We start from the raw sequence: 55878 nt of genomic DNA, 5'->3' as shown, positions 1-55878 counted from the left end.
GGATCTAGAGTAAGCGGGTTCCTGTAGTCGAGATGAAGGCTGGTGAAGCCTTTCTCGTTGATGCAGTTTCGCCTTTTTCGGTTACCGACCGCGGTCCCGATCCTTTTCCTGCGGCGGGCGCAGCTTGATCGATTTCGGTATCTCGCGATCGCGCTGTTGGTTTCTCTGACGGTCTGATCGATCTTTTTCCGAGCTATCATGCTCAGCATTTGAACGGGCTACGCGCGGCTGATCAACAGCACGGTTGCTCGAACTCTTGTTGACGACGCCCTGCTCCGCAACATGGTCGCGCCCGGTCGCCGACTTCGTGTCCAAGCTATCCGAAGTGCGCTTGTCCTTGCCAGCCTCCGCCCGATCCCGATTTTTCGCGACGCGGGAATCGAGTTGCAGCCCAACCACCTTGCCGATGATCTTTGTCGCTTGTTCGAAGATCAACCGATCAGACGGATTGGCGATCTTGGCAGCAACGCTCAAAGCCGTGTTCGCGAGCGTTTCCTTCGCCGCCCTTGCCTGCGCGGCACTAATGGGGGTGGATCGTAGCATGTGCTCTTCGCCTTTCTCTCGTATGGGATCGCGGCCTTGTTGAACCGCTGTTTCGAGCCGTTGGTATTCGCGACGAAGCCCCACGGACAGATCGTGACTAAGTTCGCGTGCGGTGCTGGGGGCCGATCGATCTTTTGCGATTTTCTCCAGCATCTCGATGACACGTCCGACGGACCGCTGACTCTGTACGAGCCGGCTCCGAGCATCCTGGCGCTTTGGTGCGCTCGGAGTGTCACGCACCCTCGCCATGACCTTATCAACGACGTTGCCCGGAGCCGTTGCGCCCATCCGCCGGAACATCTCCCATTCCCATCGTTTCACCGGCGGTGGACCGGCGCGCTCAATGCGCTTCTGACGATCGATCGGGATACCGCGCTCTCGCGCCTTTTCGGCAAAGCGGACACGCCATTCGGTAAAGTCGCGGATGTTGGGGTTGAGCGTCCTTCCGTTGGCATGGCGCAGCGCGACGATCACATGCAGGTGCGGGTGCTTTTCAAGATCGTGACGATTGTGGACAGCATAGGCATAACGATGCCCCGCGAATTGCTCCCGCAGGAAATCTCGGCCAGCGAGGATGAATTGGCTGCGATCCACATTGGCTGGTCCTGAGAGCAAAAGGTGCATGAAATCCCGCGGTTGGCGGGTTTGCATGAGAACCCCAACCGTCCTGCCTTCCGCGGTTAGTTCCTTGTGGTCCCTGGTCGTGACTTCGCGCCGCACCTCGCCGAGTTCATAACGGCCACTCCTGCCAGGGCGCTCCTCGATGCGTGCCTTTGTAGAAATTGTGACCTCCGCTCCTGCCCGTTGCATCGCATGCAGGGTTGCCGTCAGGCCTTTGGGTCCAGAGGAAAACTCCGCCGAATAGCGCGAGGTCGGAGTGATCCCGGCGTCACGCAGAGCCCTGTCCAGTCGATCGTCGATCGCACGCACATTCTCTATCTCCGCAGGAACCCGGTTCGCGCTGCTTCGATCCGACCTGTCTTTCTTCTCGTGAGCGATGACCAAAGCAAAATGCAGACGGGTTCCTCCCTTCACGCCTTCACTGACGCTGAACGCGTAGGTCCGATCTGTGTCCGCGGGCTCGCGGAAACCATCTTCCGCGAGAGAAGCAAGACCACGAGCGATATCGTCGCGGTTGGCATTCTCCAGTTCGTAGGTCAGGCGAAGAATATCCTGACTGCCTTTCCGGTTGCCGAACTCCCGCTCCCAGGAGCGCACAGCGTCTCGCAGATCGGTAACCTCGCGGCCATCCTGGTCGTGCGCTTTCTCTTCCTTGCTCTGATAGACGAGCACGTTGCGCGCTGAAGCCGCGCCCGCCCCATAAGACAGGATTTTGACGACAACCGCATTGTTGCCGGAAGCACGACTGAAAGCCGAGGCAGCGCCGGGATGTTTGCCGGCGCGCGGAACCGCCTTGGCCGACGATGGTCTCTTTGCGGCGCCGCTTCCACCGCCGCCTCGTCGCCGGAGTTCGTCTTTTATAAGCTCGAAGTAGCTCGGCAGCCGGCGGCCCTCAGACCTAGACGCGAAGCGACTTTTGGACATGTCGGTCATCATGGTTCCTGATCAAATCGGCGATAAAGGTAGAGGGCCGGACGTAGGCTGCGTCTCTGATAGCATCGAGCGCACCCATGACGTTCTCGAGCTGCTGCACTATCGCTTTTGCGCTTGCAGCACGAACGTCTCCATCGGAAAGGAACTCCTCGTTTCGAAAAGCAAGTTCTCGCAGGAACTGGTGGATGTTTGCCAACTGACGGTCATGTTCCTCGAGCATCGCAGGGATGTGCATCACCTCTCTGGTGACGATGAGCTTGGCGACGATGTTCACAGAGACATCGAGCCTGCGAGACACGGCCTCGAGATTGCTCAGAATGTGAACGGGGAGGCGGAACATCACGGCGGGCTCACGCATCTGATTACAGCCCCCTCGCCTTCAGCGCCTCTAAAATCAGCCGGTGTGTTGCAGAAGAGAGCTGTTCATGCCGCTCCAGCGACACGCGGAATATCTTGGTCAGCACGTCGTCGTCGAGATAGAGAGAGATACGCTTGCGCTTTGTTTCAGCGTCCGTGGCGATCGCTTGCGGTGGCAGTGGACCGGGATTTCGGGTCTTGGCTGGTTGCCGCCGCGCCTGAGGCTCGCGGCTCGCTGCTTCTGCTTCCAGAGCCTCATCTGGCATCAGCGTCTCAAGGTCGATATCCGTCGGCATGTAAGACGTGGCACTCTCTTCCACCTCCTTTGCCTGGTCCTCTCTGGACCGGGCAAGCGCAAGAATGTTGCCGGTCGGCGTCCGCTCCCTCGACATTGTTTATGCCGCTTCCGCCTGCAGAAGGCCGATGAACTCGTTATTGATCTTCTTCACGAGGTCGATTGCATCGAGCACGCTCTCGGATGCCCGTCTCTTGGCCGATGGGGTGAGCGAGGAATTGTTCTCGATACTTGCCAGTTTGGAATAGAGCGAGCCGAAACCGGCTCCGACATCACTGAAATGGTTGCTCTTCCGGATTACCGTCTCCACCATCGGGATCCGGCCGCTGGTCAGGATCGCATGGACCTCGGGAAGTGACCTGTTGTGTTTGAGCGCGATCATGTCGACGTAGTTCCAGATGGCCGCATAGGGGATCGGCCCTGCCGCACGCTTCTTCGATATTTCCTTCAGGATCGTCGCCACCTTGATTGCTGACGTGGCAGCGGTCGGCTCCGGGATGATCGGAATAAGGACCGCATCGCACTCGTGATAAACCTCGATAGCCCGTTGATGCACGTAGCCGCCGACGTCATAGATACGGATATCCGCTTCAGGTGCGTCCGCAAGCCGGTCGCGAAACCTGTCGCCAGGTGCGACGCGCAGATGCAGCAACGTGCCGTCTGTCGGGAGCAGCCCGCGCTTCATCGAGACATTGTACCAGCGCGTCGATGACTCCTGCTCGTCGCAATCTATCAGGAGCGTTCGATGTCCCTGCTGCGCGAACTCGGCTGCGAGATTGACGTTCAGGGTTGATTTACCGGCACCGCCCTTGAACGTCGAGATCGCGAGGGAAAGGGGTTTAACTGCCATAAGCTTCTTCACCATCTTGCATCGAGTATTATTGTTGGGAGGAAGGGTGTTCGGTGGTGGCGGCCAAAGATTGCGGACATCTCCGCCACGCTCTGGACGAACCTGCCCTGCCCTCGTCATGCCCGAGGTTTGGCTCGTAGCTCTTCCTGCCGCCGAGCGGCGATCAAATCCTCGTTCAGCCGTGTCATTTCGCGTTCACGAGTTGCATCCGTAACCGGATCCCTCCCCGGCCAAACGCGAAGGATTGGTAAAAACACCAGCGCGAAGAATGTGATCGTGGCCGCTTTGAACCAGGACGAATGAGCGTAGAGATCAGCTGCCCATTGCCACAGCGCTTGCGTCCATTCTGTGGGGAGAAACGCATATGAAAATACTAGCGCGATGCCGTATGCGACGAACGACGCAAAAAACAGGCCCACAGCCGACACTATGATAAAATTGGCGCTCAACATGACGAACCAGGCCGCTCGAAACGGGAAGATAACGACCTTAAATGACTGCCTGAACGCTGACATCCGCTCTTCTCCACGTGCGATTTTCAGTGCCTGGACAAGACATACTCCAATCCGCATGCCTTTTCCAGACTTGCACTGCAGTATAATTTCGTGCATGGTCGAAAAAGTCGAAACAAGACGGATGCGGACATGAAGAATGGCGCATGGCGGCTCGATCGCCTCCTCTCCTACACCCTCGTCAACATCCTCATCGCGCTGTCCCAGGCTGCTGCGGCCGATACCGATACCGCTGCGGACTTCGTCCACTACTACCAACGTGCCTACGCGCAGGGGCGCGATCTGATACCAGGGCCAATCCCGCCGCTCGACACATCCTCGATAGCAACGCGGCTCGACCTGCAGACCATCAGACCTCAAAGTGCCCTTACTGGCACTGGGTTCGTCGCGCTCGATGGGACGATTGTCAAACTAGCCGGCGCTCAGGGCTGCCTTTCGACAGAAGCAGTAGAGTTCACTGGGTTGCGGACGACATGCGCGATGGTCTCACTTGCGGGAATGACAGCAACCCTCAATGAGGCAGAGATCCGTGCGGGCGACGCATTTCCCTGTCACGTCTTCGGAAATGCGCCCGGAACACCCACGGTCCACTATGCCGAATGCTTCTTTGTCGAAGATGGCGGGGTCCGATCGCTTTCGGAAACGCTCATCAGCAGAGGACTGGCGTTTGCTGCCCGTGATGGTGCGGGGCGCCCTGTTTTTCCGGAATACGCAAAAGCCGAGGAGCAGGCTCGCCGGGACAAGGCGGGGATTTGGGCGAACGCCTATTTCGTCCATCCCTACGGCGCTCGCTATCGTGCCAATCTATCAACGAACTGATGCGGGTGAGATCACTCATGCTGATTTCCACGATCACAGTTTCCGGCTTCTATGCAGCGATGACCATCATGCCGATGCTTGCACAAGGCGACATGACGCCGACAGCCTCTGCACCGGTCGTCCGAGCTCAGGCCTCTGAACAAGACTTGCCCGCCACTGGCACGCGCGACGACGACCAATCCAAATTCCTTCCCTTTCCTTCAGAGGCGCAATTCGAAACCGGCGACACCTGGATTTCCAGCGGCCGGCGGTATCGCCTCTACGGCCTGCAATCGTGCCTCCGAGGGACAAATATCACGGTGTCTGCCGGCGTCGTGCGCGACTGCGGCGAGCTAAACCTCATCATGGTGCAAGCATTGATCCGAGACACCCGACCTGTCTGCGCCACCATCAAAGATCTCGACCAGAACGATGCGGTCGTGGCGTGCCAGACGACCACCGGCCAACACCGTTATGATCTGGCAACCTATATGATCGCTCAGGGATGGGGATTCGCCGCAGTCGACGGGGCGGGCCGTCCGATCGTCCCTGGATATAGGACGGCTGAGGAGGCGGCGCGATCCGCACGCGCCGGGCTTTGGGCGTATCCTGACATGCCGCATCCGGTTTCGTTGCTCACGCAGCAGGCGAGGACCCAACGATGAAAGTCGTGACCGTTTCGATGATGCTGTTCATGGCGATACCAGCGGCGTCGCTCGCACAAAGTCGACCAGCCGATGTGCCGCGCCAGATCTACGGCATGGTTCAGGTCGTTGATGCAACGACTTTCGAATTCGTCAAGAGCCGACAGGTCGTCCGTCTGGCCGGCTACGAGGCGCCCCGCCTGGAGCAGACCGCGACGAGCGCTGGGGTGGGATGGCCTGCCGGTCAGGTGTCACGTGCATGGATGATCCTTCGGACGCTTGGCCAAAACGTCAACTGCGGGCCGATCGGACGCGACGCCAAGCAGGTGTTGGTCGCCCACTGCTTCGTCGGAGAGACCAATCTGGCAGCGACAGCAATTGCCGAAGGCATCGGCTATGCGTTCAACTACCCGGGCGAGCCTCAGGTGCCTGCCTATTTCGACATCGAAAGAAAATCCAGGGGTCTGGGGTACGGAGTCTGGTCGTCGCCCGACCTGCTTCCGCCCTGGCTATACGATGCTTCGGTGGCGAAGGCAGACACGTCTGACAGCAGGCTGCCGGAATCCGAACCGGGACTGCCGTTGCCGCTGCCTGTCAATCAAACAACGCGCTGAGTTGAAGGACCTGCCTGGAGGCTGAATGAAACGTGTTCTCGAAACCCTTGCCGTAGCAATGGCCTTGCTTGCCTTTGTTCCTGTTGCAGCCAGCGCGCAAAGTGCTGGTTCGCCCAACCAGATCGGGCAGCGAGACCCCGACCACTGCGGTGTCGCCGGCGCAGGATGTGATCCGGCGGACGTGCAGCAATGGAAGGCTGTTGGCAACAGGCTTGCCGACCTGTCGTCGGCAGACCTTAGCCAGTACGCCTACGCCTGCGCGCGTCATCCGGAATGGAAAAAAGACTGCCAAACCGATCCCGCGATCATTCTGAAGCGCCTGGGAATTGAAGGATACTGAGACTGCCGATGAGCAAGTCGGACAATGTCGTCGCCATTGCCGCAATGGCCTTCCTCGTCGGGACGGCCAGCCCGTTCCTTAAAGGATCGGTGGCACCTGGACGCAAATTCAAGAATTAGATGGAGGCGAAGTAATGAGACGATTGTCAATCGTGGTCGCGGCGTTGGCGGCTGGGAGCTTCACCGTATGGAGCCCTGATGCGAAGGCCGACGACGCCTCTTGGGGTTGTCAGGTGCTCCTGTGTGCAGCATCGCAGAATCCTTCATGGCATGGCGTTCCCTATTGCGTTCCGCCCATGACCAGGCTGATCGCTGCCATGAAGAAACCCGGATTTGATTGGCCTATCTGCCACGAAGCCAATTCGGGCAAGCCAGGCCGCGAGGATTTCAAGGAATGCCCGGCCGGCATGACAGTCGGCTACAGCTCGCAGGGCAACAATGGATGGCGAGGTGAGCCGGACCAGTGCATCAAGACAGTCGATGTCTGCCGTTCACCGAACTTGCGTTCTGAGGCGATGCGGCTACCAGGTCAAACCATTCGTCGCAGCTTCGGAAACGACGACAACGGCTGCGTCCAGCAGATTGCCACTCCGCGCCCGCGACGCGCTGACCCCTATTTCTTCGACATACCCAACGACACGGGCGTCAAGGAGCGGTTCTGGTTCAACCTGAATCATTAGCCGCGTTTGCCATCTGCCCGGACGGCCAAGGTCAGGCGGCGGACTCTGCTGTCCTCTTTTTCTTTCCTCGCCGCGATCTCAATGCTGCTATGCGAGGAAGATCGTCTTCGGTGACCTTGAGCAGATCTTCGATGACGACTTTCCACTCGCGCTGCATCTTGTCGAGGGTCGAAAGTTTCACGTCACGCATGCAGCGTGTGACTTGCGACATGTAGGCTTCCGATACACCGAGCTGCTCGGCCAAATCCTTGTTGGTAACGCGACGCCTAGCTTTCAGACGGCCAATACCAACGGCCAGTCTTTCCTGAAACGACAGCGATGTGAGGATCGACTTGTCTAGTTCTACGTCGGCATCGACCTTCACACGTGGCATTGCACGAATATCCCGCGTTCGGTTGAAAGCGACATGCCGGGACAGGACGCGTCATCCCTTGGAAAAGCGTCGTCGCTGCGGCGCCTGTTTATCAACATGTTCGAAAATAAATCAATCATTGCGGATCCAACGGCGACAGATGATCAACGTAACCATGCCTATAACTCTTTGTTGCCCATCGTTGTCGTTGGGACGTTCACAAGCTCGTTACCTCTCTACACCGTCAGTCAACATTGCAGCAAGCGGGCCTGGATTGCAGGCGGCTTCGAACTGCGCCCTTTGATCGTCGTCGCGATGATGTCGGACGACACGGCTTGCACTTCTGAACAACAATTCCATTGCCGAACAATTATACTGCAGTTAAAGTCTATTCGTTATGCTTGATCGGAGGATTTGGATGGCATCGTTCACGACGTCCAGCTATCGATTTGACCTGACGCGTCTCTCCGTCGCGCTTCTGACCCTTGGACTGATTTTCATCACGGCCCGCCTGTCGATCGGCGACAGCCTGACGGTTGGTTACGTTATGGTGATCCCAGTGTACGTTTTTTTGTCGGCCGTTCTCGAGGACGCGCGGCTCGTAAAACACAGCCGCGTCCATGCGTGGGCAGAGACATTGGCAGCTTTAAGCGCCGCAGCGGCTTGCGGATATACAGGCTATCAACTCTGGATATCAGGGTACTAAGACGTCGGCATGCGGATCGTTGTTCGCAATAGCCCTGCCCACGGTCTCGCCACACTCGAAGAATGCGAGGCAGTTGCCCTGCGCGCCTGGTATGGCAACGCTGCTTCCAGTGAAGACGAGGCCATCGCCTTATCCGTCATCAAGCGCTCTCGGTTGATGGACGGTTGGATCGAATGCGACTGCCTGCCCGGTCGATACCAGCCCCTTCTTGCCCCGATTCAGCAGGAACACACCTACACACTACGGCGCCTGCTGCCGAAAGACGAGGATCCCGGCCGGCACGAAGAGCGCCCAAACCATGCACATGCCTGCCCGTTTCATGTCGACAAGGATGCCGCGCCCTCTCGCTTCGATCGCGGCTATCATCTTCGCCCGTTGCCCAAGTCGGAACGAAGCTACATCGATGCGCTCCCAGCCATTCCCGACCGACTTGCTGACGTCTCCGCCTCAGACCGGATCCGATCGGTCGAGCGAAACGATCGGCCCTCCCGGCTTGGATCAATCCTCTGGAGGGTGCTCGATAAAGCCGGCACCAATGTCATTCCGCCCTTGCAGGATGAGCGGGATTTCAGCCTCGGAGATCAGCTTGCAAGGCTACGCTCCGCAGCGCGTGAGTTTCGGGTGCTGCGCACCTGGACGCTTATCGCGTTGATGTCGACATGGGCGGCCGACTATCGTGATCCAGACAGCCGTTGGCAGCGGTTGCTCGCAACCTCGCGCCCAGACTGGCCCGAGACTGTACGTCGAACCGGGTTCATGGCGCTGTTTGCGACAAGCGTGTCGACACAGACAATCATGCCGGCATCCTCGGCGCGCAAGATCGATATCCTGGCGAAAGTCCGCCAGCCGCTTCGTGGCGATCCTGCCAGCCGCGGACCGTTCCTGACGCTGTTGAATGTGGATTTTGGAGACGATGACGATGGGCCGGCCCGAGCGGTCCAAGCCTATGCACAGCCCGTCTACAATGGCGACACCCTGTTTCCGGTGGAATCGGGGTTTGAGCGGGACGTAACCCATCTCCTGTTCTGGCTGCAACAGTCACTATTTGAGGCCGCACCAGAACTTCGTATCGAGATCACCAAACCACTCTTCGCCTCTGACACACCCATTGGTCCATGCCGGCCAGACTTCATCTTGAACGTCAGCTATGGAGCAACCCATTCTCTAAACCTTATCATTGAAGCCTTTGGAATGGAGAGTGACGAGTATCGTCAAGCGAAGGAGGTGATGTTGCCGCGAGCGAAGTATCTCGGACCGCTTTTTGGAATTTTTCCGAACGACCTGGCTGCGGCGAACGCGGCGGAGACTGCCCGGCGTCTGCAGTCGTGGGTCATCGATCAGGTGCGACACGCCGGAAATCTTTCCAGCCTATCTGCCGCTGGACATGCGTCGTAGCTATCCGTCATCGACGTCGGAACTGGAGCGATCTCCCGCGTTCTGTAATTGAGCATCCCGCAGTTCGGCACCCGCTGCTTGGAGCAAGGCCTCTTGAATGTTCGCTAGGGTCCCGGTTGAACAAGTTCCAAACATGCGCGAGACCAGTTCCTCGGCGAGAACTGCGATCGACGGCGTCAGTCTTTCCACAGCGGTGCTGCCCACCTCGCTTCTCACAGTGGTGAGCGCGTTAACGGCAAGTGTCCGCCTCTCCATCTCGCGCTCTTTCAATATCAACCAGAAACCTGCGTCAGCCTTTGCCGCAGAGACGATCAGTACTCCGAGGATCTGAAAAATCGACTTTCGAAAAGTGTTTGATTTCGCCCATGACATTGCTCTCCTAAAAAGACGGCGCGACTCTTCATGCCTCGCCGGTTTGAATCGCTGGTGATGGAGACGCGCCTATTCGGCCGGCTCATCGAGTTGCTCGACGTCCTCGCCCAACGGATCGCGCGCCACCCTCGCGAACTGATGCAGGTAATCCAGTGAACTCGTCTCCGTCAGGCGGTTCGATAAGGTCCCGATCAGCAGGTCGACATCGGAATTGAGGTCGGTTGGTTCGAGTTCGAGCTCGTCGGCCTGTTCGAAGATCGCATCGTTCAAGGTCCGCAAGTCGCTTCCGAACGCTTCCCTCACCTCCTGCCGCTTGAGAACGCCTAGCTCCGCAGGGCGGGGGGCGGCATGATCCGTGGACTGGTTGACACCTTGGCGTCGACGGCCGTTGCGAGCCGGAGATCCCGAATAAACATTATCCGCAAGTCTCTGCTCGTCGATTTTCAGGTCGACGTCAGAGCCACGGTCGGGACCATGCCGGTTCGGCGCGCGGTCCTGTCGACGCCTTCCCACGGGTTCCGATGCAGGTTCATTTCGTCGCTGCTTCTGCTCCGCGGCGGTAGGATCATCGTCGCCGCCCCCAACCTCGCGCGTTTCATCCAGGTCGAGCCGATCGCGAAGCTCATCAAGCGAGGAGATATAGACATGGCGAACACCGTCTTTGACGATGAAGCGTTCGTCGTTGGCTTGCCACGACCGTGCGCCGGCTGCGTGGTCGCGATGGCCGATTGTCCATTCGACCGGCTCCATGCATGGCCGCGACACTGGCCCGAATTTGCGCACTTTAGCGAACATCCGCTCGCCGCCAGAATCGAGTTTCATGATCCGCATCAGCGGCATGCCGGTGACCTGCAGGATTGCCTCCTCGGGCTTCATCATCATCAGCGTGTTGACGGGAAGCAGGTCGACCGAGACCGGCACTTTCGAAATCGATCTTTGGCGGCGTCCGTGGCGGTGGGAATAGGAAGATTGCTCGACCCATTCCGTCGTCTTGCCGGCTGCCATGGAGACCGCTGTCGCGTCCTCCTGGTTCTGGAAGTTCATGAACAGCTTGATCGTCGATGCGCCCATGAGGATCTTCTGGCCGGAACGCTGGTACAGGCGCTCGAGCTGGGCACCATCCTGGAGAATGAACACGAAGCGCACGCCGTTCTTGCGTATCAGCGGCGCGAGCGTCAGCACCGTATCGATCCGGCCGCCATTGCCGAACTCGTCGAGCATCATCAGGACCTCGTGCTCGCCGTTGCGCAACGGACCCAACTGAACAAGCTTGTCGGCCATCTGCTGGATGAACATCGAGATCAATCGCTCGTAGATCTGCATGGCGTTCCAGTCCGCCTGGATGTAGACCACCATCTTCCGCTTCCTGATTGTGTCGATCGGGATTGACGTAATCGAGGTAAGCGCTTCGACCAGCGGGTTCTGTAAGAAGTTGAGCTTGGCGACGATCTCCGCTGCGATCCCCTCCCCGAGCTTTTCGTGGCGGCCGGCGAATTTGGTCAGTTGCATACGGGTCTGGTCGGAAAGGACCGCCTCGTAGTTTTCCAGCAATTGCACGATCGCCTTGCGCTCGTCGGACATGGAATTGAGGATGCGGTAAAGTTCGCTCAGGGACTTACGCGTGTCCGGGCATTCGAGCACAAACCCTAGCATCGCCGTCAGTAGGATCCGTGCGCTCTCCTCCCAGAAGTCGGAAGAGTCGGACCGCAGGCGTTCCGGCAGCAGCATCTGCGTCAACTTCTGCAGGTCGGTGATCCGCTGGTTCGGCTCGGTGCTGATCAGATCGAGCGGGTTATAGCCGTCGGTGAATTTCGAGCCTGGCGCCAGAAGGAATACCTCGTAGCCTCTATCCTTCAGGTATCCCGACGTTTCCTCGAAGAGTTCTCCGCTCATATCAAGGACCATCTGCGATCCTTCAAAACTCATCATCGTCGGGATCACGAAGCCACGCGATTTGCCTTGCCCCGGTGAGCCGATGACCATGACGTGCTGGTCGCCGTCGTTGCGCAGCAAAAGCCCTTGCTTCAGACCGAGGACGATGCCGCGCTTGTCGCGCAGACGAAAGTCGGCCGCATCCTTCAGGGTCGCCAGACGCGCCCTGCCCATGATCATCCGCTGGCGACGCTGGATGGCCGCGCCGATCGGAAATCCTACCAAAGCGCTGGCAGCCGCAAGACCCGCAAGTGCGGCGAGCACCGTCTGCCGGGAAGGCTTCTGATAGGTCCCGGCCGTGTCGGTCGCGCCGAAAGGCGCCTGATACATCGCGGCCAAATGATTGCCATAGTAGCCGGCGATCTCGGCGTGTTCGCCGGCTTTGGTGACAATGAGATAAAAGGCCACGCCATAGACGATCACGCCGGCATAGGCAGCCGCGAAGACCAGAGCCGTATGCGCGATCAGGCTGAACATCGAGCGGACATGCAGCAGGTAGAGGATCTTGCGAGAGAGAGCCCTGCCTGCCTTCAGCATCCAGAGGCTAAGCAGGAGAAACAGGAATGGCGCGGCAAGCGCGAAAGCCAGCAGCGACAATCCGACCGTGTTGCGAGTGTGAATGATCGACCAGGTGTAGCGGAGAGCGTCGACGAAGCGCACCTGCCCGACATAGTCGAAGTAGGAGGCCGATCCAAAGGAGGAGATATAGGCGTCGTAGATCAGCGTAAAGAAAAGAAGCCAAAGCATGACGGCGCAAAACAGCGCGACCGGCAAGGTGAACAGCGAGGCACGCTGCAGGACGGTCCATTTTGGGCGGTCAGTCTCCGCTGACGTGAATACGCTTGCCATCTTTGTCCACCTCATCGGCAAAGTAGATCTCGCTGACGCCGCGGCCGCCGGCGGCATCGCTCTTCTTCAACTGCACCACGATCGGGATGATCGAACGGATATATCGAATGATATCGTCGCGCTCCATGCGGACATTGCTGTTGAGCACCAGCGTCGACAGGCGGTTGAACGCATGGTGCGGCGAGTTCGCATGGATGGTCGACATCGATCCGGGATGGCCGGTGTTGATCGCATTCAGGAAATCAAAAGCTTCGTCACCGCGCAGCTCGCCCATGAAGATCCTGTCCGGCCTGAGCCGCAGCGCCGTGGCCAGCAGATCAGTCATGGTGACCCTAGCCTCCCCTTGGCCTCCCTTCGAGACCAGCAGCGACACGACATTTTCCTGTCGCGGTTCGAGTTCCTCCGTATCCTGCATCAGGATGAAGCGTTCCTGGTTTGGAATGGAAGTCAGCATGGTGTTGAGAAACGTCGTCTTGCCGGTGGATGTCCCACCGGAAATCAGCATACTGCGGTGATTGACGGCCGCGAGTTCCAGGAAAGCGCGAATCTTGCCGGCGCGGAGCAGCGTTGAAAGCTCGATATCCACGTCATCGATATAGTCATCGCCAGTAACCTTCGTGAAGCGAAACGCGCCAGCCTTCTCGTAGTCGTCTAGGTCGAAGCGACGAATGAACTGCTTGCGGATCGAAAAAGCATGCCCCGTCGCCGACGTCGGACTAAGGACGAACTGCACGCGCTCGCCGCCCGTCAGTGTCGCCGACAACAGCGGGTTCTCAGCGTTGACGGTCTGCTTGGTAAAAGATGCCGCGCGGGACGCCATGTGGCGGATTGCGTCCTGGTCCAGGCCGTCGACCCGTTGGCTCACCATGCTGAGCTGGCCGATCTTCTCGAGCCAGATCTCGTTGCTGCGCTGGCAGGAAATCTCGACGACGGCAGGATCGTCGAGAAAGGCCCGGATGGGTTCCAGCGCCTCGGCCAGAAAATGCCGTTCGGCGGAGATTGCGGGGCGTGCGTTCATTTGCCGTATCTTTGCTTGCGCAAGCTCTCGAACCGCTCGCGAACCGGATCAGGATAAAGGTCTGCGAAGTCGAGGTCGCGTGTGACGAAGACGTTAATGTCGGAGCCCTGCGGGATGTGGATGGTCGGCCGGATGTTGCGGCTATCCTGGAAGGCTTCCGAGCCAAGCTGTTGAATGCCGGAAGCGATGGTCTCGGCGGCGATTTGCCGGGCGCGATCCTGTGACGTATCGCCATTGTCCTGCGGGATGCGGGTGACGCTGCCACTGTCGTTGATGATGGTGATATTCCGGTCGGGCTTCTGGCCAAGCTGGGCGATATATTGCGTGGCGCCGCCGATCAGCGTCATCAAAGCTGGCGGTCCGAACCGTTCCCAATATTTCCGGTCGACGACACCCGTCATGCCCGAGCGGCCAAGCCGGTCTGTGCCGTAGGAGCCAAGCTGCACCGAGACACCGTCACCGCGGATCATGCGAGTCCAGACGATCAGGATACGCTCCTGCCCCCGTTCGACCCCGGACTTGTAGTCGCCGATCAGCGAGGAACCGGCCGGGATAAGGATTCGACGGCCGTCAAAGGAATAGACGTCTTCGCGGACAATCCCTTTGACCATGCCGGCCAGGTCGGAATTGATCGCCGTCTCCAGCGTTCCCCGGATCATCGTGCCCTGGGGGATCCAGGCGTCGGTGCGACGGTTCTGGGAGGCGACAGAGACTTCGACGCCTTGCCCGCCCATCGCCTTCAAGAACGCGCGGTCACTATCGGCCGCATTGCCATCTGTGGCTGCGCTCGGCTGCGCCCCCGATCCAACCGCTGACCCGAACGGTCCGGCACTCGCGCCATCGGCGGACGCTTGCGCCGCACCGGTCGTCCTATTCGATTGGTCCAAGACCATGGCCGACGAACGTACGCGCTCCAAAAGCTTTGCCTCCCGCGCGAGTTCAATGCAGCGCGGGTTGTCAGGGTTCTTGCCTCGCGTGCAATCGACTTCCGCCGGGGGTGCTACCGGAGCAGCGGCGGGAACGACAGGTGCGGGCGGTGGCGGAGGTGGCGGCGGGGGAGCCTCTGGGACTTCAACCGTTGGAAGCGGCGGAGGCGCTGGCGTCCTGAAGCCTTCACTGCGCGGCACCTGCGCCGGGCGAAACTCTTCGCGCGGCGACGTGTCGACCGCCGGCTCCCTCTCTCCGCCCGCCAGGAGGAAATACAGGACCACGCCCACGCCCACGATCGCCGCGATAACCGCGATCGGCCGCATCATGCCGATGCCGGGCCGTCTGACCTGTCCGCCGATGGCGGTATCGTTGTCGATCGAGTGGTAGCTGGGATCTGACATGGCGCACCTCCTATCGTGATTGGGGTTGCTGGTTGGCGGCTCCGGCTCCAATCCGCTTCGGAGCGACTGCACCTTCGATGGGCGCCGGAGTGTCGGCGGGAGAAGTCCGGAGATTGAACAGGCAGGTCTCCTCCTCGGTCCCATAACGCAGGGACCACTGCCGCGAGACCTTGTCGATGACGATGTAATCGGCCTCCCGACGATAGTTCACGAGGCTCTCGCGCCGCTTGGGGTCGACGATGAAGATCGCCGGGATGTCGCCGGTGAACTTCATGAAGGTCTTCACCCCATCGTCGAAGACCCATAGGGGCTTGGCGGCATCGTTGCCCTTGAAGCCATAGTCGTAATTGACCTTGTCGCGACGAATGTTCTTGATGTTCGGCTTACGCTCGGCATCCTGAGCCTGTTTCCAGAGCTCGGCAGTTCCTTTCAAGCCGGCATCTTCCGGATAGGTGAATGTCAGCTTGAAGGTCTGGTTCTGCATCGCCTTGCTGTCGTTGACGCGCAGATCGAAGGAATAGGTTCGCTTCGTGGTCACAACCGACAGATTGGTCGCCGCGTCCTTCTCCATCGGCTTCAACGTCAACGAACGCCTGTCGGCCGAGGTGAGGATCTGCCAGGAGACGGTGTCGCCCGCGACGACCTGTGTGATCTCCTCGTCAGTACCGAAGAGAATGGTCGTGACCAGCCCATAGGTGCCGGTGACGAGAAATACCTGTTCGGCAGAATACGGAAGTGACCGGACGCGCGGGTCAAGCCGGCCCGGCCGTGCCAGGAGCTCGCCATGAACGGCTGCTGGGGTCATGAGCAGAACGAGGGAAAATGCGGCCGCGCATCTCTTCATGGAGCAAGCCCCGAAGGCATTGTCTCTGGGACCTTCACATATTCGGTAACGACAAAGCCGAGCGGATTGTAAAGCCGAACCCGGTTGCTGGCTGGCAGATTGATCTGGCGAAAGCGTACCGTTGCAGACCACCGATTGACGACGTCACCACCACGTTGGCGCTCCCGTGTCTCGAACCGGACGGCCATGGTCGAGGCATTGAGCGGATTGACCGAGAGGATCTCCGGACGGATGTCACCGGTCGCGCCCAGGGTTTTCACAGGCCCTCGTGGGTTGGACGGGTTGATCCACTCCTCGTAGTCCTTGAAAGCGCCCGAGTTCGGCTCCGACCACAGCGCGATCATGTCGAAATTATCCGACAGATAGCGGGGATCGTAGGTCTCTCGCCGGATGACATAATTGCCGACGAAGGAAGCGCGAACGGCCTGCATTTCCGAGACGCTCGACCGATCCTTGTCGAGCGACGTCACGGTTTCCATGTATCCCGTGTTCTTGTCGACGATGAGAGGCACGACTTCGGTGCGGACAAGCGGGAAAAGCTGGGCCACCGAAAAAGAAAGCACGCCGGCGACGACCCAGCCGGCAACGGCGAAGGCCAACAGGATGAGACCAATCAAGGTCCTGAGCGAGCGGTTCTTTTCTCCCCACGACAAATGCTGATCATAGATATCCTGCGGACCGGGGATATGATCGGCCGGGGCGGCCCTCAATTGCTTTTTGAACAATGCCAAGTTTCAAACCTCGAATTCGTGGGCGTCAAAATCGTGGAAACATCTCTGTCGGCGGATCATCACTCGCCGTTGCGGCGCCGGGTGGTCAGCATGCGGCCGAGTGCGCCGGCACCTGCCATGCCGCCGCGGCCGGCGAGCGCCGCTGCGGTTACCGCGCCTCTGGGGCCTGCCAACATGCCAAGAGCAACCGCTGCGGCCTGCCCGGCTCTCGAATTGCTGGCCGACAGTCCCTTTCGTGCCGATCCATATGCCGCGTCGACGCCGCCCCCGCCCGGCACCCCGGATATGGCAGCGCCGTAAGCGAAGGTGCGGGCAAAATCAGGGACCTGAAAAATGAAGTAGGAGATCAGTGCTAGGTAAAGCACCATGGCCAGCACGATCGCGAGCGCGTTCTCCTTGGTCGCCATGTCACCATTGATGGTGTCCATCATGCCGATCAGAAACCCGAAAGACAGCCCGGCCATGATGTACGTGAAGAGAAGCATGAACATGCCGTAGGCGACGCCCCTTACCCAGGCGTCGAAGACGAAGCGCGTGATGCCGAAGAAATAGCAAAGGATGGCAATCGGCCCGATCGCCAGCATGACCGCGGTGATCATCTTGGCAAACAGCGTCACGCCGGTGAGGATCAAGAGCATCGGCAGTAGGCCGAAGACGAGGACGATGAAGACGACGACAGCGCCGGTGACGTTCGGAAGCCAGCCGGACTCGTAGGAATTGAAGAGCTGCATGGCAAAGTCGTAGACTTTGCGCGCCATCGACGCGACTTGGCTGGCGAGATCCGATCCGGCCGATTGCCCACCCATTGCCGAGGAAATCGCCGAGCCAAGATCCTGTGGCGTCGACAGCACGAACTGGCCGATATTGTCGTAGAATGTAGCCCAGGACATGATCAGGGCGTATGCGAGCGCGAGCTTGAATGCCGTGACGGCCATATCCTGCAACGACACGCTGGAAAACCCGAGCGCGCCCCAGAGAAAATACAGGATGAGGAAGATCGCCAGGATGCCGGAGACGAGATTGCCGTTTTCGGCAAACAGACCCCAGGCTCGTTCCAGCGACGCTTCGTTGATCTTGTCGAAGTAACGCAAGGCATCGCCATAGAAATTGATCGCGTAGCTGACCGGATCCATGTCGCATCCTGTAAGTGGCTTCTAGAATTGATTAACGGGTCGCATGGGACCGCAATCGTTCACGACGGCTTCCGCCAGTGCCTGTTCAGCGGGTCCAGGCTTCTGCTCCTTATCAAAGCCGAGTGCTGGCACCGGGTTCTCGTCGGCGGAGCACTTCGCCAGCTGTTCCTGTTTGCCGGCGCAGCCGGAAAGCGCCACGCAGCCGAGGACAAGGACCAGGATCAGCCTCACTGTGACTGCTCCTCGAACGCCTTCAGTTGATCCCGCACGGAGACGCCTTGCTGACCGGCACCGTCATCACGCATGACGCTGTCGGGGAGCGTCGCGAAGGTCTTGAGGTTCTGAGACGACGTCGCGAGCGCGGCCTTGTATTGCTGGTTCAACAACATGACCTGATTGTTGAGCGAGCCGACGGCCTCGTTGGCGGTCTGGTTGCCCTGCAGCACCATCTGGGTGTTCTGCTCGAGCGCTCCCTTCAGATCCTGCGCCTTGCCGACTTGCTGTGTCGCCTGCATGAAGGAGTTCTGTCTATCCTTGGTGGCGCTGTTCATAGCGTCGGTGAGCGCCGTCATCGTCGTCAGCGCGTTTATGCCTTGCGAGTAAGCCTGGTTGGCACCGGAGAGCTCGCCCCCCTTGACCGTGTCGGCGACCATCTTCACCAGATTCAACCCATTGATGAGCTTGGCCGCGGTATTCTGGAACTGGCCGCCGATTCCGCCGAACACAGCTTGGTTGCCGGACAAGATGCTGTTGAAATCCGGCGCCTGCCCCATGCTGAAACCGTTGCCAGTCGCAAGCTTGGCAAATTGGCTCGCATCCTGGGTGCGATCGCCGGTGATCGCCTGCAGCGTCTTCGTCGTATTGTCCTTGACGACTGACGTGTCCTGCTGGATCTGCGACGATAGCCGCTTGATCTCCTCGCTCAGAGATATGTTCTCTGCGTCCTTGACCGGCACCTGCGCGTAAGAGTGCGAGGCGGCGATGATGCCAAGAGCCGTCGCGATAATGAATGTCTTCATGTGCCTAACCTCTCTTGCTCGTCCAGTTTGCTGTCGGTCTGGCGTCGACGACCGTCACCAGACCCAGTGCTGGATCCTGCATGACCGAGAAGGTGGCGACGTCGCCGTTGGCGCGCGCCTGTTCCTGCAGGTCCTCAAGCCAGCGCTGGATCTGCTCGGTCGTCGCCGTCGACGGCACGGCAAAGCAGCGGGTGCTGCCGGTATCGGCGATCGTCGTCGGGCATTGGATCTGCGCCATGACAACCGAACCGTCGTGATCCTTCGCATTGCCGCCGCCAGCGCCGCGCAGGTTCGCCGATGACGATTGCAACCCGGCCTGAAGACGCTGCAGATATTGCTGGTTCGCTTCCGTCGACTTCTCGACAAACGCGTTCCACACGTTTCCGCGCTCGATCTGTGCCTCTGTGTTGCGATCGACGGCCCTCTTCAACTGCTCGCCGCAACCCGTGCTATCGCTGACAGTTTCCGGCTCGGCTTCGGTGCCAGATGGAGGAGTACGGTCGCCATTCTGCGCCTTGTTGCGGCTGTAATAGGCCGAAACCTTTTTGACGTAGTCCTGCGTCTCGGGAATGTTTGGGATCTGTCCATTCTGCAGGGACTGGCGATACGGCCCCGCATTATAGCCGGCGGCGATCAGGTCGTAGCGGTTGCCGAACATCCCTTGGAGTTGCTTGATATATTTGACGCCGCCGCGGATGTTGTCGCGCGTGTCATAGGGATTGACGCCGAGACCTGCTGCGGTTCCCGGCATCAGCTGCATGACGCCGGTCGCGCCAACGGCGGAACGCGCGGATTGCCGGAAGCGCGATTCCTGTTCGGCAATCGCAATAGCAAAGTTGGGATCGACGCCCTGGCGCAGCGCCTCGTCTTCGACCATGCGAGCGACCTCCTGTTGGCTCGGGGTCCGCTTCGATGGTGCGGCGGGCGCTGTGTTTCCTGCCACACCTTCCGCCGAACAATCGGCCGGTGCGCCGGAGCCTTGGCCGGGTGCTACGCTGTCGGTCGTTCCGCCCGTGGCGCCCTTTACCCCTTGAGTGTCCGCCTCATAGCTCTTGTACCAGTTCAACGTCTCCTGCTGGATCTTCAGCCGAGCGTTGTCGATGACGGGCACCTGTGCGTAGGCGGTCGGGGTCGTCACAGCGGCGAGCACCAGGAGGCTGACGGTCGCCAGCTCAGAAAGCTTTGCGGTCTTCATCGGACGCGCCTCCCTCCCAGTTGCAGAACTTCGAAAGCCAGCCTTTCGGATCGTCGCCGTATTCGTCGAGCAGCAGCTCGACCTCGCGCACGGTCTCTTCCCTCCCCGAAAGCACCTTGATGAATTCCGGCATGTGGGACATGTCGACGCGCGCGATGACGCTGCTCTTGGCTTGCTTGATCAGCATGAAGCGCGAACTTGGGTCGCCGTTCTTGACCCAATCAAATTCGGCCCTGGAGAGCCCGAAATGCTCCATATAGGAGTTCTCGTCGGCCTTCGGATTGGCGAAAAAAATGTTGGTCGACGTCTGCTCGATGATCGTCCGGCTGACGCTCGATTGAACCACGTCGTCGGCGGACTGCGTGCCAAAGATCACAAGACCGTTCCGTTTGCGGATCGTCTTGAAATAGTCTTTCATCGTGCGCTTGAACTCGTCGTCATCGAGCAACTTCCAGGCTTCGTCCATCAAGTTGATGATCGGCGCCTTGCCGTCATAGATCGCGTCGAGCCGATGAAACATGTACAGAAGTGCTGCGGTGCGCACCGTCGGATCGTCAAGGATCGACGTCATGTCGAAGCCGATCATCGGCTTGGAAATGTCGAGATTGTCGTCGGCATTGTCGAACAGCCACGCATAGGGGCCATGACCGACCCATTTATCGAGCCTGGCGATCAGGCTTCCCTCGGTTCTCTCGCTGCCGGCGAGAAGAGCGCGTAGCGACGACAGACGGCGATAGGACCTGTCCTTCGTCTTCAGGACCGACTTTATGGCGTTGCGAATAATCGCCTCTTCCTGCGGCGTCAGGTTCTCGCCTTCCTTCGAGGGCTTCAACATGAAGCTCAGAAGGCCGTAGAGGAAAACCCGGTTCTCTTCGGTGTCATCGAGAAGGAGCGGATTCCAGCCGGACGGTTCTCCGGGCTCCAGCGCCATGTAGGTGCCGCCTGCCGCGCGTACCATGATGTCGAGGCCGCGGTCCTTGTCGAAGACGATCGTCTTCAGGCGCGGGCTGACCCTGTAGGCTTGCAGGATCAGAAAAGCCATGATCACGGTCTTGCCCGATCCGGTCGGGCCGAAGACGGTGGTGTGCCCGACATCACCCTGATGGAAATTGAAAAAGAAGGGTGTGCCAGACGTCGTCTCGAAAATGGTGATCGCCGGCCCCCAATGGTTGCCGTCCGGCTTGCCATAGGGATAGGCGTGGAAGCTGCTTAACCCTGCGCAATTAAGGGTCGAGATCAAAGCTCGGCGGGCAATGTAGGCTTGGTTGCCGGGAAGCTGCGCCCAATATGCCGGCTCGGCATTCAGGTCTTCGCGAACGTAGGAGGCGCCGAGCGCTCCCAATTCATTGCCGATGAGGGCCACCGCGTCGTCCAGCTGGGCCGTCGACTTGGCGACGGGCATGACGGTGAGATGGTGCTCCGTGAAGGCGACGCGCTTGCGAGCCAGTTCGTCACGGGCAATGTCGAGATTGGCCTGGACGCTAGAACCACCCTCGTCAGCTTTCGACATCTGCCGGTCGAGCCTCTCGATCCGGCTGCGCGCCGCCATGTCGTCGATGAACGACATCGACTGGGTCAGCACGATCTCGAATGGCAGCTTGAGAACATAGTCGAGCATGCCCGCCCCGGTTTCCGGCGGGTACTCCTTCAGCGATACCATCGCGGCATATCGATCATCGTCCTGCGTATCGCCCTGCAAATGGATGACCCGGTTGCCGATCGACGTTCGACGTGCGGGAAGCATTTGGTCGATCGGGATATTGCCAAGCCGGATCGGTCGGACGCGCCCACCGTTCAGGAGCGTGTAGAAGAATTCACACTGTTCCGAGAACCAGATCTTCCGCATGCCCTCCTCGACCACCATGTCTTTGGAGATGTCGCGATAGATCTTCCTTCCGTTCCCAAAATCGGCTTCGACGCGTTGCATATCGCGCAGAACCTTAGGGCCATAGACAGCAAGGGACTTCTCAAGCGCGCGTGTCGCCTCGACCAATTTATCGCGCATAGCCCGAAACTGCTCCCTGCGTACGACATTGCCGCCGACGCCCATGATCCGGGACAGCGCCGATCCCTTCTTGAACAAGGGCCGGACAACCAGCGACACGTAGGTGTCGTTGACGAACATTTCGTTCTTGGAGATGCTCGATTGATAGACGTCGTCGAGGCGCCGCATGAAGGGGTCTGAAAAGCCGGACGGCAGCGATGGCGCCACCTTGCGCCTGATGACATGGGTGTAGAACGCGAAATTGCCGAGGACGAAATTGCCCGAAACGCCGAGTTGCGTTGGCGCTGCAGCATGTTGATCGTCTCGATATCAGCTGTCTCGAATGAGAAGCCGGTCAACTTAATGGTCGAGACCAAGCAATCGTTCTTAAGCCGGATTATGCCGTTTTCGATCGGCACGTAGAACGGAACATGGGTCGAGATACTGCGGTCGGCAAATATCTCCCATCCCTTCGACAAAGTTCCTTTCAGCGATCTTGCCATCGTGCTCATGGGTCAAGCTCCGTAGGTTCGGATGCCGCCGCCGAGCCGACGGCCGAGCGGGTTGATGCCGCACAGGCTGAGCCTCCCGACGATGTCGAAGAACCAGAGGTCGAGCTTGACTGTGAGCACATAGAGGATGGTGTGCAGGATGACGAAGGAGACCGGAAACCAGAGGATCGAGCCCAAGATCATGAACACCATCAGCGAGACAAAGCATTCCGCCAGAAAATAGGTGTAGGGTATGCCCATCACGGTCGGCGGCCGGGTGAGCGCGAGAATGACAGGATGGCACTCGATATAATCGTCGCCACGGTCGGCAGTGCTTGTAGACCCGGCCATGATCAGGATCCGCCGCCAGCCAGGAAGTCGACGAGTTCGGCGGCGGCAAACATGCCGGCAAGGCTTCCACCGACGCGCAGCAGCGCTCCCCAGGACCAGTATCCGAAGGCCGCCGCCAGAAACATTCCGATGAAAGCGATCGCCCCGACCGAGCGGCCGAAGGGTCCGGTAAAGAATTGTACCAGCCGGTCGGCGGCGTTCTGCAACGCATCGAGATTTTGCGCAGCGGCTGGCTCAAATTGACTGACGAGGAGGATCAGGCTGGCGGTGAGGATGATTGCGGCATTGCCGATCCACTTCTGTCTCATCAGCGAGTACCAGACCGCGCGCCCGTAGACGACGAGGACCTGGATTGCAAATTCGGAACGATTCATGGGTGCACCTCTTCCTTGACGATTTTTACCGGGCCGCCGAATGGGATTTCAGCGGCCTCCTCTTGGCTGCGGCTTGCCGCCACGGGCGTGCCTGAAATGGAAAAGACAAGCATTGGGGATCTAGCCCGATCGGCGCGACGTGTAGGACGACCAGGGGCAGTGGCGGACGGAGTTGCGTTGGCAGTGCTTGAAGCTGATGAAGGTGACGATGCACCCGTGTAGTAGCCAACGACCCGCGTCACATAGTCGGCAGTCTCCTGAATCAGCGGCAAGGAATGACGCGCGTCGACGCGGGGCTCGCCGGCATTGTAGGCGGAGGCGACGAGAACCGGATTGCGATATTTATCGATGAGGAGGCGCAGGAAGCGGGTACCGGCACGGATGTTCTGCTCGGGATCTGTAAGGTCGGCAGCGCCGAAAGCCTTCCCAATTTTCGGCATGACCTGCATCAGGCCGATCGCGCCAGCGGCACTGACCAGTTCTGGATCGAAATCGCCATTCTCGGCTCGCATGATCGACAGCACCCAGTTCGGATCGACGCCCTCTTCGACGGCAATCTTTATGGCGAGCGCGGTATACTCCTGGGGCACGTGGGCGATGAGAACAGGGCGCGCTCCGGCCGTCGCGCTGCTCTTGCGAGGCTCGCCTGCCTGGTCGACGGCCGCGCTCACCGGCTGATCATCAGCGGAAAAAACGCCGATCGACGAATAAACGCCGAGTTTGGCTCCGGCACCTCCGCTCGAGGCCGTGCCTCGCGCGTCAAGGCTGCTTTCCATCGTGTCAACCACATTTGTCCCCAGTGGAGACAGGCTGGCCGTCATCTTATCGGCATTGTCGAGTTCACCGATCCGCTGTGAGAAGTTGCTCCAATCAATTGCCGGCGAAGCGGCTGCGCTCACCGTGGTCGTCGCGGCCACGGCAGCCAAACTCGGCTGGGTTGAAGCGAACCCTGATCTGAAGTTGTCAACAGAGCGCAGCCGATCGCCCCGCTGAGGCGGTTGCGCGGCTACGATAAACTGACCGCTCTTCCCGGTACTGGCGGTGAAAGAGGTCAGGAGAAGAACAAATGTAAGGGCAGGCCAAAAAATGTGTCGCGACCATTCGGTTTGCGGTCTCTGGAGGGGAGAAAGCGGGCTGCGATCCATGGCCAAACCAGTTCATAACTTATACTGCGGTATAATAATTTGAACTGTATCCCGGCCTGGAAATCAACCGGAAAATTGCACTTGAGTATAATTCCTGGGAGGATCCGCCCTTTGCGTCAGCATATTTGCAAGCGACTTCAATCTCTTAGCCGCGACCACGGGTCAGGCGCCCACCGGTATTCAAATTGTTCCCGATCGCCGAGAATTCGCGCGAGGCGAACCGCTGTGCCGCCCTTGATCAACACAGAGCCGGCATCAGCGCCTGATTGAGCCCCATAGATTCGGCACACGAAATTTGGCAACTGCCGCTGGACCCTCGGAGCGGGCGAGCACGACGACACCTGATACCGAACATCGTCACGATCGGTCGCCAGGGCTAGCCCGACCTCTTGTACCGGGCCAAGGCGATGCCGCCCGACCTCCGTGCCATATTCCAGCTGGCACTCGACAATATTGCTTCGATAGTCTCGGCAGGCTGTGAGGCTCAGATATGCAAATGGTGGTGCTGGCGACGGCCGCGCTGGTGGCGGTAACTGCGCGCATCCCGAAAGAACGAGCGGAATGGCGAGAAGTCGCGATAGTGCTCTAGAGATCTGCATGATCCGCCTCCTGATGTTCCTGCTGATAGCCGACGTCGCCGAGCGCTTTGAGAAAGAGATCGCGGGCAAGCGCGCAGTATGGTGACGACGCCTGCGCGAGATGAAGCTGTGTCAGAACCAATCCAAGATCGGAGACGGTTGCCACCACACCGGGCAAATCGTCGTTGACGGCGTCGCGAAGCACCTCGCGACCGTCATGCCCCCTGACAAGAACGGCGTAGTCGTTGCGCGCGATGCTATGCCACAATTCGAGTGTACCGGTATCGCCACCTGGGCTCTCCGTGTCGCAGACGAGCACAACCGCGTAGTCGGGATACGGGAAGTCGGTTTCCTCGATCGATGTGCCGCCGTGAAACTCTGTCAGGACCGCGTTCGACGCGAAGATCGGCAGCCGTTCGTTCACCAGCAGCCGCCTCTGCCCCAAACGGACGAAACCATTCATCACTGAAGACCGGATCGTGGGCGGCGGGAGACCCTCGGTGCAATGCTCACAAATCGGCGTCAAGCAATCGTTTCTGAAAGTGAACATGCTATGGAAGCGGTTGACGACGAAGCGCTCGATATTTTGAGTTCGACCGCTCAGCGTTTCGACAAATGCAAACCCGTCCAGTGAAGCCGGGGGCCTCGTCAGGATATCGTTTTCGGCGGAGTCGGCGAGATCTCCAGTCAAGCTCGACGGCCCTACAACGATGCCGGCAGATCGCGTTTGCGCGCCGCAGCTCGGGCAGTCGACGCAAAGCGGGACCTTGTACCATTCCTTGGTCAGAAGAGATCGGCTGTGTGTCATCGAAAACGTGCGTTCATCAAACGGCGGATGGCAGCTGGAACGGCCGGGCAGAGGGCGAAAACTGGCGTCGCGTTAACTTATACTTCAGTATAATTATTTGCAACCGGTAAAGCCTGAACCCTGACGCTTTGCTCGAATGCGTCGTGCAGTAGACTCGCACTCAGGACTCGTGAAAGGCGCGTTTGCTGGCGGGACGTGGGTACATTTCATCGCCCGGTGCCAATCACCTAAAAACCCATACGGCACATCGGCGATTCCCCTATTCGCTCATTCGCACAATCACCTATTCGCTGAGTCTCGCATGCACTCAGTCGCCGAACCGCGCATTCACTCATCCGCCGATACGCTTAAACCCCCGTTCGCTCATACGCCGATTTACCCAATCACCTAATTGGTCATTCGGTGGGTCGGCGTGGCACCTATTCGCCAATTTGCGCAAACACCTATTCGCCGATTCACACATGCGCCGATTCACCGAGTGGCTTATTCTCTCAAAGACCGAAGCGCTCAGACCCCTGTTCACCGACTTGCCGATCTAGCCTACCACCCAATCACTCATTCGGCGGATCGGCATTTCGCCTATTCGCTCATTCGCGCTTTCACCTATCCGCCGAAAATCTGTTGTTCCCGATTGCATCCGGCGGTCGATGACCCAAGTGGTCGCTTGCCCCACCTTCCCCCGTGGGCCCGGCGCCTCTTCGCTGTGCTGTTTCGTCTCTGGATCGACGGTAAATGGACGATGCCTCCGTCGCCGGCTCGCCCTAGCGACAATCGCCCCCCGGGCGAAACGGTTATTGGTATACCAATAGCCTATCCTGCCATTACACCACGAATGGCCGACCGCCGTGCCCAAGACGCCAATGCTGTTGCGAGGCGCCAGACGATGCAACAGCGATCGGAGGTGTCACACCGACGATCCGCGTCGCAGGAACAGCGTGGCGGTCGGCCATTCGTGCTGTAATGCTGAAGCGAGCCGTCATCGCGAGAAGCCGGGATGTTCGGACCGCAGGGATCGGACATCGATGGCTGCAAGCGATAAGACGACGAGCCACCGCAGGAGGAAACGGGCAGATGGAGCGGATACCCGAAGCATGAGGGTGTAGCGCAGGCTGCCCGTTTCCTCGTGTTGATTGGGGAAGTCGCGGCAGCGTCCGCTCACCGGCCCGAAAGGCCGGGCGGGTCTCGACCCGCTCCGCAGGGAGAGGGGTGATTGAGGGGAGAGGCGGCAACTCTTTCCCCTCAAGACCGCGCGCCGGCTCGATGTCGGCAAGCGGTCAAGGCAATGAGAAGAGGCGAGAGACGGGCTCCGCCGTCTCTCGTCGAGCATCAATCGTAGACGATCCGCGCGGCGCTGACCCAGATGCCCGTTTCGTGCGAGATATCGCGGATGATCGGCCCGAGGCCGCGCAGTTCTGCGTCGGTCAGGGCGATGGTGCTCGGATAGCTGATTTCGATGCCGTCGCAGTCCGCCGACAGCGCATAGTGCCACTCGCCATTGTTGATCCGGTACTCGTGGGTGGCAAAGTCGATTTCGAGGTCGTCAAGAAGGGCGATCCGGAAGCGGTTGAAGCAATCTTTTTCGCCTTCAAGCTGGAAGGCAGTGATACCTTCGAGATCCGGTTCGGACGCCAGCTCGCCCTGCAGCGTCATGATCGATCGCACCCGTGCCGCTGCGCATGCAAGCCCGTCGGCGAGCCGGTCGTGCAACGCCCGCGAGAAGTCATCCGAGCAACCGATGCGGTTTGCAAGGACGATAAGCCTGAAACCAGCAAGCACGGCAAGCTGATGGACGTAGTACCAGTCATTGGACATCGTATTGTCTCCTTTCGTTCTGACGAAAGGGGGCCGCACCGTAGCCGCGAGGGGTCAGGGAGCGCGGAACGCGGCCGCCAGAGGCGGCAAGCGGAGGAACCGATTTTCTGACGGCGGCCGTAAGGACGGCGGCTGAAAATTGGAGGGGCCGCGCAGTCCTTGACGCCGGAGTGGCGGGTGCACAATGGGACGTCAGAAAGAGATAGACCACGGCGCCCCAGCGCCGTGTCCGTATCCGGCGTTCAGCCGGCCATCCACTCTATCCTCGGCCTTGGTCGCGAAAACTTCGCGCCGCCGCTGCGGAAACCGCGAGAGGGGCGTGACCCGAATGGGCGGAGACCGCTTGCGGGCTCCGTGAGCGACGGCGAATAGCACCGTCCGCCGCAAGCGGCTCGCCCAGATCATCCGGCGACCACCCATCATCAGCATGAATCAGTCGAGACCGACCGATTCAAATATGTCGTTGGACGCCGAGTCCGCCTTGCACGATTCTTCCTGTCATGATCGCGCAACGCTACCAGCTTTATGTCGAACGCATCGACGCCAAGAAGAACATGGCCCGCTACTATGCCATGTCGATTGAGCCCAACCTGTTCGGCGAGGCCTGTCTTATCCGCCGATGGGGTCGCATCGGCACCACCGGCCAAAGGCGGGATCATCACTTCGCGCGGGAGGAAGAGGCGGTGAGGCTGTTCCTTCAGCTTCTAAGAAAGAGACGGTCGCGCGGATACACGCCGAAACCGTATATCCGCCAAGATAGACCGGCTGATCGTTAACCAAGGAGCGCCGTGGAGGCCGATGCCATCCTCGTGTCGACGGCACGGGATCGAAAGAGGAGTGGTATCCAACGGCCTCCGCGTTTCCAAACGAACACCGCACGTTCTGACAGCTCTTGATGGCGAAGCGAAGCTTGGGGCCTGAAGCGCCGGTCGATCCGGCGCGACAGGCCAGGCGACATGGTGAAAGCCGCCTCAGAAGGGCGGCTCGGCGTCGATTACACCCTCCTGTTCGGCCATGAACACCGCCAACTCGGCACAGGCGAGTTCCAGTTCGACCTCGATCTCGTGGCGTTCGCCGGGGTACACGGCATTCCGCAATTCGGCCCGCAGCTCTTCAATGTGTTGTTCCAGAAGCATCGTCGTCGTCTCCTTGACGTTTGTGAAAGACGACGCGCGCGGGCATGGGGGCGTGGCGGGGTCAGGGATCGCGGAACGCGACCGCCAGCGGCGGCGAGTGGGGGTGCCGATTTTGTCGGAGTGCAGGGAACCGGAGCGGAGGCAAAATTGGGGGCACCGCTCGTCCTTGAGGCCGTCATGCGCCCATGGCACCCTCGGACGGACTGAGCAGACATTTCCTCTCCGTATAGCACCCGAAGCCGAAGGTGGGCTCGATGCCCGGCTTCGGGTTATTGATCCGTGACCGCCTGAATAACTGTGGAGATCTGGGCTTTCCGAGCGATTTGCCGCAGCGTGTCAATGACAGTTGCGGTCGGCAATGGCAGGAATTCTGCGTCTGACACGATGCGGAGAAGAAAATGACCACGACCAACGAAATCGCCGACAAGATCGCGACCGAACACAGCCTTACAAAGGCGCAAGGGAAAGCCATCGTGGAGGCGGTGATTGCTTCCATCACCGAAGCCGCGGTGGCCGGTAATGAGACCTCCCTGCCCGGCTTCGGCAAGTTCAAGGTGAAGGCGACACCGGAGCGCGAAGCGCGCAATCCTGCGACTGGCGCAACGATCAAGGTCACCGCGGCCAAGAAGCTGGCCTTTACGCCGGCAAAGGCACTGAAGGACGCACTGAACAAGTAGTCTTGCCAGCCAAGCAAAAAAATAGCCCGGCACGGTGCCGGGCTATTTTCGTTTTGGGTTTGCGTCAGCGGGCGGATGTCCCGTTGAGAACATCCTGGATGATCGAGTCGCTGACCGCGTGATGGGCTTCGCGGGCATGGTCGCCCAGCAGCTTGTGAAGAATGCCGGATGCCAAAGGTATGAAGTCGAAACCGAGCGCGATTGCTGCAGTGCGCAGTCGCGACAGTGTTTCGAACTCCCGGAAGTCGGTCCCAAGCCAGAGTTCAAGATTCTCGCCATCGGCGTCCGGAAATGCCTGGAGGAAGAACGTCTGAAGCGGACGGTCGTAGCCAATGGTAGCGTCTGGATCGGCGTGGCGGGATGCGGTCCTGGTGACCGTTATTGTGTAGCGGCTCATGGTGGCCTCCTTAGGAATGGGGACGCCGGCCCCGATTGTTTCGGAGCCGGCGGTCCGGTTCAGGCCGGGCTGTTCCAGAGGATGACTTTCTTGCCGGGCTCGCCGCCGGGTGCGGGGGCGACGTTGCCGAAGATCACGCCGATCTCGGGCGCTTCGATCTTCGTGGAGATGTATTCCTCACCGGTCTGGCGGGAGATGCGGTTCCAGCCTGCGCCGATCTCAAAGCCGGTCTTGCGATGGATGATGCGGTAGTCCGGCGCCTCTTCGCTCGCCTTGTTGGCGTTCGGGACGAGGGCGATCGGGGCGTTGACCCGGATGGTTGCGAAGACGCCTTCGAGAGTGCCGTCGGTCTTTTCGGTGAGGGTTGCGATCGTGGTAGCCATGGGATTGTCTCCTTCGTTGCATCGGGACCATTCCCGATGGCGCCCGAAGAAGGGGCCGCGCCGCAGGCGTCACCGGAGCGAAAGCGAAGGGAAACCCCTTGCGGGTTGACGCTGGTCGCGGCCGGTCCCTTAGAAAGGCGACATAAAGAACGGGAAGGGTCTCTGATTGCGACGTCAGCTGGAGACCTCGCCTTGGCGGCCATTTGCGCACCTGCCGAGTGCCGCACTCGTTGCATATGCGTCGGTAGTGTTCGGGGTCAATGGACGGTGGTCCTCAACCGGGCGGATTCGACGCGGTAGATCAGCACCGTTCTGATCCCAGCCTCATCATCAAAGACGGCTTCGGTCGGCGTGAGACCCGATTGTCCGCCCCTCCTGACGCGACTGCAGTTCTACGGAGCAGGACCGCGTGACAGACGTGATTGACGGATTGTCGCCTTGTAGTACGGCGATGAGAGGCATTGAGATCGATCAAGAACGGCCGGCGATGGCCGGCCAAGCAGTCGTGGTCTAATTGATCAGAGAGCGCCAGAGATCCGCCATGGCGGAGACGCGTTCAGGGAGCGATCAAGAAGGGAAGAAGCGGCGGCAAGTCTCAATCGAGCCGGTTGACCCGACCGGTGCGGCCGCGCGCCTCGGCAAACAGTTTGGCGATCTTGACCATGAAGGATTTGCTGAAGCGGCCGAGGATGTCCTGATCGGGCTCGATGTACCAGGAGCGTTCGACGATATCGTAATTGTACTCGTCGGCCATGATCCAGCAACGCTTCAGATCACTTAAGCCCGCACGCTTGCGCTCGATTTCGGGGATCTCCTGAGCGATCCGGCCCGGCTGCGGCGGCTGGGTGGTGATGGCGAGGAGGGCCAGATGCGTGTTTCCATCGGTGGCACTTCGGATGGCAATGACGACGCAGACTGGGCGCTGCTTGCGGCCTTCGGTTTCGCCGCGCTGCTGCTGCCAGGCCCAAAGATAGGGATAGGAGATGACCTCACCGGGGCGGAATTCATGGCTCATCGTCGTAGCCTTCGCCGCGCGCCAGTCGATCGAGCGCCTCGTCGAACAGTGCTGCATGCTCGGCGGGCATCTCTGAGATATGATAGGCACGGCGCGGATCGCCGCCGGTGCGCATGCGCTCATAATGCTCGTAGCTCATCAGCACGAAACGCGGCTTCTTGTGCCGGGTGAGCATGACCGGCTCGCGGCTCGCCGCATCGGTGATATCGCCGATTTGTTTGTTCAAGTCGCCTGTCGTGAACTGCTTCATCGCTATGATCTCCAGCACGGCCCCACATATAAACTAATTTCTCCATGTTTTCCATCTTTTCCATATTTCCAGTAAAACGGCGCTCACGCGCCGTCTCCTGACGCCTGCCATACCGGGATGCCGAGGCGGCGTGCCTTGTCGGCGAGATTGCCGGTGATCCCGTTTCCCGGAAAGACGATCAATCCGGCCGGCATGACCGAGAGCATCTCGTCATTGCGCCGGAACGGCGCGGCCTTGGCGTGCTTGGTCCAGTTGGGTTTGAAGATAATTTGCGTCACCTTACGGGCTTCAGCCCAGCAGGCGGCGATACGCTCGGCGCCTTTCGGCGAGCCGCCGTGCAGCAGCACCATGTCGGGATGCTTGGCATGCGCCTGATCGAGCTTCGCCCAGATCCGCTCATGATCGTTATAGTCCATACCCCCGGCAAAGGCGATCTTGGTGCCGGCTGGGATCAGCACCTCGGTTTCGGCCCGGCGGCGGGCGGAGAGGAAGTCGCGGCTGTCGATCATCGCGGCGGTCATGTGGGCGTGGTTGACCTTCGAGCCAGTGCGAGGCCGCCACGACGAACCGGTCTGCGCCTCGAACAGATCGGCCGCATAGTCGCGCATGAATTCGAAGCTATTTCGGCGCTCCAGGAGCGTGATGCCTTCGGCGACGAGGCGTTCAAGTTCGACGTTCTTCACCTCCGAGCCGTCCTGCTCGCGCTGGCCGGTACGCTGCGCCTCCTCGTTGCGGTCGAGCTCGCGCTGGATGCGCTCGCCGGCGCGATGAAAGAGATTGGGGATCGACCAGAACAGGTCTTCGAGATCGGGCTCCAGCCGGGTGTCGCCGAGCATTTCGGCAAAGGCGTCGAAGATCGCGGTGATCGATGAGCGGACCTGCGGTTCCTCCGGCAATGGCCGCGGGTCGGGATCGTCCTGGAAGGGACGATAGCCGAAGACCTGCATCTCGTAGATGAAGCGGTCGGTCGGGGAGGACGCGTGGTGGGGCTCGAAGCCGTCGTCGGGATGAAGGATCAGGTCCATGGTGGTCTCCGTTTGGTAGGCCGCGCCTCTCGCGGCCTGACGGCGAACCCGGTCACGCGGGTCGAGGCCGGAACCGCAAACGAAGTGCCGCGGCCCAGCGAAGCGCCGGGCGGCGGAGGGAGGGTTTCTTGATCCGCGAGGAATGACAGATCGCGCCCGCGGTCTGGCAGGGGAAGAAACCCGACCGACCCGCTGAAGGCCCGAGGCCCGCGTGGTAAGGGTCGCCTCTCGGCAGGCCCGCGGGCGCGCGTCAACATCCGAGCCATCTGGTGGACCGATCTTTGCGCCCACGCCGCCTGTCGCCCGGCCTGCTGCCCCTTCCGGTCACCGACGTCAGGGCAGGAAGGCGATCGCGTCTTCCGAGACGAGTTGCGCCTGCAAGCTTGCGGTCATCTGGTCGGGGCCCAGCCAGCGAAGATCCTCGTTGAAGTCGCCGAGCTCAGGCGACAGCACCAGCGGCAGGATTCCCTCCGCCTGTGCCCGACGGCTCAATGCCTCGATCCCATGGCGGCCGGCGGCATCCGCGTCGGCGGCGATGTAGATGCGCCGGCATCCACGTGGAAAGCGGAGGGCCGCAAGGTGATTGGCCGTCAGCGCCGCGACGATTGGCATGCCGGGCATCACGTGCGAGAGGGACAGCATGGTTTCGAGGCCCTCGCCTGCCGCCATTACCGGGATAGGTGCATTCACCGGAAAGCAGAAGCGGACGCCATTCCCGAGCAGCCCGCCAAGTGCGCGGCGGGGATTGTCCACCCTGGCCTTGCCACCGCCGGCCGGATCGAGCCAGCTGCGATGTACGCCGGTGATCTCACCTGCAGAGTCGGTCACGGCGGCAATCAGGGCCGGATAGCTGCTCGTCCGGCCGGTGACAAGATCGCGGTAGTAGCAGGCCGGATGGAAACGCAACGCCATATGGGTAGACGGCCGCAGAATGCCGCGCTCGCGCAGATAGGAGTCGGCAAGGGTGCCGGCTAGGGGCCCCGTCATCCGAAACAGACGCCTGGCCCGCTCAGCCGTGGGCCGCTCGACGGCCGCAGAACATTGGGCGTCCGTCCTGCGAGACGACAGCGGGTCGGGCCGAGGCAGGTTGAGGAAATGACGCGCCTCCTCGGTAACGTCCCGGAAGTCGACGAGGCCACAGGTCTCACGGACGAGATCAAGGAGATCGCCGAACTGGCCGGTCGCTGCATCTGTCCATCGGCCGGCGCGCGGGCCGGTCAGACGCACATAGAGCGACCGGCCCTTGTTGTTGTCGACATCGCCGACAAGCCAGTAGTTGCCGGCCCGGCGGCCGGCGGAAAGATAGTGGCGGCAGACCGCCTCCGCGTCTTGCGCGAGACGGTCCGCCAGTTCGGCTGCGGAGAGCATGGCAGACCTCCGTCATGACCGGCGCGCGACATCGACCAGGCGATGACGCTGCATCAGCTTCGACAGGATCTCCTCACCCTCATCTGTGACAGGCACGAAGAAGCGGAGCTTCCAATTAATCATCTCGGAGAACAGACCGATCGACCGCAGCCAGTCGCGCATCCCGTCGGTAAAGCCGGTCAGTTCGACGCGGTAGTCGTTCATCACGCGCACACGGCGGAGCGTCATGTCGCCGGCAAGCCCGACGACAGAGGATCCGTCGACCAGCGATGCCCAGGCCTCGTCCGGTGCGATCAGTGTGGTCTGATCGATCCCGAAGTTGCGGCAGAGTCCGGCGAGCCGATCCGGAGCAATGACACGGCCGACGATCCGCTCACCGTCATCAGTCTGCAGACGCCGCACCCGGCAGAAATCCTGCGGCAGGAGTTTCCAGATCGGCAGCAACAACCCGCTGACGATGTGCATCGTCGACGTCGAGAATTCCGGCACCGCAGCGACTTCGGTATTCCAGGCGAGGACGAACGCTTGTTCGTCAACCTCCTCCCAATTCGTCTCTTCGAGCTGCCGGATTTCGAAGCGGAGCTCGTCCATCGGCCGGATCAGCGACACGCGGGGCTGAATGGAGCCATCGTCCAGCATGATGGAGCGGATGGGTACCATCACGGCCGGCCGGCCCGACTTGCCATTGACCATCAGCTTCGCGCGTGGATCCTGCTCCACGAGACTCTGAACCTCCTCGACCTGCATCGGTGCATTGCGATCCCTCCTCTCAATGGTCAAGAGGTGCGACTGCGCGCCGGTGACCGGATGCGTATGGATCAGCCGGCGCTGAGTAACCATCATGCTGTCGGCAGCGATCGTCTCCAGGCCCTTGTCATAGATGCCGGCGGCAATCGCCCCTTCGATACGGGCGGCCAACAGCTGCTCGAAGGCCTCGAACAGCACGTTCTGCATGACGATGGTCAATGCCAGCATGCGATTGAGGAACGTCTGGATCGGCGGCAGCTCGTCCTTCAGCCCGCCCTCCTCCGATGTCAATGACAGGCCCGTGATGCTTTCGAACTTATCCAGCGAGCAGCCGTCGATCCTGCCGGCATGCAGCAGTCCGTAGAACTGCCGCAGCGCGTCGCGGGCATATTGGGATTCGAGATTGTCCTCGGACCGGAACATGCCCTGCCCGCCGGTCTGACGCTGGCCACGAGTGATAGCGCCGAGCGTGTCGAGACGCCGGGCGATGGTCGACAGGAACCGCCGCTCCGCTTTGACGTTGGTGGCGATCATCCGGAAGCGCGGTGGCTGTTTCTGGTTGGTGCGATGGCTGCGGCCGAGACCCTGGATCGCCACGTCGGCGCGCCATCCTGCCTCCAGCAGGTTATGCAAGCGGAGGCGCTGGTTGCGGGCGGCGAGATCGGCATGATACGATCTCCCGGTCCCGCCTGCATCGCTGAAGACGAGAATGCCTTTCTCGTCATCCATGAAGGCACGCGCCTCGTCGAGATTGGCGCTGCCCGGCCGGCTCTGCACGGCATAACGCGCGATGGAGCTGCTGTCCTCGCGGCGGACGATGCGGCGGGAGCGGCCGGTGATTTCTGCCACCTGGCTCGTACCAAAGTGCTGGACGATCTGGTCGAGTGCCGTCGGGATGGCAGGCAGGCTGCCCAAAGTTTCAACGAGCTCGTCACGTCGCCGTTCGGCCTCCCGGCAGATGACAGGATTGGCGTCGGCGTCATGGACGGCCCGCGAGCTGAGATTGCCATCGGCGTCGGAGAACTCCTCGAAGAGCTGCACCGGGAAGGAGTGCATGAGGTAGTCGATGACATATTCCCGCGGCGTCACGTCGACCTGCAGATCGCCCCATTCCTCGGTCGGGATCTGTGCCAGCCGGCGCTCGGTCAGCGCTGCCCCCGTCGAGACGATCTGGACGATGGCGGCGTGGCCGTCCTCAAGATCGTTGGCAGTCGCTTTGAGAAGGGCCGGCGTTTTCATCGATGTCAGCAAATGGTTGAAGAAACGCTGCTTCGAGCTCTCGAAGGCTGAACGCGCCGTGGCCTTCGCATTTTTGTTCAGCGTGCCGGATTTGCCGGTTATGCCTGAGGCCTCCATGGCAGCGTCGAGATGGTTGTGGATCACCTGGAACGCCTCGGCATAGGAGTCGTAGATGCGGATCTGCTCCTCGGTCAGCTCGTGTTCGAGGATTTCGTATTCGACGCCCTCGAAGGAGAGCGACCGCGATGCGTAGAGACCCATGGCCTTCAGGTCGCGCGCCAGCACTTCCATGGCGGCGACACCGCCGTCTTCGATCGCGGCAATGAACTCGGAACGCGTCGGGAAGGGAAAGTCGCTGCTGCCCCAAAGGCCGAGGCGTTCCGCATAGGCGAGCGACTCCACGTCCGATGCGCCGGTCGCCGAGACATAGACGACGCGGGCATCCGGCAGAGCGCGCTGCAGGCGGAGCCCTGCCCTGCCCTGTTGCGATGCCGCCTTGTCGCCGCGTTCGGTCTTGCCGCCGGCGGCATTGGCCATGGCATGGCCTTCATCGAAAATGATAACATTATCGAAGCTTCTTGCATTCCCAGTCGCGGCTTCGCCGCTCCCCGCCTCTTGACCGAGCCAGTCGACGATCTGCTGGACGCGCGATCGCCGACCCTCGCGCTCGTCGGTGCGCAGCGTCGCAAAGGTGGTGAAGAGGATGCCCTCCTCCAGCTTGATCGGCTTTCCCTGTCGGAAACGCGACAGGGGTGTGATCAAGAGCTTCTCTTGGCCCAGTGCGCCCCAATCACGCTGGGCATCCTCGATCAGCTTGTCGGACTTGGAGATCCAAACATGCCGACGACGACCCTTCAGCCAATTATCGAGAATAATGCCGGCAGCCTGGCGACCTTTGCCGGCGCCTGTTCCGTCGCCGAGGAACCAACCCCGGCGAAAACGAACGGCATGCTCTGCGTCGGATGCGACCGCCCTGATATTGTCGAAGGAGGCATCGACGCTCCAGTGTCCGGCGAGATAGCCGGAATGAGCTTCGCCGGCATAGATGACGCTTTCGAGCTGGGCATCGGAAAGATCGCCGCTCACGACGACGCGCCTCGGCAGATGCGGACGATAGCTTGGCTTCGGCGGTGTGACCGAGGCCATCGCGACGGATTCGACCAGCCTGTCGGGATGCGGCTTTGCGCTGGGGATGTGGATCGTTTGCAGCCGGTACGGCTCATAGATGCCGTCGGCAGTGTTGCGCTCAACTTTCGGCGCTGCATCGCGCAGGCTGTAGGAGAGTTCGATAACCTCTTCATCCACGCATTCAGGGCGGGCCATTGGTGAAGGGTTCGCCTGCGCGCCGACCGCATGGCGATGCGACGGCGCAGCAAACCGTGCTGCACGCATCGTGTCCGCCCGCAGCATACCGTTGGAGAGCGCTCCAATGGAGTTCGGCGCCGTCGAAGTCTGGCGGGGTGGAAGAGAGGTGATCCAGGCGAGCAGTGTTTCCAGATCGTGCGCAGTGCCGCTGGACGCCGACAGCTTCGAAGGATCGCCCGCCGGGATCTTGTCGATCACGATCAGACGCGTTTCCATCGTCGTTCCATGTCTGGCGTAGACGTTGCCATCGACCCCCGCGGTGAACAACACGGTGCCCCGCCCCTGAAGACGGACGAAAGCATCGCGCCATGCCGGATTGTCGGGAGTAAGGCTTGCGCCGGTGATCGCAACCAACCGACCGCCAGGGACCAAGCGAGCGAAGGCGGAGGTCAAATGCCGCCACGCAGCGTCGGCGACACGGCCTTCGACATGGACGCCAGCCGAGAACGGCGGGTTCATCAGCACCACGGTCGGCCGAATAGGCCGCTCGAGGTAATCGTCGATATGCGCAGCGTCGTGCTGCGATGTCGGAACGCCGGGGAAGATCTGCTCCAACAGCGAGTGCCGAGCAGCCGCATATTCGTTGAGCGCCAGGCGCGCGCCTGCGAGTTCGGCAAAGATCGCCATGAGCCCGGTTCCGGCCGACGGTTCGAGGACCACGTCAGCGGCCGTGATGCCGGCAGCACGAGATGCGACGTAGGCAAGAGGGATCGGAGTCGAGAATTGCTGCAGGGCCTGGCTCTCCTCGGACCGTCGGCTATGGGTCGGCGCAAGGTTTGCCACTTTCGTCAGCATCGCGAGCGTCGATCGAGGCGACTGGCTCCGGGAGGCAATTGAGCGGAACTTGCGCAGGAACAGGACCTGGGCGGCTTCGGCCGCTTCATAAGCATCCTTCCAGAGCCAGAGGCCCTCGGCGTCGCTCCCGCCGAGGGCCTCCATCATGATCTGTCGCAGGTCACCTGAAGTGACGACGTTGCCATGCTCCAGAAGCGACATAATTTGTTCGGCAGCCCAAATAACTGCCTCAGCGCCGGTTCTGGTCTCAAGACGCGGAGACGTGGAAATGGTTCGAGGATGCGAGATGATATTCATCGAAGGATGCTCCAAGAGTGAGGAAGAACAGGCAGCCCAGCGTCCTGCCGAGGCTTCGGAGGAGCGAATATCTGGGCAGCCAAGGAGGGGTCGGGAATCGCCAGCTAAACTGTCGGCGATCATCAGTGCTTAGGTTGCCGGGTTAACAATGAAGCCGGTTGCATCGTCGGGATCGGGCGGCAGATAGATGTCGTATGGGTCGCCGTCGGCGAGATGGCCGAATGGCGTGAAGACGTATTCGCCGTCACTGCGGCCGACGGCCCAAAGCACGTAACGCGGCTCGCGTGTAGATGCATCGAGGCATTCCATAAGAGCAAGATTGCCATCGGACGCGGCGCGCAGCAGCGTGTCGAAGTTTGCGCGGGCATGATCGGGGATAGCCATTGGGGTGCTCCAAAAATGAAAAATGCCCGGCGCGGGGGTCGGGCTGGTGTTGATGGTGGTTCGCGAATGTGACCTTCGGGGGAAGTTTTCAGGTGGCGCTCTCCAGCAGCTTCTTGGCTTTGCCTTCGAGTTCGAGACGCGTGTCCTGATTGGTCTTGGTGCGTGCCAGCGCGGTGATGCCCTGCACGAAATCGAAGATCGATTCCGGTGGCCTCCCCTCCTCCGAAAGAACCATCTCGATCACCTTGCCGGTTTCGCTTTTCGAGAAACCGCGCTTGCGAAGGAAGCTCTCGCGATCGTCGTCCTTGCGCGCGATGATCCGTTCGCGTGCCGCCTTGATGCCAGCAATGAAGGGTGCTGGAGACGAATTGGCGAAGCTGGTGAGTGCCGGCGATGCCTCATGCGCAAAGCGCTGGGCGGCAAATTTCGAATGACGGATAGTGATCTCCTCGAAATTCTCCGTGCCCCACAGATTGCGATTGGCGCAGACGGCGCGCAGATAAAAGGACGCGATGCCGAGCGTCTTCGACCCGACCTCCGAATTCCAGGCGTAGAAGCCGCGGAAGTAGAGATCCGGTTCACCGTTCGGCAATCGGCCAGCCTCGATAGGATGGGTGTCGTCGACCAGGAACACGAAGACGTCCCGGTCGCTGGCATAAAGCGTTGTCGTATCCTTGGTGATGTCGACAAAGGGATTGTGCGTCATTGTTGCCCAATCGAGCACGCCGGGCACTTTCCACATCGTATCGCCTGTGCCGTTTCCGGCAATGTTCATCACCGCCGAGACAAGCTCGTGGTCCCAGATGCGCCCGTATTCCGGTCCGGTCACTGCCCGAAGCTCGAGCCTGCCATCATCCATCTCCAGGGTCTTGATGAGCTCGGCACGAAGGTTGAGCAGACCGTGCTGCAGGTTGATGGCGGCGAGCGGCGCAGGCAGCTGGCGCATATAGGTCGACGGCGCCCCGACAAGACTGCAGAGCTGGCCGTAGCTCCAGTGTGTTGGTGCGATCGGTTGGCGCTGACCTGGAACAAGAAGCTCAAGCCGCTCCGCATTGTCGCGCGTTGCTTCGACCCGGATCGCAGCACTCTCGATCGTTCTGGCATGGGCGCGCTCGGCGCGGGACCGAACGGTGTCATAGAGTTCGGTCAGCGACAGGAAGCGTTCATCGTCGGGGCGCGAGAACCATTCCGAGGAAACACGGCCGATCCGCTCGCCGCGGGAGATTTCGACCTTGAAGCCGGAGGGAAAGGGAACGGTCTTGGTATTGGTATTGGAAGGCAGAGTATTCATTGGATTGTCTCCATGAAACGGAAACCCAGCGCGGTGGCCGGGCAAGGTTGAGGGATGTCGTGAGGAAGATGGATCAATCGGAAGTCAGCCGGCGATGCGCCGACCGGATCGCCGAGAGCGCCGCCTGGAATTCCGCGCTTCCGACCACGTCGGAAAAATCCATCGTTGTTGCGATGGACAGGCACGCGGCGTGGACCTCCTCGTCGGTCACTGCCTCGGGTGTTAAACCCCTGAAGCTTGGGTCGACGTCGACCACCGCCGTGACGGCGTCGCGCACGCGATCCTCCTGCAGCCTGGCCAGGACGTGGGAAGGCTTGGGTAGGTCGACCGGCTCTTCAGGATCAGGATCTCCGGCGAGAATGGCTTCTCCTCGGGTAATCGCCCAGGCCGTTCGGGCGACCCAATCGGGCAATGGTGGCCGCGCCGAACTGATGTCATCCAGCAACATCTTCAACAGTCCGAGCAGGATCTCGAAATGACGTGCGCGGCGCTGGACAGGTTCGTCGAACTGCGGCGGGATCTGGAGCGGCGGAGCCGAATAAGCCGCATGTGCGCCGTCCCAGATGCCGGTGACATGAATTGGGCCGGTGGAACCGAAGTCCTTCTCGGCGATATCCCAGCTATCGTCCTCGATGGCAGCACGGCACGCCGCATCCAATGTGTCGGCCGCGTAGGTGCGATGCCGGAAGACCGGCAGGTGGTAGGTGGTCTCGATGGTGAAATCGGGCATAGATGCCTCCTGAAAACGGGAAAGCCCGGCACGATGGCCGGGCTGTTTGTAAGGAAGACCCGACCGCAACGGCGATTGGGTCAGGCTGATGGGATGCTTGTGACGCTATTCGGCGGCTGCGAAATGCTCGCCGTCGATCGCATTTTCTGTTTCGCTGGCGTGATCGTCAGATGTTTCCGGCTCGTCGAGCAGGAAGGCCGGCAGGTCGGGAAGCTCCGAGGCAGTCTCGCCCTCATCGGACCCGACGGAGGCGTCATCGGCGACAGCGTCGCTTTCGCTGATACCATCCATTACCGTCATGCGAAGCGGTTCCGGCAACCAGGCACTACCTGTCATCAGCCGTTCGGCCTCGCGGGCCATGTCGGTCTTCTTGAGATGGCCGATCAGCTCCGCCGCCTGGTCGCCCTTGGCTTCTCGGACCGCCTGCAGGATGCGCGCCTTGGTGACACGGCCGAGATAGTTGTCGGCAGTCGGCGTCCAGCCGGCTTCCACCATGTCAAAACCGATCGAGCGGGCCAACTGCTCGGCGTGGGCGATCGCCCGGGTCCGCTTGTTCCAGGGTTCGATCACCGCGTTGACCGAAAGCGACGCGCAATGGGCAAACAGCGCCTGCCGGCTGACCTCGTCGAGCTTGATCAGGAAATCCCAAAGGTCATTGGGATCCTTGGGGAGATCGTGGCCCCATCCTTCATGCCGCTGCTCGATCTCCTTCGCCCAGACCGTATCGCTAAGCCCGGGCGTCTGGCTGAAGCGAGCGCTTTGCAGCGTCACCTCCAGGCATGAATCCGAGCCGTAGACGTAGAAGGTCTTCAGGACGAACGCGTGCAGGACGGCGATAAAGGCGATGACGGGATTGTTCGCGAGCGCATTGCGCAACGCAATCGTCCGAGCCGCCGTCAGATCGAGAACGAGGCGGTCGGGAAGCGGCTTGATCGTTTCGTCCTCGTCGTCCGGTTGGGCGTCCTCGCCTCCGGCTGCGCGGTGTATCGGAAGATCGTTGCCATGATCGTCACCATCGTGGCCGACATCAACCGAGGGATCGGTTTCATCCTTCGGTTCGTCCTCGGGCCGCACGAAGCCTCGCTCGATCTTGAGCTCGCCACTGGCGCCGAGCGAGACGAAGAGACCGCCGCGGGCGACCTCCTGCGGATCGAACACATATGGACGGTCGTTGAGCCGGTCGAGCTCTGCGCCAAGCTCCTCCAGCTTCTGTTCCGTCGCTTCCGAGTACTCATCTGCCTCCGAATATTCTGCGTCAAGCTTGTCGTACTCGGCACGCGTGGCATCATGGCGGGCGAGTTCCTCTTCAGTCATTTCGACCTGCTCGCCGTAGAAACGGCGTAGACCAGACGTGTGGCCGTACGGGAAATCGAAGACGGCTTCGACCCATTTCCAGCCTTCGCTCACGCGGATCGCCTCGGCGTCAGCCTTGAGCTTTTCCATCACGAGCTGCTCGAGCAGTGCCGGATCCTGCAGCCATCCGCCCTGATCCTGGTCGAACAGGTCGCGCATCGTCACACCGCCCGCAGCCTCGTAAGCTTGGATGCCGACATAGACCGCGCGGCGGTCGCTGGCACGGATCGCGGTTTCGGTCAGCAGCCGGCGGATGTAATAGGGCTCCCGGCTATGCGAGCGCGAGACCGTATCCCAGACCTGCTCCTGGCGAACATGGTCGTTCGTGATCGAGAAAGCCATGATCTGCTCGAGCGTCATCTCGTCCTCAGCATAAAGATCGAGAAGCCGTGTTGAGACGGAGGCCAGCCGCAGGCGCTGCCTGACCGTCGCCACCGAAACGAAGAAGCGCGCCGCGATCTCCTCCTCACCGAGCCCCTGCTCGCGCAAGGTCTGGAAGGCGCGGAACTGATCGAGCGGATGAAGGCTGACGCGCTGGACGTTTTCGGCGAGCGCGTCCTCGACCTCGAGGGTGTCGCCTTTGCTGACAATGCAGGGGATACCAGCGGTCTTGGCCAGTCGCTTCTGCGCCACAAGACGCTCGAGAGCGCGATAGCGGCGACCGCCTGCGGGGATGCGATAGATGCCGGTCTCGTTGCCATCGCCGTCGAGTTCGGGGCGAACGTTGAGGCTGCTGAGCAGCCCGCGATGGGCGATGTCTTCCGCCAGGTCTTCGATCGAGAGGCCCGCCTTGATCTTGCGGACGTTCTGCTGGCTGAGCACCAGCTTGTTGAAGGGAATATCCTGGGCTGCACTGAGGGTGATTTTCGATGTGGCCTGAGCCATGTCGTTTCTCCGTGGCGAGCCGGCCGGAACCTCTCTCCAGCCTCCTAACCCGCCACAAATCCCCTTCCCTCCTCTCCCTCTCTGCCGCCCGCTTCAACGCCGCCGCAAGCCGCCTCCACCGCTTGGTTGATCAGCCCTGTTTTACCCGCTATTTCTCGCCCCTGTTCAGGCGCCGGCCACCATACATTTTCGATGAGGTCATACATGATAAAGTCCGAGCTCGTTGCATTGATCGCAACTCGGAACCCCCACCTCTATCACAGCGATGCCGAGCGGATCGTGGATACGATCCTCGAGGAAATCGCCGAGAGCCTTGCACAGGGCGGACGGGTTGAGCTTCGGGGGTTCGGGGTATTTTCTGTTCGCAACCGCGCACCCCGTTCAGGCCGCAATCCAAGAGACGGCACGTCCGTCTTTGTCGAAGAAAAGTGGGTACCATTCTTCAAGGCAGGCAAGGAGATGCAGGACCGATTGAATTCAGCCAGTACCTCAATGTCCGGCGATTAATGCAGGAGTTTCAGCATCGTCCGGTGATGAGCGTCTTGCCTTCCGGAACTGGAAAGCTCATATAAGGACCATGACGAAACGAAGCGCCATCGCCACGACTACCAAATCGACCAAGGCACCCGCTCCCTACAAGGCGGCCGGGAAGCTTTCCGATGGCGTAACCATCCTTTCACCGAAAACAAAGCCGACACACTTCACCTCGAAGGAAATCAAGGCGACGATAGAGCAACTGCGCAAGGATCTGTCCGGCCGCACTGAACCTCAGGCTATCAAGTAATCAGCATGGCTGCTGATACGAACCGGGACGTCTTCGTCAACTGCCCTTTCGACGACGAGTACCGCAGCTTTTTCTACGCGATCGTCTTCACCGTCATCCGCTCCGGTTTTGTCGCGCGTTGCGCGCTCGAAACGGACAACTCCGCAGACAACCGCTTCGACAAGATCTGCCAGATCATCAAGGAGTGCCGTTACGGCATCCACGATATTTCCCGAACGGAGACGGACGGGAATCCGGCGCTACCGCGGTTTAATATGCCACTGGAGCTGGGCGTCTTTCTCGGCGCCAAGAAATACGGGGGCCCGGCGCATCGGTCCAAGTCCTGCATTATCTTTGACCGGGAGCAATATCGCTTCCAACGATTTATATCCGACATTGCGGGCCAGGATATCCACGCGCATGGCGGGGATACACGACGGTTGATTACCGAGCTTGCCACGTGGTTGCGAACCCAAAGCCGGGATCAGAAGGTTCCGGGCGGTATCGCAATCGCGGAGGAATTCGAAAGCTTCAACGCTGTTCTGCGCGATATTTATGCGGCTCGTCAGTTGCACCCCAGCGAAGTCACCTTCGGCGACTACAATGAGGTCGTCGTTGAATATCTGACTGCCGAAGTATCTTAGTCGAACTCGCGGATCTCGATCCTGACCAGTGCGAGCGGATTTTAGGTTCCCGGGCTCAAGTTAATTGCCAACCTTGGATAAACGGCCGTATTCTTACGATCAAGCGCCAAACGGCACCTGGCTTGCTGACAAGCGAGGCTTTTGGCCTTTGCGGAGGACCAAGCCCGGTCTTGGCGAGTCGCCCTCGCCCTCGGCGAAGGCGTCGATCGCGTCTCAATGCCAGAGCGATGAAACCCTCTCAACGCCCCGCCCTTGCGTCAATGAATGCCGTCGAAGCGCTCAAGCATTGCGCGGAGCTCCCGGTTCTGCTGGCGAAGTTGCTCGGCCAGCAATAACTTCAGTCGTCGATTTTCCAGCTCGAGCACCGCCAGGTCATGGGTCAAAGGTTCGTCTGTGACAATGAGGTTCCGTGCGGCAGCTCTGATGCGCTTCTGGACTGTTCGCGATCTACGCTTGACCCCAGCGACGGCGACGCGAGGCGGTCGCACCTTTGCGGCGGTGTTGCCGCCCGTTGATGGAGGGGTCTCAACAATCAGCGCCGGCGCAGCCACGGTCGGCACAACAGCTTTAAGCTCAACGGGTGCGGATCCCTCGTTGTCAACGTCCACCGGCGCAGGGGCGGCCGGCACTGGGGCCACAACCAGTGTCGGCTCATCGGTGGCGATATCAACGGTCGCGCGTGCGTCATCGAACAATTGCGGCGCAACACTGGCCGCCTGGCGCGTAACTGCTTTCAGGTCTGTCGTGCCCCATATCGATCCCTGCCGCACTGCAGAACGGCGGCCCTTCGACTTGATCTCGACAACGAAACGTCTCTGCTGGCTCTTCATAAAATTCCACTCGTAGAAAGCCTGCCTGACAGGCTTATCGGTTTTCAAATCGCTCAAGCATTTCTGCGCAGTTGAGCGTTCTGCTGTTTCAACCTTTGGGCCAGCGCTGCCCTCAGATCGGCAATCTCGACATCGAGGGTCAAAACCTCATCCAGGAAGGCAGGCCGCGCCGAAGTGGCTGGCTGCTGCTCGCCGACGTCATCCGGTCGGAGGCCCGACGAAGATGGCCGCTCGACATGGCGTTGCTGTATACGCTTTGCCCGCTTTTTGCCAGCGTTCGTCACGATGGCTTCATCACCACGCTTCGACGTCGCTTCCGTGGCAGGCTCGTCGACTGCCAGTGTCAAAGGTTCGGGATCAGATACCCTGGCGTCGGCAGCGGGGGCCTTGTCATCCACCGCGGCTACGGGTTCCGGTGGCGCCGCGTGATCAGCTTCGTGCGGTTGGGCCGCCTCGGCCGTATCGGGATGATCGAGCGAGCCGACACGCGCAACCGATGACGCGCGTTCGTCATCCGCCTCGTCTGTTTGCGCCTCGGGGATTGGTGCAGGCAGAAGCGGTTGCTGCGACTTGCGACGGGACGTCAAATCGGCGAGGAAACGCCATGGTGATCTCATAGGATTCAACCTCAAGCAAACTGGGGCTTGGCGACAACTGCTGACAGGTCTCCCCGCCCCTTTTTAGTCGAATGTGACCGCTGCGAGCGCGAACCCTTCAGGGATGGCTCACTTCAGGCGATCGAGCTTTTTGCGCAGATCGGCGTTTTCGGATCGTAGCTTTTCTGCAAGCAGTTTGCGCAGACGCTGGTTTTCTTCTTCCAGCTCGATGAGATCTTCGAGCTCATCGAGGGCTGCAACGGGGGTCGCCTCTGCCTGCACGACAGCCTTGGGCGCGCGTGTCTTGCGGGCGACCTTCACAGCAGCATCAGGCTTGGCTGCGACGAGTTTGGCGCTTTTGCCACGACCGCGACCCGACTTGACCGCGCCCGCCGGCGACGTAACAGTTTCCGTGCCAGTATCTTGAGCCGCTGCGGTCACCTTCTTCTGCCGCGGGGCGCGCGTCTTTTTGACGGGCGTCTGGGTCGCAGCCTTTGCCTCTGCAGTCTCGGTCTGGTCAGTCTTATTGTCGTCGTCAGCCATTGATGATCTCCTTTGCGGCCGAATCCTTTTCGGTCAAGCGGCGGTATAGTGTCAACATCGGCTTGCGTGGGCCTTTCAGCGGTTTCGGGCGATAGACAGGCCGCCACGCAGAGCGCTTCACGTGAGTAATAGACGACGCGGATCGGGCCAGCTGACGACGGGGGCCGATAAAGAGTCCGCAGCCTTGTGACCCGGAAAAAGGGGGCTCGACCATTGGGGAGCACGCTTCACACGCGCTCGAATCCATCGAAACGGGGAGCTGCGCGCATACGATGTGTGGGTAACCCTATTTCAAGTGGATCGAAAAGCCGACGATTGCTATCTCGTCGTTGGGCTCTTCATATGGAGCCGGGGGACGAGATGACATCACGAAGATCAATCGCCGAGAGAGTGGTCGCCAGGGCGAGAGCTCGCGGCACGCCGATCGACCACGATCTCGAATTCATGGCGATCGTAGAACTGTGGATCGCCGGCGAGATCGAAGCCGATGGCATGGGGGATCGTTACAATGCTTTGCTGAGGCAACGATCCATGCTCAAAAAAGGCGTCGTTGGCGTGGTCGCGGATCCAGCCGCTGCCAAACGAAACGGCTGACGTCCAAACGCAGATCGTATTCGCCCCCGAGATCCTGGCGCACACACAAATGCCAACAAGTTGAAGGCACTGTGAAAACACCCACGAACCCGCTGATGGCGATGCGACTGCCTCGATCGCAAACCCAATCTCGAGCTCGCCTGCGGCAGGCAAGAAGCCTGAGCTTACCTCGAAGATTTTGCATTCATCCCATATACCGAGGGCTTAATCTCGTAGAACCAGAACTCGGCGGTTGGTGGCTCGTCAGATCAGGATTACTGACCGCTGATGCACAAGACTGTGCCCTCGCCTTTGACTGCAGAAGCGCCGAAACCATGGGTCTTATCGTGAACTGCCGCTGTGCGGCACGTCTGGTGAGATCGCGCAGATAAGCGCCGGCTGAGGCGATGCTTCCTCCCCGTTCGAAGATGCAGGCGATCGCGACGCTGGCGTTTTCGGGTCCCATGACAACGCAGGCTTGATGGAAGGCCGACGGACTAATCTGGAGCATCGTTTGCAAGACAGAGGTTGCTGTCAGGAGGTCTCGCCAGGTTCTGATCGATCCGCCCGGCCCGTAGGCATGAATTTCGTCGCACGCGCGAAGCACGATATCCAGCGGAAGGGTCGGTTTCTTGAACTGCGTTTCGTCTGCGGTGGGGCCGGAGGCTGGTCGCTCTAGCGAGATTGCCTCAGCCACCTGCGAAGGGCCGGAAGTCCTGAGAGGTTCTGCGTCATGGATTGCTTCAGATTCAGAAAAGGATTGTGTTTGTGAATCCTGTATGTGGCGCTCATTCTGGGACTCTCTGGCGTACATATTTTGGGTTTTATCGTGATCGTTCAAGAGCTTGACGATTATCGTGCGAAGCTTACTCAGGCGGCTCAGCAGCAGCTCGAGTTCCTCAAGCGACGGCCGACGTGGCAAGCTTGCAAGGAAGGAGCGAAATTGGCTGTGGAGATCTTCCCAGTCACCGTCGACGCATCCATCTTTGGCGAGCTGGATGAGCTTGATGATGTCGCGCCGGCAGAGAGTGATCCGCTCTCTCGTCGCCTGGAAGAATTCTCGATCGGCGGCGATCTGTGCGGCGATCGTTTCTATTTCCGTTGCGCGGGAAAGGAGCGGGGCCAAATTGAAGCCGAATGCTTCGTTGATGTCCCCTGCCCTGCTCCGCCGAGCAAAGCGTTTGCCGTTGGCGCTGTCTTTACGAAGGATGAGCCCTGCGTCGACGAGGGCAGCAAGATGGCGTCTCAACGTCGCTGGCGTCATTCCCCTTGCACGTATTGAAAGCTGTGCGTTCGATGGAAAGACGATCAGATCGCTCTCGGGGGTAAGATCATCGGATGGGTAGAACGACAGGAGAGCGTCGAGGACCGAAAGAGATCGATCCGACACATTCAATTCCTCTCTGGCTTCGCAGACAGCCCTGAAGAGCTTCCACTTGTTGCGCTTGGTTTCCGGTGGTGCTTCGTCGATTTGTCGACGCCTTGCCAATAAGGCGAACGTCATCGACCGCCCAAAGGGCGTTGTGACATGTCCACGATCCATTTCTTCACCTTTCAAAAGGCAAAAGAAATCCGCTCACCAAAATCGGTGCCAAGACTCTTGACTAGGATTCGTGGAAATGCGATTCTCGATCTTGTCACGGAATACGAGAGAGGCTTCCACGGTTCACCGCTTGGGGGCCTTTTTCTTTTGCATCCTACTCCTGTTTTTCTGTCTCAACGGTGCCTGTTGTCCCTTCCGAGACGTACGCGGCGTAAATGTCAGGCAGCTTGCGCAGAAGAAACTCCGCGAAGTTCGGAGCATCCTTCGTTTGAATTGTCACCTTCACGGCACGCTTCGCGAACTGCGCGGTCGCAATCCTGCGACCCTCTTCGGTCTCGACGACAAGCTCCTCCGCCTCGGTGGACCTTTGCGGCGTAAAGGCCTTCAGTATCGTCTCGAAGCGGGCATCGCTTGAGCGGGCGCGGAAAGCTTCCTGGTTGATCAGATGACGCCAATCCTCGTCGCTTCTCCCGTCCGCGAGAAGTCGAGCGAAGGTTTCCCAACGCGGCCTTCCGATGGAGGGAGCCGGTCCGATAGCTTCTATCAGTTCAGCCGGGATGGAATTTGCGAGCGAGATCATTCCTGACAGCACGCCTTTCGATGTTGTCGTCAGCGCATCCATAATCACCTGACGTCGAACCCCCATCTCTTCGAGACGGAGCGCAAAGAGAGCCTTTTCGATGAAGGACAGATCGAGACGGTCTGTGTTTTCCTTGCCTTGCGCGACGATAAGGTCTTCGTCTGAGAGGGGCCTAACGATGGCTTTGACCTTGGCCCCGATTTGCCGCAGAGCCTCCAAGCGTCTATGCCCAAAAGCGAGCTGATATTCGCCAGCTTTGTCCGGATGCGGGCGAACCAGAACGGGGACGATCTGGCCGCTGGCGCGGATGCTCTCGCGCAATTCAGTGAAATTCGGGCCTGTGAAGTGGTCAAGGCGGTCCTTGACAAAGGAACGGTGAATGGCTTCCGGTGCAAGTTCGACGATCGTTTCGCCAGCTTCGAGTTGGGCGCGCAGGCGTTCCGCCTCTTCAGCCTCGGTGGCGAGGTTGGCAATTGCCTGATTCATCGAATTAAGCGCCCCAGACTGCACAGCCGGCTTGGTGCGCGGCGCAGGTTCTGCGGCGGAAACGGGCTGGATCGGCTCGAGGAAATTCTTGAGTTGGTCGCTTCGTCTGCTCATGTCCTGCGCCCCCATGCCTGCTTGACGAGCATTTCGATTTCGCCGTTCATGCTGTCGAGAGATTCGATCGCCCGATCGTACGTCGCGCGCGTAAAGTTTTCCCGCCCGACCTCGTACAGTGTCTGCTTGGTGATCCCGGCATCCGAGATCGCAGCGGACTTCACCATTGCATTGGTCAGCACCCGATCTCCGAAGAGACTCTTCAGCAAGCCGACAATTTGGCCCTGCGGGCCATCGCTTGGTTCATAGCGCGTGACGGCGTAGCGGAAGAAATCGTATTCCGCATTGCCGCCGGCCTTTTCGACAACATCGAAGAGGCCGGCTGTCATGTGCAGGAACTGCGACATGGAGGCGACATCCAACATTTGTGGGTGGATGGTGACGACAACGCTGCGTGCCGCGCAAAGCGCCGAGAGCGTTAGATATCCGAGGGATGGGGGGCAATCAAGAATGACGACGTCATAGTCCTTGTCGACGGACGCAAGTGAAGTCGCGATACGCGTAAAAAACATCTGTTCTCGGTTGCGAGACCTCTCGCTCAGCATGCGCGGGGTGTCGTGTTCGAATTCCTGCAGTTCCAGATTGCCAGGAACGATATCGAGGCCGGTGAAGTAGGTCTTGCGGATAATATCGCTGAGTGGCCGCTGGTGCTGATCGTAGCGAATGGCGCCGTACACGGTTTCGTTGGCACCCAGATCGAATTCCGGCTGGATGCCGAATAGCGCGGAAAGCGAGGCCTGGGGGTCTAGGTCGATGGCCAGCGTCCGGTAGCCGCGAAGCGCGAAATATTGCGCAAGATGCGCGGCTGTCGTGGTCTTGCCGGAGCCGCCCTTGAAGTTCGTGACCGCAATCACTTGAAGGGCTTCATTGTCGGTTCGCTGCGGCGAATACCCTTTCTTGTTGGCGCTCAAGTAGCGGCGAATTTCGTGAATCTGCTCAAGTGAGTAAAGGCGCCGTCCGGCGCCATTCTTCTCCGCATCTGGAATATTGCCTTCCGACGCCAGAAGGCGAAGGTAGGCATCACTGATTCCGATCAGCTTGGCAGCTTCACCGGCCATGAATTTGCGAAGTTGTTTTTCGGCGGTTGGCGGAAATGCGCGCGCCCGCAGCTGTTGGAGCTGGGCGCTCAGAAGATCAGCGTCCGCCTCAATGAGGCGTGTTAGCGACGGGACCGCTGATGCACGCGCCAATGAGTGAGTAGCGATTGAATTCATTTTAAACGCTCAATCAGGTGAAATCGACAATTGAGCGTAGAAATGATCCGAGTCGGTGTTCGGGTCAAGGGAAAATGGGTTAATGAAAAGTTAACGCAATAGCTTAGCGGTGCAAAGATCTTCTTGGCGTGATCGGTACCTCCAGAATGCCCTGGTTCCTGTGTTTTTATACCAACTCCCTACGCTTGCCCCCTCCCCTCCATTTAAGCGTGCAAAGAAGTCAGCATCGCGCTTGCATCAGGCTCAAGGCACGGCGATCAGGATCTTCGGGATGTGTTTCCCCGCAGCCAGGAAGTACGCGCTGCGGCGGAGCGCTGGATATAGCGGCGGTCAATGCTTGCGCCCTTTGCGTCAGCTACGGTGAAGACCTGCCGTCGAGGTAGCCACGTTTTTCGACGCATGCTCCGTGATCCATCGCCGAAGCGGCCCGCCCACAACATGCATCCAGACCGGGCGTTCCGACATTGCGCCTTAACGCACACCGGCGCTTTTCCACGCACGGAGCCGCCATCGGGGGCAGCCAGAGAAAGCGCCCTGATGGGACTGTGTTGCGATACATTTTCGGATACCGTCGTTGCCGGGTGGTTCTCGGATCCACACGGCCCTTCCGCTGGCAGGCGCCTGCGTGCCGACGCGCTTAGCGATCTTGAGGCTGCGACATTGGGGAGCCTAACAGGTCGCGGTAGGAGAACTCAGCCAGCTGCCACTGGTTCGTCTCTCTTTGTCGGTCGTGTTGATGTGGCAGCTTCTTAAACTGCCGGATTTGAGCGCCTCGCTGGGCACCTCTTGGGTTATTGTGCAAGCACCGCTGGTCCGGCCGCGTGCATCCGGAATGAGCTTGCTTAACGGGCGCCGTCTACAGTGACGCGAGAAGGGCCGGGATAGTCTTGGGAATCTGCGGCGGTGAGGTTTGGCGGGACCTCGGCAGAGTGCGGTGCCTGAAGAGAGGCAAGAACGATTTGAATAAGGTCGCGACCCGTTTGCGCTCTACCCTTCCGCAGCTGGGTAACCGGCGGGAGGACGAGTTAGCTCCTGCAGGTATAGGTTGGGATACCCAGCGCGACACTTGTCGGGCGGCGAATGTTCTCCATAGACCGCCTTCCCTTTCCAATGCAGCGCGACCGGATTTAGAGGACTATCATTGTGGCTCTGGGGCGACGGTCGGTCGCGGTCTTTTGCTCCCGACAGAAATTGCTTCCGCCGTCATGTGCAGTCAAGCGACGTCGGGAAGATGGCCATGGGCGCAGTGAACAGTCCGGCGTTGGTGCAGACGGACAGCCGGGACGGACATGTCCCCGGTCCGGCTAACGACGCTTCGGCCGGGCAATTCCGAGGCGTCCGGGGCGTTTGCTTGGCGGAGACCGGCATCGAGATCGATTGGTCAGTGGTCAGGCAGCTCCGGCAAATGAGGAAGGTTGATCGACCTGTGCGCCCACCGTCATCGGCGGTGGCGATGTTTGGAATGTGTTTTTGCAGCCGCTGGAGATGTAGCACCTAGCGCGCGGCACCACCGCTGAAGATCCCTGTCCCTTCGGTTTCGACGGACCGTCCTTCGTTGAGCTTAGGGCGATATCTCGGATGTAGCGTCTTTTAAAGGCGCCTCTCTTCTAATAAATAGGCGGCAAATTTTCCCGACGCCGCTGATCCCCTTTTAAATGGAGCTGTTTGAGCAAGGGACGGCGAGCATGGCCGTGAACGTGAAGCATGCCGGTATGTCCATGTCTCTCCAGGTAGGCGGCGCCGCCCTGGGCGGCTGCCGATCGGCGTTCTCAGCTGAGAACTTTTGCCAAACCGCATCCCTGAAATTGGGGGGTGCCACGCGCGTCGCCTGGGGGAATCCTACACCTCTGCCGGAGGACTCATCAAAGTTCTCAGCTGAGAACTTCTCTACGGAAATCGCACGGGAAGGGCCTAGCCTGTCAAAAGATCCCGACATCGTTGGCAATCGCCACCCGCAATCTTCACCTTCGAAATCGGGAGCGATCCGGCGCCTGCAGTCGCCGAGGTTGCTGTCTCGCCGGCCATCGCCTCCCAGGTGGAAGTGATCGAAACCGGACGCATCCTGAGGACCGGACGTATACGCCACGGGATTGGCACGGCGGGAATAGTAAAGCCCGTGCGTGAGCTCGCCGAGTGTGTTGTAACAAACTCGGTACGGATGGACCTGGCGCGCGCCGACTAATGCGCGGCGCCGTAAGATCGAATAAGAAACCCATGAATGGCCGCAATTGCCAAAATCGTGCTATCTAACGATCAGCACAGCGCATCAGGCGGAGTGAAAGATGCTCAAGACAGATACCCGCCAGGCCAACTGGCGTCGGGCCAATCCCGGCAAATACGAAGCCCATCTCGCGGTTCAGCGAGCGCTAAAGGCAGGTGAGATCGATAGGGAAACTTGTGAAGTGTGCGGTGTCGAAGCTGTCGACGCCCATCACGATCAATACGAAGAGCCATTGAGGGTCCGATGGTTGTGCCGACGACATCACACCCGGCTCCATCACTACGGCGAAGATATGTTTCCGGTTAGGGAATGCCGTTGAACGAATGACCGGGACATTTATTCTGCGCTGGAAATGGCGTGGATCAGCGAGCGACAAGATCGTGTATTCGCTCGCGGATCCATTGTAGGCCCCGGTGCCCGTGGGTGCGCTCATGCCATATGAGCTCCACCTGAAACCGTTCCGAAAGCCACGGAACGTCTATCCACGCGACTTCAGACAAGCGGTCCTGCATCAGCCGTCGCGGAACCAGTGCGACAAAGTCGCTGCTGGCTACGATGTCTGGAATAACAAGGAAAGAGGCGGCAGAGGCAACAATAGCGCGGGAGTGACCAAGTGCCTGCAGGGTGGCATCGACCGGCGTCGAAAATCCGCCGCCTAAAGGCGAGACGATTGCCTGTTCGAGCCGGGCGAATCCCGATGCGGTCGTCCCTTCCTCTATCCGCGGGTGGCCGGGACGGCCGATGAGAATATAGCTCTCCTCAAACAGGTGCCGTGTACGCAGGTGAGCCTGACCGGGATCCGGTGTAGCGATGGCCAGATCGACATCGCCATCCGTGAGTTGCCGCGCTAACCGTGCCGGAGCCAGGCGGTGGAGCGCAAGGCGTATTTTGGAAGCTTTTTCGCGCAGCGCCACGATCAGAGGCGCCACCACCACGGCCTCAATGTAGTCCGTGCATGCAATCGACACGGTCAGTTCGGCTGTTGCAGGAGAAAAGCTGTCATGGCCCTGGATTGTGCCGCGGAGCTGATCCAGGGCGGCTCGGAGCGGTCCGATCAGCTCAAGCGAGACGGTTCAATTGCGCGCTGAGGGCAGGCTGGCTCATATGCAGCCGAGCTGCGGCCCTCGTGACGTTTTGCTCGATAAGCAAAGCTTCGAGACTGACGAGGAGATTGAGGCATCTTGGCCGCCTCGATTGGCGGTATTGCTTATTGGGTCATTGCAGGCCGAATTACGAAAGCGCGGCCGACAGGATCCAAACATTCTAGCGCCAATGACGGTCGGGCAAAGCCAAATTCACACCTCTACCGCAGACCGTGATCCATGTGGCTAAACGGATGAACGGCCGCTTCCGCCGCGAGCTGACGTCGATCGTCGGCCGTTTCGCGTCACTTGCGCCGGAAGGGTGCCGCATGCAGAGAGACCGCTGCTTAGATTTCTCCGCAAAGCGGACATCGGCTTGTCTGACAATGTGCTCCCGGTTTGGACCAAATAAGACTCCCGTCTCTTGACCGGACGTCTTGCTTCAATGCTTATGGCACAATGACAAACATCCGTTCCATTTGCGTTTATTGCGGTTGTTCGCCGGGCAACGATGCTGCTTTCGTTGAAGTCGGTGAAAAATTAGGTGCGGCCATCGCAAAGGCGGGGCTGGAATTGATTTACGGCGGTGGCACCAACGGGTGATAGGCGCTGTTGGCGCTCTCAGCGCTGAAAAACGGCGGCAAGGTCGGCGCTATCATTCCAAAGTTTCTGAAGAACCGCGAATCGAGGCTGATGCGCTCAGAATTTTCGATGATTTGACCGTTACCGAGACGATGCACGAGCGTAAACACGCCATGTTCCAGCGTTCCGACGCCTTTGTCGCTTTGCCGGGCGGGATAGGCACTGTCGAAGAGATCGTTGAAATCATGACGTGGGCGCAGCTGGGACAGCATCGAAAGCCCATGGTCTTCGCCAATATTCTGGGCTTCTGGAATCCGATGCTCTCCATGATCGAACACATGGAAAAAGTAGGATTTCTACATAGCCGCCATCTGATCCAGCCAATCGTTGTCGATCGCGTGGAGAACATTATACCGGCTATCCAGAATGCCGCACGACCTCCCGAGGCTTCCGAAGGTGTGCCGTCGATCATCGACAGAATGTAAGGCAGTGTTGGCCAGTCTGTTTTGGAGAATGAAGGCGACGAACCGTCTGGCCAAAACGACGTCCGCCTTCAGGCGGGCGCGACGAAGCGCTCTATAGCTGACATCGGGCCCGAAGCTGTCCCTACCTCCCAGCCCGCTAAAGTCTGCATCGGGGCGACTCCTGCCATCAGAGAAGCCGTGCTGCCCGGCCGCTCCGCCTTGTAGCATTGTTGTAATAGCTGGATGCTTGCTGCACGGATCGATGTCGCGATTGCTCCATGGCCTCGGGGAGGGGAATGCCGCGATTGGCTGCTTCGGTGAGATAGCCGGACCGCAGCCCATGGGCGGAAAACGCACCTGGCTCCAGGCCAGCCATTGCGGCTCGCTGCTTGAGGATCGCATTGACCGACTGCGGATCGAGCGCCCGCCGCGACACGGTCCCCCATCGCCCGATCGCCCGAAACACACTGCCTTTGTCGATTTTCGCGGCCGCCAGCCAGGCGTTCAGCGCGTCCACCGGACGGCCGGTGAGATAGACGGCATCGTCCTGCTCGCCGCTCGTGGTCTTTGTGGGGCCGAGATGGATGGCCAGCGAGGGGAGGGGAGGGCCGTCCGGCATCTCGATCGGCGGCTCGGCACTCAGCTGCTCAAGGCGCAACCCGGCGATCTCGCTGCGCCGGCGGCCGCCGGAGGCAAACGC

Annotated in this window: 58 protein-coding genes and 2 pseudogenes (1 of these 60 only partly in view); 17 read left to right on the top strand and 43 right to left on the bottom strand. The window is 60.1% G+C overall.

All coding sequences use genetic code 11. The features are described from left to right. Positions 1 to 13: the 3' portion of a hypothetical protein gene (locus tag HGP14_RS29990; protein WP_246704668.1), read on the top strand. Its footprint begins 584 nt before the window's first position; the window shows 13 of its 597 coding nt (coding positions 585-597); its start codon lies off the left edge, out of view; its stop codon occupies positions 11 to 13. Positions 14 to 81: 68 nt separating this feature from the next. Here HGP14_RS29990 and HGP14_RS29985 read toward each other — a convergent pair whose 3' ends face one another. The 5 genes from HGP14_RS29985 to HGP14_RS29965 all read right to left on the bottom strand — a co-directional run bounded on the left by HGP14_RS29985 (position 82) and on the right by HGP14_RS29965 (position 4114). Next, positions 82 to 2097, bottom strand: a complete 2016-nt coding sequence (locus tag HGP14_RS29985) for a relaxase/mobilization nuclease domain-containing protein (RefSeq protein ID WP_168833497.1) — start codon at positions 2095 to 2097, stop codon at positions 82 to 84. Then, positions 2063 to 2455: a hypothetical protein gene (locus HGP14_RS29980; RefSeq protein ID WP_168833496.1), complete on the bottom strand. Its 393-nt coding sequence runs from the start codon at positions 2453 to 2455 to the stop codon at positions 2063 to 2065. The genes HGP14_RS29985 and HGP14_RS29980 overlap by 35 nt, the downstream gene beginning before the upstream one ends. A gap of 4 nt (positions 2456 to 2459) precedes the next feature. After that, positions 2460 to 2846, bottom strand: coding sequence for a hypothetical protein (locus HGP14_RS29975; protein WP_168833495.1), 387 nt, complete (start codon positions 2844 to 2846; stop codon positions 2460 to 2462). Between the two features lie 3 nt (positions 2847 to 2849). After that, the gene (locus HGP14_RS29970) at positions 2850 to 3599 is read right to left on the bottom strand and encodes a ParA family protein (protein WP_246704667.1); all 750 of its coding nucleotides are present in this window, start codon (positions 3597 to 3599) and stop codon (positions 2850 to 2852) included. Positions 3600 to 3715: 116 nt separating this feature from the next. Next, positions 3716 to 4114: a hypothetical protein gene (locus HGP14_RS29965; protein WP_168833493.1), complete on the bottom strand. Its 399-nt coding sequence runs from the start codon at positions 4112 to 4114 to the stop codon at positions 3716 to 3718. A 129-nt stretch (positions 4115 to 4243) separates the two neighbouring features. Between HGP14_RS29965 and HGP14_RS29960 the strand changes: the two genes are divergently transcribed. The 5 genes from HGP14_RS29960 (at position 4244) to HGP14_RS29940 (ending at position 7186) form a co-directional block, all read left to right on the top strand. Next, a complete protein-coding gene (locus tag HGP14_RS29960) occupies positions 4244 to 4930 on the top strand; it encodes a thermonuclease family protein (protein ID WP_168833492.1) in 687 nt (228 codons plus the stop codon). Positions 4931 to 4947: 17 nt separating this feature from the next. Continuing rightward, positions 4948 to 5574, top strand: a complete 627-nt coding sequence (locus HGP14_RS29955; protein WP_168833491.1) for a thermonuclease family protein — start codon at positions 4948 to 4950, stop codon at positions 5572 to 5574. Beyond that, the gene (locus tag HGP14_RS29950) at positions 5571 to 6167 is read left to right on the top strand and encodes a nuclease (protein WP_168833490.1); all 597 of its coding nucleotides are present in this window, start codon (positions 5571 to 5573) and stop codon (positions 6165 to 6167) included. The genes HGP14_RS29955 and HGP14_RS29950 overlap by 4 nt, the downstream gene beginning before the upstream one ends. A 25-nt stretch (positions 6168 to 6192) precedes the next feature. Further along, positions 6193 to 6507, top strand: a complete 315-nt coding sequence (locus HGP14_RS29945; protein WP_168833489.1) for a DUF2840 domain-containing protein — start codon at positions 6193 to 6195, stop codon at positions 6505 to 6507. Positions 6508 to 6640: 133 nt separating this feature from the next. Next, on the top strand, positions 6641 to 7186 hold the full coding sequence (locus HGP14_RS29940) for a hypothetical protein (protein ID WP_168833488.1): 546 nt from the start codon (positions 6641 to 6643) through the stop codon (positions 7184 to 7186). 31 nt (positions 7187 to 7217) lie between these two features. On the opposite strand, the gene HGP14_RS29935 is transcribed toward HGP14_RS29940, so the two are convergent. Then, positions 7218 to 7559: a helix-turn-helix domain-containing protein gene (locus HGP14_RS29935; protein ID WP_168833487.1), complete on the bottom strand. Its 342-nt coding sequence runs from the start codon at positions 7557 to 7559 to the stop codon at positions 7218 to 7220. Between the two features lie 33 nt (positions 7560 to 7592). On the opposite strand from HGP14_RS29935, the gene HGP14_RS29930 reads away from it, so the two are divergent. The 3 genes from HGP14_RS29930 to HGP14_RS29920 are packed head-to-tail and all read left to right on the top strand — an operon-like array spanning position 7593 to position 9639. Beyond that, a complete protein-coding gene (locus HGP14_RS29930) occupies positions 7593 to 7943 on the top strand; it encodes a hypothetical protein (RefSeq protein WP_168833486.1) in 351 nt (116 codons plus the stop codon). Between the two features lie 13 nt (positions 7944 to 7956). Then, positions 7957 to 8244, top strand: coding sequence for a hypothetical protein (locus HGP14_RS29925; RefSeq protein WP_168833485.1), 288 nt, complete (start codon positions 7957 to 7959; stop codon positions 8242 to 8244). Positions 8245 to 8253: 9 nt separating this feature from the next. Then, positions 8254 to 9639, top strand: a complete 1386-nt coding sequence (locus HGP14_RS29920; protein ID WP_168833484.1) for a hypothetical protein — start codon at positions 8254 to 8256, stop codon at positions 9637 to 9639. Here the strand turns inward: HGP14_RS29920 and HGP14_RS29915 are convergent, their stop codons facing one another. The 16 genes and pseudogenes from HGP14_RS29915 to HGP14_RS29840 all read right to left on the bottom strand — a co-directional run bounded on the left by HGP14_RS29915 (position 9640) and on the right by HGP14_RS29840 (position 27606). Continuing rightward, positions 9640 to 10011, bottom strand: a complete 372-nt coding sequence (locus tag HGP14_RS29915; RefSeq protein ID WP_246704666.1) for a hypothetical protein — start codon at positions 10009 to 10011, stop codon at positions 9640 to 9642. Positions 10012 to 10080: 69 nt separating this feature from the next. Continuing rightward, a complete protein-coding gene (locus HGP14_RS29910) occupies positions 10081 to 12792 on the bottom strand; it encodes a type IV secretory system conjugative DNA transfer family protein (protein ID WP_168833483.1) in 2712 nt (903 codons plus the stop codon). Next, the gene (gene virB11, locus HGP14_RS29905) at positions 12761 to 13810 is read right to left on the bottom strand and encodes a P-type DNA transfer ATPase VirB11 (RefSeq protein ID WP_168833482.1); all 1050 of its coding nucleotides are present in this window, start codon (positions 13808 to 13810) and stop codon (positions 12761 to 12763) included. The genes HGP14_RS29910 and virB11 overlap by 32 nt, the downstream gene beginning before the upstream one ends. Next, positions 13807 to 15141, bottom strand: a complete 1335-nt coding sequence (gene virB10 / locus HGP14_RS29900; RefSeq protein ID WP_168833481.1) for a type IV secretion system protein VirB10 — start codon at positions 15139 to 15141, stop codon at positions 13807 to 13809. The genes virB11 and virB10 overlap by 4 nt, the downstream gene beginning before the upstream one ends. 10 nt (positions 15142 to 15151) lie before the next feature. After that, on the bottom strand, positions 15152 to 15985 hold the full coding sequence (locus HGP14_RS29895) for a TrbG/VirB9 family P-type conjugative transfer protein (protein ID WP_168833480.1): 834 nt from the start codon (positions 15983 to 15985) through the stop codon (positions 15152 to 15154). Beyond that, positions 15982 to 16716, bottom strand: a complete 735-nt coding sequence (locus tag HGP14_RS29890; protein WP_168833479.1) for a virB8 family protein — start codon at positions 16714 to 16716, stop codon at positions 15982 to 15984. Before HGP14_RS29890 ends, HGP14_RS29895 begins: the two co-directional genes overlap by 4 nt. 59 nt (positions 16717 to 16775) lie before the next feature. After that, the gene (locus HGP14_RS29885) at positions 16776 to 17849 is read right to left on the bottom strand and encodes a type IV secretion system protein (protein WP_168833478.1); all 1074 of its coding nucleotides are present in this window, start codon (positions 17847 to 17849) and stop codon (positions 16776 to 16778) included. A gap of 21 nt (positions 17850 to 17870) precedes the next feature. Beyond that, on the bottom strand, positions 17871 to 18080 hold the full coding sequence (locus HGP14_RS29880) for a hypothetical protein (RefSeq protein WP_168833477.1): 210 nt from the start codon (positions 18078 to 18080) through the stop codon (positions 17871 to 17873). After that, positions 18077 to 18868, bottom strand: coding sequence for a conjugal transfer protein (locus HGP14_RS29875; protein ID WP_168833476.1), 792 nt, complete (start codon positions 18866 to 18868; stop codon positions 18077 to 18079). Before HGP14_RS29875 ends, HGP14_RS29880 begins: the two co-directional genes overlap by 4 nt. 4 nt (positions 18869 to 18872) lie before the next feature. Further along, complete coding sequence (locus tag HGP14_RS29870; RefSeq protein WP_168833475.1) at positions 18873 to 20063, bottom strand: lytic transglycosylase domain-containing protein; 1191 nt, start codon at positions 20061 to 20063, stop codon at positions 18873 to 18875. Then, positions 20041 to 22559 (bottom strand): annotated as a pseudogene (locus HGP14_RS29865) (VirB4 family type IV secretion/conjugal transfer ATPase). Before HGP14_RS29865 ends, HGP14_RS29870 begins: the two are co-directional and overlap by 23 nt. 3 nt (positions 22560 to 22562) lie before the next feature. Next, positions 22563 to 22889 (bottom strand): VirB3 family type IV secretion system protein, encoded by a 327-nt coding sequence (locus HGP14_RS29860; RefSeq protein ID WP_168833474.1) that lies wholly within the window; start codon positions 22887 to 22889, stop codon positions 22563 to 22565. Between the two features lie 2 nt (positions 22890 to 22891). Beyond that, entirely contained in the window at positions 22892 to 23263 is a 372-nt protein-coding gene (locus HGP14_RS29855) for a TrbC/VirB2 family protein (protein WP_168833473.1), read from the bottom strand. Next, positions 23260 to 24408, bottom strand: coding sequence for a lytic transglycosylase domain-containing protein (locus HGP14_RS29850; protein ID WP_246704674.1), 1149 nt, complete (start codon positions 24406 to 24408; stop codon positions 23260 to 23262). Before HGP14_RS29850 ends, HGP14_RS29855 begins: the two co-directional genes overlap by 4 nt. Before the next feature lie 585 nt (positions 24409 to 24993). Further along, positions 24994 to 25410, bottom strand: a complete 417-nt coding sequence (locus tag HGP14_RS35860; RefSeq protein WP_246704665.1) for a hypothetical protein — start codon at positions 25408 to 25410, stop codon at positions 24994 to 24996. A gap of 1710 nt (positions 25411 to 27120) precedes the next feature. Next, positions 27121 to 27606 carry a hypothetical protein gene (locus HGP14_RS29840; RefSeq protein ID WP_168833470.1) on the bottom strand — a complete coding sequence of 162 codons (486 nt, stop codon included), beginning with the start codon at positions 27604 to 27606 and terminating at the stop codon, positions 27121 to 27123. 500 nt (positions 27607 to 28106) lie between these two features. Between HGP14_RS29840 and HGP14_RS29835 the strand changes: the two genes are divergently transcribed. Further along, positions 28107 to 28382, top strand: coding sequence for a WGR domain-containing protein (locus HGP14_RS29835; RefSeq protein WP_168833469.1), 276 nt, complete (start codon positions 28107 to 28109; stop codon positions 28380 to 28382). 195 nt (positions 28383 to 28577) lie between these two features. Here HGP14_RS29835 and HGP14_RS29830 read toward each other — a convergent pair whose 3' ends face one another. Then, a complete protein-coding gene (locus tag HGP14_RS29830) occupies positions 28578 to 28742 on the bottom strand; it encodes a hypothetical protein (protein ID WP_168833468.1) in 165 nt (54 codons plus the stop codon). Between the two features lie 398 nt (positions 28743 to 29140). Between HGP14_RS29830 and HGP14_RS29825 the strand changes: the two genes are divergently transcribed. Then, positions 29141 to 29419: an HU family DNA-binding protein gene (locus tag HGP14_RS29825; protein WP_168833467.1), complete on the top strand. Its 279-nt coding sequence runs from the start codon at positions 29141 to 29143 to the stop codon at positions 29417 to 29419. Between the two features lie 64 nt (positions 29420 to 29483). Here the strand turns inward: HGP14_RS29825 and HGP14_RS29820 are convergent, their stop codons facing one another. The 11 genes from HGP14_RS29820 to HGP14_RS29770 all read right to left on the bottom strand — a co-directional run bounded on the left by HGP14_RS29820 (position 29484) and on the right by HGP14_RS29770 (position 42943). Next, positions 29484 to 29816 carry a hypothetical protein gene (locus HGP14_RS29820; protein ID WP_168833466.1) on the bottom strand — a complete coding sequence of 111 codons (333 nt, stop codon included), beginning with the start codon at positions 29814 to 29816 and terminating at the stop codon, positions 29484 to 29486. A 59-nt stretch (positions 29817 to 29875) separates the two neighbouring features. Beyond that, positions 29876 to 30199, bottom strand: a complete 324-nt coding sequence (locus tag HGP14_RS29815) for a DUF736 domain-containing protein (protein ID WP_012559840.1) — start codon at positions 30197 to 30199, stop codon at positions 29876 to 29878. Positions 30200 to 30794: 595 nt separating this feature from the next. Beyond that, a complete protein-coding gene (locus tag HGP14_RS29810) occupies positions 30795 to 31214 on the bottom strand; it encodes a hypothetical protein (protein WP_168833465.1) in 420 nt (139 codons plus the stop codon). Next, a complete protein-coding gene (locus HGP14_RS29805; RefSeq protein WP_168833464.1) occupies positions 31204 to 31464 on the bottom strand; it encodes a type II toxin-antitoxin system Phd/YefM family antitoxin in 261 nt (86 codons plus the stop codon). The genes HGP14_RS29810 and HGP14_RS29805 overlap by 11 nt, the downstream gene beginning before the upstream one ends. Before the next feature lie 83 nt (positions 31465 to 31547). After that, the gene (locus tag HGP14_RS29800; RefSeq protein ID WP_168833463.1) at positions 31548 to 32489 is read right to left on the bottom strand and encodes a DUF2493 domain-containing protein; all 942 of its coding nucleotides are present in this window, start codon (positions 32487 to 32489) and stop codon (positions 31548 to 31550) included. 333 nt (positions 32490 to 32822) lie between these two features. Further along, positions 32823 to 33857, bottom strand: a complete 1035-nt coding sequence (locus tag HGP14_RS29795) for a toprim domain-containing protein (RefSeq protein WP_168833462.1) — start codon at positions 33855 to 33857, stop codon at positions 32823 to 32825. A 12-nt stretch (positions 33858 to 33869) separates the two neighbouring features. Further along, positions 33870 to 38300 (bottom strand): strawberry notch-like NTP hydrolase domain-containing protein, encoded by a 4431-nt coding sequence (locus tag HGP14_RS29790; protein WP_168833461.1) that lies wholly within the window; start codon positions 38298 to 38300, stop codon positions 33870 to 33872. A gap of 129 nt (positions 38301 to 38429) precedes the next feature. Then, positions 38430 to 38684 carry a DUF6117 family protein gene (locus HGP14_RS29785; protein ID WP_168833460.1) on the bottom strand — a complete coding sequence of 85 codons (255 nt, stop codon included), beginning with the start codon at positions 38682 to 38684 and terminating at the stop codon, positions 38430 to 38432. Positions 38685 to 38772: 88 nt separating this feature from the next. Next, positions 38773 to 39975: a DUF932 domain-containing protein gene (locus HGP14_RS29780; protein WP_168833459.1), complete on the bottom strand. Its 1203-nt coding sequence runs from the start codon at positions 39973 to 39975 to the stop codon at positions 38773 to 38775. 73 nt (positions 39976 to 40048) lie between these two features. Continuing rightward, positions 40049 to 40705 carry a hypothetical protein gene (locus HGP14_RS29775; protein WP_168833458.1) on the bottom strand — a complete coding sequence of 219 codons (657 nt, stop codon included), beginning with the start codon at positions 40703 to 40705 and terminating at the stop codon, positions 40049 to 40051. A gap of 105 nt (positions 40706 to 40810) precedes the next feature. Continuing rightward, positions 40811 to 42943 (bottom strand): ParB/RepB/Spo0J family partition protein, encoded by a 2133-nt coding sequence (locus HGP14_RS29770; protein ID WP_168833457.1) that lies wholly within the window; start codon positions 42941 to 42943, stop codon positions 40811 to 40813. A gap of 204 nt (positions 42944 to 43147) precedes the next feature. Here HGP14_RS29770 and HGP14_RS29765 point away from each other — a divergent pair, with 204 nt between their 5' ends. The 3 genes from HGP14_RS29765 to HGP14_RS29755 all read left to right on the top strand — a co-directional run bounded on the left by HGP14_RS29765 (position 43148) and on the right by HGP14_RS29755 (position 44350). Next, positions 43148 to 43450, top strand: coding sequence for an integration host factor subunit beta (locus tag HGP14_RS29765; RefSeq protein WP_168833456.1), 303 nt, complete (start codon positions 43148 to 43150; stop codon positions 43448 to 43450). A gap of 70 nt (positions 43451 to 43520) precedes the next feature. Further along, complete coding sequence (locus tag HGP14_RS29760) at positions 43521 to 43727, top strand: hypothetical protein (RefSeq protein ID WP_168833455.1); 207 nt, start codon at positions 43521 to 43523, stop codon at positions 43725 to 43727. A gap of 5 nt (positions 43728 to 43732) precedes the next feature. Further along, a complete protein-coding gene (locus HGP14_RS29755; protein ID WP_168833454.1) occupies positions 43733 to 44350 on the top strand; it encodes a hypothetical protein in 618 nt (205 codons plus the stop codon). A gap of 257 nt (positions 44351 to 44607) precedes the next feature. On the opposite strand, the gene HGP14_RS29750 is transcribed toward HGP14_RS29755, so the two are convergent. The 3 genes from HGP14_RS29750 to HGP14_RS29740 all read right to left on the bottom strand — a co-directional run bounded on the left by HGP14_RS29750 (position 44608) and on the right by HGP14_RS29740 (position 46319). Next, on the bottom strand, positions 44608 to 45237 hold the full coding sequence (locus HGP14_RS29750) for a hypothetical protein (RefSeq protein ID WP_168833453.1): 630 nt from the start codon (positions 45235 to 45237) through the stop codon (positions 44608 to 44610). Beyond that, a complete protein-coding gene (locus HGP14_RS29745; RefSeq protein ID WP_168833452.1) occupies positions 45234 to 45797 on the bottom strand; it encodes a hypothetical protein in 564 nt (187 codons plus the stop codon). The genes HGP14_RS29750 and HGP14_RS29745 overlap by 4 nt, the downstream gene beginning before the upstream one ends. Positions 45798 to 45905: 108 nt before the next feature. Further along, positions 45906 to 46319, bottom strand: a complete 414-nt coding sequence (locus HGP14_RS29740; protein WP_168833451.1) for a transcriptional regulator — start codon at positions 46317 to 46319, stop codon at positions 45906 to 45908. Between the two features lie 360 nt (positions 46320 to 46679). Between HGP14_RS29740 and HGP14_RS29735 the strand changes: the two genes are divergently transcribed. Then, a complete protein-coding gene (locus HGP14_RS29735) occupies positions 46680 to 46913 on the top strand; it encodes a hypothetical protein (RefSeq protein ID WP_168833450.1) in 234 nt (77 codons plus the stop codon). Positions 46914 to 47097: 184 nt separating this feature from the next. Here the strand turns inward: HGP14_RS29735 and repC are convergent, their stop codons facing one another. The 3 genes from repC to repA all read right to left on the bottom strand — a co-directional run bounded on the left by repC (position 47098) and on the right by repA (position 50829). Further along, positions 47098 to 48435, bottom strand: coding sequence for a plasmid replication protein RepC (repC, locus tag HGP14_RS29730; protein WP_168833518.1), 1338 nt, complete (start codon positions 48433 to 48435; stop codon positions 47098 to 47100). Positions 48436 to 48589: 154 nt separating this feature from the next. Next, the gene (gene repB, locus HGP14_RS29725; RefSeq protein ID WP_168833449.1) at positions 48590 to 49615 is read right to left on the bottom strand and encodes a plasmid partitioning protein RepB; all 1026 of its coding nucleotides are present in this window, start codon (positions 49613 to 49615) and stop codon (positions 48590 to 48592) included. Continuing rightward, entirely contained in the window at positions 49612 to 50829 is a 1218-nt protein-coding gene (repA, locus tag HGP14_RS29720) for a plasmid partitioning protein RepA (RefSeq protein WP_168833448.1), read from the bottom strand. The genes repB and repA overlap by 4 nt, the downstream gene beginning before the upstream one ends. Before the next feature lie 2282 nt (positions 50830 to 53111). On the opposite strand from repA, the gene HGP14_RS29715 reads away from it, so the two are divergent. Then, a complete protein-coding gene (locus HGP14_RS29715; RefSeq protein ID WP_168833447.1) occupies positions 53112 to 53369 on the top strand; it encodes a hypothetical protein in 258 nt (85 codons plus the stop codon). 43 nt (positions 53370 to 53412) lie between these two features. Here HGP14_RS29715 and HGP14_RS29710 read toward each other — a convergent pair whose 3' ends face one another. Both HGP14_RS29710 and HGP14_RS35855 read right to left on the bottom strand, forming a co-directional pair. Continuing rightward, positions 53413 to 53979 carry a LysR substrate-binding domain-containing protein gene (locus HGP14_RS29710; RefSeq protein ID WP_312862220.1) on the bottom strand — a complete coding sequence of 189 codons (567 nt, stop codon included), beginning with the start codon at positions 53977 to 53979 and terminating at the stop codon, positions 53413 to 53415. Between the two features lie 130 nt (positions 53980 to 54109). Next, positions 54110 to 54199, bottom strand: a complete 90-nt coding sequence (locus tag HGP14_RS35855) for a LysR family transcriptional regulator (protein WP_246704664.1) — start codon at positions 54197 to 54199, stop codon at positions 54110 to 54112. A 392-nt stretch (positions 54200 to 54591) separates the two neighbouring features. Between HGP14_RS35855 and HGP14_RS29705 the strand changes: the two are divergent. Beyond that, a pseudogene (locus tag HGP14_RS29705) lies at positions 54592 to 55199 on the top strand (TIGR00730 family Rossman fold protein). A 166-nt stretch (positions 55200 to 55365) separates the two neighbouring features. Here HGP14_RS29705 and HGP14_RS29700 read toward each other — a convergent pair. Next, positions 55366 to 55878: tyrosine-type recombinase/integrase (locus HGP14_RS29700; RefSeq protein WP_168833446.1), on the bottom strand; the 513-nt coding region annotated here is incomplete at its 5' end.

Source organism: Rhizobium sp. P32RR-XVIII (genome assembly GCF_012641395.1).
In the GTDB taxonomy this organism is placed as follows: Bacteria; Pseudomonadota; Alphaproteobacteria; order Rhizobiales; family Rhizobiaceae; genus Rhizobium.
This window is presented reverse-complemented; position numbering and strand designations above follow the sequence as displayed.

Bases quoted from the DNA above. Each gene is read 5' to 3' on its own strand.
- HGP14_RS29930 (WP_168833486.1), top strand. From the start codon at position 7,593: ATGCCGGGACAGGACGCGTCATCCCTTGGAAAAGCGTCGTCGCTGCGG.
- repA (WP_168833448.1), bottom strand. From the start codon at position 50,829: ATGAATTCAATCGCTACTCACTCATTGGCGCGTGCATCAGCGGTCCCG.
- HGP14_RS29860 (WP_168833474.1), bottom strand. From the start codon at position 22,889: ATGGCCGGGTCTACAAGCACTGCCGACCGTGGCGACGATTATATCGAG.
- HGP14_RS29935 (WP_168833487.1), bottom strand. From the start codon at position 7,559: ATGCCACGTGTGAAGGTCGATGCCGACGTAGAACTAGACAAGTCGATC.
- HGP14_RS29985 (WP_168833497.1), bottom strand. From the start codon at position 2,097: ATGACCGACATGTCCAAAAGTCGCTTCGCGTCTAGGTCTGAGGGCCGC.
- HGP14_RS29825 (WP_168833467.1), top strand. From the start codon at position 29,141: ATGACCACGACCAACGAAATCGCCGACAAGATCGCGACCGAACACAGC.
- HGP14_RS29795 (WP_168833462.1), bottom strand. From the start codon at position 33,857: ATGCTCTCCGCAGCCGAACTGGCGGACCGTCTCGCGCAAGACGCGGAG.
- HGP14_RS29870 (WP_168833475.1), bottom strand. From the start codon at position 20,063: ATGAAGACCGCAAAGCTTTCTGAGCTGGCGACCGTCAGCCTCCTGGTG.
- repB (WP_168833449.1), bottom strand. From the start codon at position 49,615: ATGAGCAGACGAAGCGACCAACTCAAGAATTTCCTCGAGCCGATCCAG.
- virB11 (WP_168833482.1), bottom strand. From the start codon at position 13,810: ATGAACGCACGCCCCGCAATCTCCGCCGAACGGCATTTTCTGGCCGAG.
- HGP14_RS29760 (WP_168833455.1), top strand. From the start codon at position 43,521: ATGACGAAACGAAGCGCCATCGCCACGACTACCAAATCGACCAAGGCA.
- repC (WP_168833518.1), bottom strand. From the start codon at position 48,435: ATGGATCGTGGACATGTCACAACGCCCTTTGGGCGGTCGATGACGTTC.
- HGP14_RS29975 (WP_168833495.1), bottom strand. From the start codon at position 2,846: ATGTCGAGGGAGCGGACGCCGACCGGCAACATTCTTGCGCTTGCCCGG.
- HGP14_RS29735 (WP_168833450.1), top strand. From the start codon at position 46,680: ATGACATCACGAAGATCAATCGCCGAGAGAGTGGTCGCCAGGGCGAGA.
- HGP14_RS29915 (WP_246704666.1), bottom strand. From the start codon at position 10,011: ATGTCATGGGCGAAATCAAACACTTTTCGAAAGTCGATTTTTCAGATC.
- HGP14_RS29745 (WP_168833452.1), bottom strand. From the start codon at position 45,797: ATGAGATCACCATGGCGTTTCCTCGCCGATTTGACGTCCCGTCGCAAG.
- HGP14_RS29950 (WP_168833490.1), top strand. From the start codon at position 5,571: ATGAAAGTCGTGACCGTTTCGATGATGCTGTTCATGGCGATACCAGCG.
- HGP14_RS29830 (WP_168833468.1), bottom strand. From the start codon at position 28,742: ATGCTTCTGGAACAACACATTGAAGAGCTGCGGGCCGAATTGCGGAAT.
- HGP14_RS29755 (WP_168833454.1), top strand. From the start codon at position 43,733: ATGGCTGCTGATACGAACCGGGACGTCTTCGTCAACTGCCCTTTCGAC.
- HGP14_RS29765 (WP_168833456.1), top strand. From the start codon at position 43,148: ATGATAAAGTCCGAGCTCGTTGCATTGATCGCAACTCGGAACCCCCAC.
- HGP14_RS29940 (WP_168833488.1), top strand. From the start codon at position 6,641: ATGAGACGATTGTCAATCGTGGTCGCGGCGTTGGCGGCTGGGAGCTTC.
- HGP14_RS29815 (WP_012559840.1), bottom strand. From the start codon at position 30,199: ATGGCTACCACGATCGCAACCCTCACCGAAAAGACCGACGGCACTCTC.
- HGP14_RS29835 (WP_168833469.1), top strand. From the start codon at position 28,107: ATGATCGCGCAACGCTACCAGCTTTATGTCGAACGCATCGACGCCAAG.
- HGP14_RS29785 (WP_168833460.1), bottom strand. From the start codon at position 38,684: ATGGCTATCCCCGATCATGCCCGCGCAAACTTCGACACGCTGCTGCGC.
- HGP14_RS29850 (WP_246704674.1), bottom strand. From the start codon at position 24,408: ATGGATCGCAGCCCGCTTTCTCCCCTCCAGAGACCGCAAACCGAATGG.
- HGP14_RS29955 (WP_168833491.1), top strand. From the start codon at position 4,948: ATGCTGATTTCCACGATCACAGTTTCCGGCTTCTATGCAGCGATGACC.
- HGP14_RS29770 (WP_168833457.1), bottom strand. From the start codon at position 42,943: ATGGCTCAGGCCACATCGAAAATCACCCTCAGTGCAGCCCAGGATATT.
- HGP14_RS29855 (WP_168833473.1), bottom strand. From the start codon at position 23,263: ATGAATCGTTCCGAATTTGCAATCCAGGTCCTCGTCGTCTACGGGCGC.
- HGP14_RS29965 (WP_168833493.1), bottom strand. From the start codon at position 4,114: ATGTCAGCGTTCAGGCAGTCATTTAAGGTCGTTATCTTCCCGTTTCGA.
- HGP14_RS29960 (WP_168833492.1), top strand. From the start codon at position 4,244: ATGAAGAATGGCGCATGGCGGCTCGATCGCCTCCTCTCCTACACCCTC.
- HGP14_RS29980 (WP_168833496.1), bottom strand. From the start codon at position 2,455: ATGCGTGAGCCCGCCGTGATGTTCCGCCTCCCCGTTCACATTCTGAGC.
- virB10 (WP_168833481.1), bottom strand. From the start codon at position 15,141: ATGTCAGATCCCAGCTACCACTCGATCGACAACGATACCGCCATCGGC.
- HGP14_RS29885 (WP_168833478.1), bottom strand. From the start codon at position 17,849: ATGGATCCGGTCAGCTACGCGATCAATTTCTATGGCGATGCCTTGCGT.
- HGP14_RS29895 (WP_168833480.1), bottom strand. From the start codon at position 15,985: ATGAAGAGATGCGCGGCCGCATTTTCCCTCGTTCTGCTCATGACCCCA.
- HGP14_RS29925 (WP_168833485.1), top strand. From the start codon at position 7,957: ATGGCATCGTTCACGACGTCCAGCTATCGATTTGACCTGACGCGTCTC.
- HGP14_RS29840 (WP_168833470.1), bottom strand. From the start codon at position 27,606: ATGTCCAATGACTGGTACTACGTCCATCAGCTTGCCGTGCTTGCTGGT.
- HGP14_RS29875 (WP_168833476.1), bottom strand. From the start codon at position 18,868: ATGAAGACATTCATTATCGCGACGGCTCTTGGCATCATCGCCGCCTCG.
- HGP14_RS29910 (WP_168833483.1), bottom strand. From the start codon at position 12,792: ATGGCAAGCGTATTCACGTCAGCGGAGACTGACCGCCCAAAATGGACC.
- HGP14_RS29775 (WP_168833458.1), bottom strand. From the start codon at position 40,705: ATGCCCGATTTCACCATCGAGACCACCTACCACCTGCCGGTCTTCCGG.
- HGP14_RS29790 (WP_168833461.1), bottom strand. From the start codon at position 38,300: ATGAATATCATCTCGCATCCTCGAACCATTTCCACGTCTCCGCGTCTT.
- HGP14_RS29820 (WP_168833466.1), bottom strand. From the start codon at position 29,816: ATGAGCCGCTACACAATAACGGTCACCAGGACCGCATCCCGCCACGCC.
- HGP14_RS29810 (WP_168833465.1), bottom strand. From the start codon at position 31,214: ATGAGCCATGAATTCCGCCCCGGTGAGGTCATCTCCTATCCCTATCTT.
- HGP14_RS29920 (WP_168833484.1), top strand. From the start codon at position 8,254: ATGCGGATCGTTGTTCGCAATAGCCCTGCCCACGGTCTCGCCACACTC.
- HGP14_RS29945 (WP_168833489.1), top strand. From the start codon at position 6,193: ATGAAACGTGTTCTCGAAACCCTTGCCGTAGCAATGGCCTTGCTTGCC.
- HGP14_RS29780 (WP_168833459.1), bottom strand. From the start codon at position 39,975: ATGAATACTCTGCCTTCCAATACCAATACCAAGACCGTTCCCTTTCCC.
- HGP14_RS29715 (WP_168833447.1), top strand. From the start codon at position 53,112: ATGCTCAAGACAGATACCCGCCAGGCCAACTGGCGTCGGGCCAATCCC.
- HGP14_RS29800 (WP_168833463.1), bottom strand. From the start codon at position 32,489: ATGGACCTGATCCTTCATCCCGACGACGGCTTCGAGCCCCACCACGCG.
- HGP14_RS29970 (WP_246704667.1), bottom strand. From the start codon at position 3,599: ATGGCAGTTAAACCCCTTTCCCTCGCGATCTCGACGTTCAAGGGCGGT.
- HGP14_RS29805 (WP_168833464.1), bottom strand. From the start codon at position 31,464: ATGAAGCAGTTCACGACAGGCGACTTGAACAAACAAATCGGCGATATC.
- HGP14_RS29740 (WP_168833451.1), bottom strand. From the start codon at position 46,319: ATGGCTGACGACGACAATAAGACTGACCAGACCGAGACTGCAGAGGCA.